Origin of the sequence: Mycobacterium sp. AT1 (assembly GCF_002043095.1) — a bacterium.
Taxonomy (GTDB): Bacteria; Actinomycetota; Actinomycetes; order Mycobacteriales; family Mycobacteriaceae; genus Mycobacterium.
In genome coordinates, this window is the sequence record NZ_MVOC01000051.1 from 1 (window position 1) to 57,671 (window position 57,671).

Here is a 57,671-nt window from a genome sequence, read left to right on the forward strand (position 1 = left end):
CCCCGGGGGAGGGCCTGATGTATTTCCGGGGTGGGGGTCAGGCCGTGGGGGTCGTCCACACCTTGTCGACGCTGATCCGCAGTCGCGTGCTGTAGTCCACCATCGACTCGGTCAAGCCGAACTGGTCGGCGGTCGGCCCGTACTTGGCCCAGTACGGGCCGTCGTCGCGGCAGTCCACGCCCTCGGCGTCGACGGTCGCCTCGCCGCCGACGACGACGATCCCGCCGCCGTTGCCGTCGGAGTCCAGGTTGAGGCTCACCTGGGGGTGGCGCCTGACGTGCGTGACCTTCGCCGCGGTGGGACTGCTGTAGACGAACAGGGCTTCGCCGTCGAAGTGGAACCAGATCAGCTTTGGCACCGGCTGGCCGGACTTCGCAATGGTGGTGAGCCATCCGTACTGGTCCCGGTTCAGACGATCGATGACTTCTGACGTCAGCGCGGCAGTCATGAATGCGAATGTAGTCTCCGAATATGCCCTCTGAAACCCTCGACTTGACGCTCGACGAACTGCTGACGACCACGCGTTCGGTCCGCAAACGCCTCGATCTCGAGAAGCCCGTCCCGCGCGAGATCGTCATGGAATGCCTCGACTTGGCACTGCAGGCGCCGACCGGCTCCAACTCTCAGGGATGGCAGTTCGTCTTCGTCGACGACGACGAGAAGAAGAAGGCGATCGCCGACATCTACCGCACCGCGGCCACCCCGTACCTGGACGCCGAGAAGCCCACCTATGGCGACAGCCGCGACGAGCGGACCCCGCTGGTCGTCGACTCCGCCAAGTACCTCAACGACCACCTGCACGAAGTGCCGATCATGATGATCCCGTGCCTGGAAGGCCGCCCGGACGGGGCGCCCGCCGGGATGAGCGCCGGCTACTGGGGCTCACTGCTGCCCGCCGCGTGGAGCTTCATGCTCGCCCTGCGCTCGCGCGGACTCGGGTCGGCGTGGACGACGCTGCATCTGGTCGGCGACGGCGAGAAGCAGGCCGCCGAGATTCTGGGGATTCCCTTCGACAAGTACGCCCAGGGCGGGCTGTTCCCGATCGCCTACACCAAGGGCACCGAGTTCAAGAAGGCCAAGCGGCTGCCCGCCGAACAGCTGAGCCACTGGAATTCCTGGTAGTCACACCGCGCCGGTGAACCCCTGCTGGCGCCACGCCTCGTAAACCACCACTGCGGCCGCGTTCGACAAGTTCAGGGAGCGACGGCCAGCCAGCATCGGTATCCGCACGCGTTGGGTGACGTGTGGATCCGCCAGCGTCTCGGCGTCCAAGCCAGTCGGTTCCGGGCCGAACAGCAACACGTCGCCGGGGATGAAGTCGACGTCGCCGAAGAACGATTCGGCGTGTGCGGTGAACGCGAACACCCGCGCCGGCATCACCGCCGTCCACGCCGACGGCAGGTCCGGGTGCACCGTCACCGACGCCAGGTCGTGGTAGTCGAGCCCGGCGCGACGCAACTTCGGTTCGGAAAGGTCGAACCCGAGCGGTTCGACGAGATGCAATTCGCATCCGGTGGCGGCGACCATTCTGATCGCATTGCCCGTGTTCGGGGCGATGCACGGTGCATTGAACATGACCCTGAACAAATCGCTGCGCCTCCCGGTATGCGAGTACCGGGAAGCCTACGTGCGTCGAGGGTCAGCCCAACTCAGGTCTCCTGGTCGGGAATGGTGGCTTCGTCTCCGAATTCGGGGTCGGGGCTGTCCCCGCCGGGTCCGGTGACGGGTTCCGTCTCATGGGTGTCGTCGTGCTGGCGTTGGTCTCCGTGGGGCTCGGTCATGACTTCCCTTTACCCCAAATGGACGACGTTGATCTCGGGAGCGCAACGACATTTGCTCGTATGGCGCACGACTGCGCAACGCCACGGTCACGAATCTGCCTGTTCAGTAACAACTGTGGAAACGCCCGCACATCGCTGTCATACTCGAGAAATTGCCGGTCGGACTGGTACTTCGGTGCCTGCCGATACATGGGCGTACTGATGCGGGAAGCCTTATGAACCACGCGCGATCAACGAATCGTCACCGAGTGACCGGCCGTACGGCCGGGGCACGATGACCGCGTTCGTCGAGCCACCGCACGACGGTGCGGCGCAGGACCTTCCGGCCATTTCACCACGTCAGCAGGCGGGGCAGGCGAAACGACCTTCACGATGGGCGCTGAGCAATTGGCCCGTTCGCTGGAAGGTCCTGGCAATCGTCCTAGTGCCGCTGTTGTTGGTTGGGGTATTCGGCGGTTTGCGCGTTCAGTCGGGATGGGCCGACGCGAACGATCTCCGATTGGCCGCCGACCGTGCCGAATTGGTGCCGTCGATCGAGGAATACATGGCGGCCCTGGAAGGCGCCCTGTTGGCGAATTCCGCGGGCGGCGACGCGCAAGCCGCGTTGAACGCATTCGACACCAACAAACAGAAACTGCAGAACAAGCTCAACGGCATCGACGTCGAACCCGACGTCCGTACCGGCGTGACCGGTCTGCTCGACGACGGCCAGGCGCTGCTGGACCGGGTCACGGCCAACGACGTCGACCTCCGGGGCCGCATCACCGCGTATGCCCCGATTCTGTTGTCCGCCGAGGACGCGATCAACGGTTCGGTACGCGTCGACGACGAGCAGATCCGCGCCGAGGCATTCGGCCTCAGCCGAGCCGTCGGCGCGCGCGGCCAGATGGCGATGGAGCAGCTGCTGGTCAACCTCGGCGGTGACCTCCCCGAGCCGGAACTGCGCACCTCGATGATCACGCTGGCCGGCACCGAACCGTCCACGTTGTCCGGGATGTCCCAGGTGCTCGGGGTCGGCTCGCCGGACGCGCAGAAGTTGCAAGAAGAGATGGTCAGGCGGATGTCCCTGATGTCGGACCCCGCCGTCGGATTGGTGGGCAACCCCGACTTGAGCCAGTCGCTGCAGACCACCAACGACATCGCCGCGAAGATCGTCGACTCGACGACCGCGGCCGTCACCTCCGCCGTCGAGGACCAAGCCAACGCCAAGCGCCAAGCGGCGATTCGCGACTCGGCGATCGTGGGGGTGGCCTTCCTTCTGGCGATCGTCATCGTGCTCCTCGTGGCGCGGTCGCTGGTGCGACCGCTACGGATGCTGCGCGACGGCGCGCTCCGGGTGGCCCACGAGGACCTGGCCCAAGAGATCGAGCGGGTGCGCACGGGAGGCGCGCCGGGGCCGGTCCAGCCCGTGCCGGTGTACACCACCGAAGAGGTGGGGCAGGTCGCGCACGCCGTCGACGAGCTGCACGAGCAGGCGGTCTTACTGGCCGGCGAGCAAGCCCGCCTTCAGCTTCAGATCGGCGACATGTTCGAGACGTTGTCGCGTCGTAGCCGGTCTCTGGTGGACCAGCAGCTGGGACTCATCGACCGCCTCGAGCGCGACGAGGAAGACCCCGAACGACTGGACAGTCTCTTCAAGCTCGACCACCTCGCCACGCGGATGCGGCGCAACGGCGCCAACCTGCTGGTGCTTGCCGGGTCCAGGCCTCAGCGCGAGCAGGCCGACCCGGTCCCCGTTGCCACCGTCGTCAACGCCGCGGCCTCCGAGGTCGAGGACTACGCGAGGATCGTCACGGCGGACGTGCCGGACAGCGAAATCGTCGGCGTCGTCGCGGGTGATCTCGTTCATCTGCTGGCCGAGCTGCTGGACAACGCCCTGAGATACTCGCCGCCGGTGTCCGACGTCAGGGTGACGGCGGCGCACACCGGCAACGGCGGTCTGGTCGTCGAGGTCAGCGACTACGGCCTCGGCATGACCGACGCCGATCTGCGCGTGGCCAACGCCCGCCTGCAATCGGGTGGCGAGGTCAACCCCTATACGGCCCGACACATGGGCCTGTTCGTCGTCGGCCGGTTGGCGGCTCAGCACGGTCTCGTCGTCCGGCTCCGCAACACCATTGCCGCCGAACCGAATTCGGGGACGACGGCCGGTGTCTTCATACCCGCCGAGGCGCTGCTACACGGCCCAGGCGCGGCGGAACCATTTCCCGCCGACTACGGCATGCCCGCAGAGCCGCATCTCGCCGTGGTGCCCACGCGCGCACCCGACGAGGACCACGTGGACTACCAGGAGGACGTCGTCAACACCCCGGAGTACCCCTACGGCCATGCCGACATCCCGATTTCGCTTCTGCCGCAACGCAACCCGGGAGCTAGTGGGATAGCAGGCATTCCGTCGGCGCCGATCGACCCCGTCGCCCAACCCGAGAATCGTCTGCGCGAACGGGAGTGGCCGGAGGAACGCCCCTCGGCCGAGCCGGCCACGCCCGCCCCCGTGGACACCTCGTCGTTCTTCGCTTCCGGCACCGGCGGCGAAGAGCAGCGGCCCGCGCCGCGGCCCCGGCTCGAACCCGCCACCGGCGGTTCGATATTCGACACCATGCTCTCCGAATGGCTGATCGACGATCCGTTCACGTTGGCCAACAGCACCGACCTTGACTGGCAGACCGTGTGGGACAAGGGCTGGTCGGCAGCGGCGGCGGCCGAGGAAGCCCCCGTGGAGGAGCGCACCGTCGAGGGGCTGCCGGTGCGTGAGCCCGGTGCGCGGCTCGTCCCCGGTGCGGCAGCCACCGGTGAGAACGGGCGCAACGGGCGCAACGGAGGTTCCCACCGCGGGCCGGACGTCCCCGACGAGCGAGACGATTCCACGTTCGACACCGGCCCGATCGTGATCCCGCGCGACCCCGAGGCCGTCCGCAGCAGCATCGGCAACCACTTCGGTGGCGTGCACGCCGGCCGGTCGCACGCCCGCGACGCGCGATCGACGGACGAGGACTGACTCGAGAATGACGCGCCCGACTCAGCGTGACTCCCTTGATTGGCTGGTCTCCAAGTTCGCCCACGAGGTGTCGGGCGTCTCCCACGCGATCCTGGTGTCCGCCGACGGCCTGCTGATGGCCTCCAGCGAGCACATGCCCGTGGAGCGGGCGGATCAACTGGCCGCGGTGACGTCGGGTCTGGCCAGTCTCTCGACGGGCGCGGCCCAGCTGTTCGACGGCGGTTACGTGCTGCAGTCCATCGTCGAGATGGAGCACGGCTACCTGCTGCTGATGCGGGTCGGCGACGGTTCGAACCTCGCGACGTTGGCGACCAAGTCGTGCGACATCGGCCAGGTGGGTTACGAGATGGCGATCCTGGTCGAACGCGTCGGCACCATGATCCAGTCCGCGCGCCGCACGGCTCAGCGTTCGTGAGCGCCGATGGACCTTCCGTCGCGTGACGCCTGGGAGCCCAGCGAACCTCTGACCGAGGTGAGCCTCGTCCGGCCCTACACGCTGACCGCAGGCCGCACTCGGTCGCTCGTCGACCTTCCACTCGAGGCGCCGATCCAGGCGTTGCAAGTCGCGCCCGCACCCCGATGGCCACGCAGCGACGTGCGGGCCAGAATCCTCGAACTCGGCGCCGACGGTCCTTCGGTCGCGGAGATCGCGGCCCGCCTCGCATTGCCCCTCGGCGTTGCGCGTGTGTTGATCGGGGATTTGGTGACGCAGGGTTATCTTCGAGTGGACGCCACCCTGGCGGCGTCGGAGACCATCGAGGAACGACGAGAACTCATCGGAAGGACACTGCGTGGCCTACGGGCACTCTGAGCGGCGCTCGTCCGCTACGCGATCGTCGTCTGCTACGAAAATCGTCGTCTCCGGCGGTTTCGGCGCAGGCAAGACCACCTTCGTCGGCGCCGTGTCGGAGATCATGCCCCTTCGCACCGAGGCCATCGTGACCAACGCGTCGCAGGGTCTCGACGTGCTCGGCGCCACCCCGAACAAGAACACCACCACGGTGGCCATGGACTTCGGCCGCATCACCCTGGCCGACGACTTGGTGCTGTACCTGTTCGGTACGCCGGGGCAACGTCGGTTCTGGTTCATGTGGGACGACCTGGTCCGCGGCGCGATCGGCGCGATCATCCTCGTCGACGTGCGCAGGCTTGAGGACAGCTTCGCCGCCGTGGACTTCTTCGAAGCGCGGAAGCTGCCATTCCTGATCGCCGTCAACGTGTTCGACGGTGGACCGCGGTATTCGGCCGACGCGGTGCGCCAAGCGCTGGCGTTGCGCGAGGGCATCCCGGTGCTCGACGTCGACGCGCGGGACCGCAACTCGGCGAAGGCCGCGCTGATCGCGGTCACCGAATATGCGCTGATGAACCTCAGTTCGCTGCCTGGCTGACGGTGGGCACCTTCGACCAGGAGTGGGTGGACCGCGAGTACACCGGCCACGACTTCCGCGATGACGATCTGAGCCGGCTGCGCACCGAACGCGTGGTGTTCACCGAATGCGACTTCAGCGGCGTCGACCTGTCGGAATCCGAGCACCAGGGGTCGGCCTTCCGAAACTGCACCTTTCGGCGTACGTCGCTGATGCACACCGTGTTCCGCCACTGCACGCTGTTGGGGTCGGTCTTCAGCGAGTGCCGGCTGCGGCCCGTGACGATGGTCGAGGTGGACCTGACGCTGGCCGTGCTGGGCGGGTGCGACCTGCGCAGCATCGACCTGTCGGACTGCCGGCTGCGCGAGGCCAACCTGGTCGGCACCGATCTGCGCAAGGCGGTGCTACGGGGTGCCGACCTGACCGGAGCGCGGACGCAGAACGTCCGACTCGACGAGGCGGACCTCCGCGGCGCGCGTGTCGACCCCACGTTTTGGACGACGGCGGCGGTCCGCGGCGCGAAGATCGACGTCAACCAGGCGCTCGCCTACGCGGTGGCGCACGGGTTGGACGTCCACGGCGGCTAACCCCTTCTCCGCGAGCAGACGTAAAGGGCCCTCAATCACGTGGATTGAGGGCCTTTTACGTCTGCTCGCGGGAAAGTCTTAGCCCGCCTTGAGCCGGATCTTGTAGCGCACGAAGCACAGATAGAAGATCGACAACGCGCCCAGCATGGCCATGTCGAACAGCCACGTGCCCGAGTCGTGCTTCCAGTGCGAGTCGTCGGGCATGATCGGCGGCTTCACCATGTCGGTGACGCCCACCGTCGACGCCGTCGCCGCGAAGCCCCAGCGGGCCGGTGTCACCCACGACATCTGGTCCAGCGGGGCGCGGCCGGTGACAGGGATCAGACCGCCGGAGAACACCAGCTGCGACATGACCGCCACGACCAGCAGCGGCATGATCTGGTCGCTGGTCCTCGCCAGAGCCGACAGCGCGAGCCCGACCGTGGCCGCACAGATGGTCGCGGCGGCCATGCCGAAGAACAGTTCCAGCGCGGCGGACGCTTCGCCACCGCCGAGCACCAGCGGACCGTTCTTGGGCAGCCCGACGCCGATCAGCGTGATGGCCGTGACGATCCCGGACTGCACGATCGCGAACACCGAGTAGATGCAGACCTTGGCCAGCAGGTAGGCGGTGGTGGACAACCCGACGGCCTGTTCCCGCAGGAAGATCGCGCGTTCACCGATGAGGTCGCGGACGGTCAGGGCCGTACCCATGAAGATGGCGCCGACGTTGAGCAGCACCAGCACCTGGCCGGGCTGGTTGGGTGCGTCGCCAAGCGGGTTGGGTTGACCGAAGCCGGTGGAGCCGGGCACGGACAGCGACAGCACACCCATGATGAACGGCAGAATCGCCAGGAACGCGAAGTAACCGCGGTCGGAGATGATGAGCCGCATCTGCCGTCGCGCGATCGTCGAGAACTGTTTGATCGTGCTGGTGTGCACGGGCTTGCCGAGCTCGGCGGCTTCCTGCTTCGGCGGTGCCGGCGGCGGAGGGCCGTGGCGCTCGAGGTACTTGCGCTTGGCGCCCTCGGGGTCGCCCGCGACCGAGGAGAAGATGTCGGCCCAGTTCGTGGTGCCGAGCTCGGGACCGATCTGACTGGGTGAGCCGCGGAACGCCGTCTTGCCGCCGGGGGCCAGCAGCAGCACCTGGTCGCAGACGTCGAGGTAGGTCAGCGAGTGCGTCACCACCAGGACGACGCGGCCCGCGTCGGCGAGCTGGCGCAGCATCGTCATGACCTGACGGTCCAGCGCGGGATCCAGACCCGAGGTGGGCTCGTCGAGGATGAGCAGCGACGGACCGGTCAGCAGTTCCAGCGCCACCGAGGCGCGCTTGCGCTGGCCGCCGGAGAGCTTGTCGACGCGGGTGTCGAGGTGCTTGGTCATCTCGAGTTCCTCGAGGACCTCCATGACGACGCGCTCGCGGTCCTCCCGGTTGGTGTCGGGCGGCAGTCGCAGTTCGGCGGCGTACATCAGGGCCTGCCGCACGGTCAGCTGACCATGCACGACGTCGTCCTGAGGGACCATGCCGATTCTGGACCGCAGCGACGCGTACTCGGCGTGCACGTCGTGGCCCTCGAACGTCACGGTGCCCGTGGTGGGGTGCGTGTATCCGGCGATCAGCCGGGCGAACGTCGACTTGCCTGCGCCCGACGGGCCGATCAGCGCCGTGAGCGTGCCGGGTCGCGCCGAGAGCGAGATGTTGTCCAGCAGCGTCTTGTTGCCCTCGATGGTCCACGTGACGCCGTGCACGTCGAGACCGCCGGTGCGGGTCGCGAGGTCGGCTTCGTTGCGCCGCGCGAGCGTGCCGCCCCCGAAGACGAGGTCGATGTTGCCAATGGTGACGACGTCGCCGTCGTGCAACACCTCGGAGTCGACTCGTTGACCGTTGACGAACGTGCCGTTGATGCTGCGGTTGTCGAGGATCTGGGTGCCGCCGGGGCCGGTCACCAGCGTGGCGTGGTGACGTGATGCCAGAACGTCGGGGATGACGATGTCGTTGTCGGTGGCACGACCGATCTTGATGCCGCCGGGTGGAACTTCGGGTGCCCTGCCCGGCCGCAGGATCTTGAGCATGCTGGTCGCGAGGTTGCCCTCGGGTGCCCGCGGAGTCGCGGCCGGACCCATCTGGGTGGCGGACGGGTCGACGTTGACGCTGGACGCCGGGGCCGGATGCGGCGCGCTCGGCGGGCGATACGCCTGGGGTCCGCTGGTGGCCGCCGGTGCCGACGGGTACATCGGCTGCGACTGCGACGGCGGCTGATACGGCTGGGAGTAGGACGGCTGCGTCCGCGACGGCGGCTGCGTGCGCGGGTAGCCCGTCGACGGCGTCTGCGTGGGCCACGAGGTGCTCGGGCGTCCGGCGATCGGCACCTTGGCGGTCTGCGGTGGCGTGCCCGCCGAACCCTGGTGGCGGCCGACCTCGAAGGTCAGGCGAGGGCCGTCCGGGTTGCCGACGTTGACGGCCATGCCGTCGGTGATGTCGACCATCGGCACGCGCTGGCCGTTGACGTACAACCCGTTGAGGCTGCCGTTGTCGACGGCCATCCAACGGCCCTGGTCAAAGCGGAGCAGCAGGTGCGCGCGCGAGATCAGGGGGTGGGCAATGCGGACGTCGGCTCGCAGGTCACGCCCGACGACGACGTCGTTACCGGGTGAGAAGGTGCGGGGCGAGCCGTCGTACCGAACGGTCAGAGCGGGCGGGACAGGTCGCGTCATCGGAACCAACTGTATCGGTAGCGGCGCCGCGAGCGGGGTTGGTCCCGGCGCCCGCGCGTGGCACCGCCGCGGGCACCGGGGTCCGTCATCCGGGGTCGCGGCCCGAATGTGTTGCGTGGCAAATGTCGTCGAGCGGGGTGGCGCGCTCGGACGGGAATGTGCGCGCCCAGGTCTCGGACGGTTAACGATTCGGGGTGACGGGGTCCGTCTCCCTAGGAGTTCGTCGCCATGCGTGCTGTTGTAGAGCCATGTCGGCGACGAGGAGAGCTTCGGGGAGCGCGGCGGCTCCGATGCGCACCGTGGTTGCCGCAGTCCTCGCGGTCGGAGCGGCGGCGGTGACGACAGCTACGGGTATGGCGTTGCCGGGTGCGGCTGCCACGCCGCCGACCGTGCCGACGGACAGCCAGGGCTACGTCGAGTCGCCGGCGAGATGCGGCCCCGGTCAATCCGCCGTCGTGCTGGGTCGGACGGCGTTGTCGCTCGTCGCCATCTGCGGTGACGGGCGCGGGCACTACGAGTATCGCGGTATCCGGCTCAGTGACCGGGCGGTTCTCGTGCTCCCCGCCAGGAAGATGGCCAACGGGTGCTTCGGTGCCAGCTCCGACGCGGTCGACTACACGGTGTCAGAACGCAAACTCCTTCTCTCCACTGGTCTTCGGGTGTTGCGCGACGAGACGATGACCGAGTTCCTCGACTACCGCGTCGCCGCGCCCGTCACGAAGCTGTCCGCCGACGATCACGTCCGCTGATCTCGCGACGCGCTCCCGTCGTGCCGCCACCACACTCCACTTCGGTGCGACGATGGGACGGGTGAGACGAACGCAAGTGGAGGGCGAGGTCGTGAACCGTCAGCAGACACACCGGCTAGGGCTCGTGGGAGTGGCACTGGGAGCGGTCGTGGTCGCCCTGTCCGCGTCCATGGCGACCAGCGCCGCGGCGCCCCCGGCGACCGACACCCGCGGCTTCGTCGACTCCACCGCGCGGTGCGCCGCGCCGAGCACCGCGGTCGCCTACGGCTACACGGCGACCTCACGCGTGGCGATCTGCAAGGACGAGTCCTCCGGGCAGCTCCAGTACCGGGGGGTTCGGGTCACCGACGGCGCGCGGCTGATCCTCGCTGCGACGTCGACCGACCGTGGGTACGTCGCCGAGAACGACGGGATCACCTACACCGTCAGCTCGAACGCACTGGTCATCAGCAGCGGCAGCACGCAGATCAGGAGCGAGTCGATGGTCGACTTCCACGGGTCGGCGCCCAGCTCGTCATCCTCGACGTCCACGTCGTCGGCTCCCTCGACGTCCACCAGCCCGACGCAGTCGAGTGCCATCCCGGAGACCACGACGCCGTCGACCCCGCTTCCGCCACCGCTGCCTGCGGAGGTCGGCGCCCGCTAGACCGTCGAGGTCGGCGCGCCCGTCACGACGCAGTGAGTTTGGCTGTAGATCGTCGCCATGCACTTGTTGCAGTGCGTGCACAGTGACCGCACGGAGTGCGCGTCGCCGTCGGCCTTGATGCGGTTGACCAGGTCGGGTTCGGCGAGGACCGCGCGGCCCATCGCCACGAAGTCGAAGCCCTCGGCCATCGCCAGATCCATCGTCTCGCGATTGGTGATGCCACCCAGCAGGATCAGCGGCATGTGGAGTTCGGCGCGGAACTGCTTGGCCTGGTCCATCAGGTAGGCCTCGCGGTACGGGTATTCGCGAAGGAACTTCTTGCCCGACATGCGGATGCCCCACCGCAGGGGCGGCTTGAAGGCGTTCGCGAACTCCTTGATGGGGGCATCGCCGCGAAACAGGTAGAGCGGGTTGAGCAGCGAACTGCCCGCGGTGAGTTCCAGCGCGTCCAGCCCGCCGTCCTCCTGCAGCCACGTCGCGGTTTGCAGGGACTCGTCGAGTGAGATGCCGCCGCGGACGCCGTCGGACATGTTGAGCTTGGCCGTCACCGCGATCCGGTCGCCGACGGCCTGTCGCACGGCCCGCACCAGGCCGCGGGCCACCTTGGCCCGGTTGGCCAGCGAGCCACCGAACTCGTCGGTACGCCGGTTGATCAGCGGGCTGAGGAACGAGCTCGCCAGATAGTTGTGGCCGAGGTGGACCTCGACGGCGTCGAAGCCGGACTCGACGGCCAGCCTGGCGGCGTTGGCATGCGCGGCGGTGATGTCGTCGATGTCGGCACTGGTGGCCTTCTTGGCGAACCGCATCGACAGTGGGTTGAAGAAGCGCACGGGGGCGAATGCCTTGGCCCCGTTCGTCCGTGAGTTGGCGACGGGTCCGGCGTGGCCGATCTGGGCGCTGATCGCCGCGCCCTCGGCGTGGATCGCGTCGGTGAGGCGGCGCAGTCCCGGTACGGCCTCCGGTCGCATCCACAGCTGCCAGCCGTCGGTTCGTCCGCCGGGGGACACCGCGCAGTAGGCGACGGTCGTCATCCCGATTCCGCCTGCGGCGGGCAGCCGGTGATACCGGATGAGATCGTCGGTGACCAATGCATCGGGGGTCGACGCCTCGAAGGTCGCCGCCTTGATGATGCGGTTGCGCAGCGTCACCGGGCCGAGCTTGGCCTCGCCAAACACGTCGGTGAACACTTTCGCCGGAGTGTCCATTTTGGCAGCTGACCACGGAGCGCGGCGCAGTGTCAATGAGGGGCTCACGAGGGCTGATGTCAGAATGGTCGCGTGGGTGCGATGACGTTGGACGGCAAGGCCACGCGCGACGAGATATTCGTCGACCTCAAGCAGCGGGTGGCGGCGTTGACCGCCGCGGGCCGCACGCCCGGGTTGGGCACGGTGCTCGTCGGTGACGATCCTGGGTCCCAGGCGTACGTGCGCGGCAAGCATGCCGATTGCGCGAAGGTCGGCATCAACTCGATCCGACGCGATCTGCCTGCCGACGTCAGCCAGGCCACGCTCGACGCCACCATCGACGAGTTGAACGCCAACCCGGACTGCACCGGGTACATCGTGCAGCTGCCGCTGCCGAAGCATCTCGACGAGAACGCGGCGCTCGAGCGCATCGATCCCGCCAAGGACGCCGACGGTCTTCATCCAACCAACCTGGGGCGGCTGGTGCTCAACGAGGCAGCGCCGCTGCCGTGCACGCCGCGTGGCATCGTGCACCTGCTGCGCCGGTTCGAGGTGCCGATCGCGGGCGCGCACGTGGTGGTGATCGGTCGCGGCGTCACTGTTGGTCGGCCCTTGGGCCTGCTGCTGACGCGGCGGTCCGAGAATGCCACGGTCACGTTGTGCCACACCGGAACTCGGGATCTTCCCGCGTTGACGCGGCAGGCCGACGTCATCATCGCCGCGGTCGGGGTGCCGCACATGGTGACCGCCGACATGGTCAAGCCGGGAGCCGCGGTCGTCGACGTGGGAGTGAGCCGCGACGCGGCGGGCGCGCTCGTCGGTGACGTCCACCCGGGTGTCTGGGACGTCGCGGGCCACGTGTCACCCAATCCGGGGGGCGTCGGCCCACTGACGCGGGCGTTCCTGCTGAGCAACGTGGTGGAACTCGACGAGGCGAAATACCGGTGACCGCGCGGGGATTGGCGCACAGGGTCTTCGCGGGCCAGTGGCCGATCCTGACGGTCGGGTTGTTCCTGATCGCCGCATTCGGTCTGGTGGTGGCGGGGTACTGGCGGCGCGGAGCGCTGGTGCTGGCAATCGGCGTCGGCGTGGCGGCGGCCATGCGGTTGGCGTTGACCGACGACCGGGCCGGTCTGCTGGTGGTGCGCTCGCGGACGGTCGACATCGCGACCACGGCAACGGTGAGTGCGGCGCTGGCCTACATCGCGCTGACCATCGATCCGCTCGGCACCAGCTAGCGCGGCGGCGCCGCGATGAGGCGCCCGAGTTCGTCGAGAACGGTTTCCGCCGTGGCGAGATCGCCTCGAAGGTCGCGGTCCTCCACGTCGCTCGGAAGGTCGGCGGCAAGGGCGAGCGCGCGTCCGAGCACTCCGCCGAATCGATCCACGATGCCCCGCTGTCGCAGCAGTCGCACCGCGCCGACCAGTTCGCAGCACAGCAGGACGCGGTAGGCGGCGACCGACCGCTCCAGTTGGAGGATGCCCTGGGATGCGAAGGTGGCGTCCTCCTCGGCGCCGCGGGACAACACCAGGGTCCCGACCGACGCCGGCTGCGCGGCGTTGCGGATCTCGGCGATCGCCCCGGCCGCGACGTATTCGACCATCATCAGCCCCGACGATCCGTCCGAGTCGGCGGCGAGAAAGGCGTTGCCGCCGTTGGTCTCCGGATCGTTGAGCATTCTGATCCTGGAATGGGTGATGGGCGCGGTCAAGGCGAGGGCGAGGGTGGCGCCGTCGAGTTCCAGGGACAGCGCCGCCTGGTAGAAGGCGCCGTGGTGGACGACTTGGTCGCCGTCGACGTCGAAGAGGGGATTCTCCTGGGCGGAGTTCATCGTTCGTTCCAGTTGCGCGACAAGTGAATCCAGCGATGCGACGACGCTGGCGTGGGCGACCGGGTAGACCCTGAGCCCGTAGGGGTCCTGGATACGAGCTGGCGGACGATCGGTTCGGTCGTCGGCGAACAGTGACCGCAGTCGGCTCGCCACGGTGTCCACGTGCGGAGCTGCGGCCGATCTGGCCGCGACCGGGGAGAAGGTCGACGGATTCCCGTCGAGGGCAAGGAAACTCAACATGTAGATCACGCTCGAGGCGCGCTCGAGGCGGTTCAGCTCGTCGACCGCGAGACAGCTGCGGCCGACCGTCAGCGCGCTGCTGCTCATGAACGGCAACGCGCTGTCGGCACCCCACGGGGGCATGGGTGTCAGCGCCGCGGTGGCGGGTCGTTCGCCGATCAGGGTCAGTGCGGTACCGGCGAGCGCCGCGAGGTCACCGGTACCGATGGAGGCGTACTGCAGCACCTCCGGCAAGGCGTCGTCGTTCAGCATCCGCTCGAGGCCGATCAGGATCGCCGGGTCCAGACCCGCACCGGGAACGCACAGCTGAATCAAGCGCACGGCGAGCATCGACCGAACCGTCCTCGCGCACAGCGGGTCGCCGGCGTCGACCGAGTGGCTGCGCAGCAGCCGCATCCCGAAGTCCCGGTCGTCGGTCGGGATCGCTGCCATCCGGTTGGCGCCGACGCCGGTGGTGCGGCCGTAGGTGGCGTGTCGCGTGCTCAGTTCGGCGGCCCCGTCGTGCACGCGGTCGACGGCGTCGACGACCTCCCTGGGAAGCGAGACGGCGGCGTGGCCGTCGGCCAGTGCCACGACGTCGCCGACCGTCATGGTCCCGCTCAGCTCGATCATCAAGGATCTCCTCGTTTTTCCACCATGGGTGCGCGACGGGACCTATCATCACCGAAGGCAGGTGATTCCACCAGATGGAATCGAGATTTTACCTAGCAGCAACAAAGGGGCAGTTGCGCGAAACGCGGCCGCCGTACCCTTCGTGCCGAGAGGAGGTCACGTTGGCCGATCAAGCGACCCGGACAGTCGAGCGAGCGCTCGCCCTCCTGGCAAGCGTCTGCGACCGCGGCGGGGCGAATCTCGCCGACACCGCCAGAGAGTGCGAGCTGGCCCCGAGCACGGCCCTTCGGCTGCTGCGCACCCTGGAGGCCGCCGGCTTCGTGCGCAAGGACGAATCCGGCACCTACCGCCCGGGAAGCCGAATCATCCAACTCGGCGCCCAAGCCCTTAGCGACGAGTCGTTGGTCGACCTCGCCGGCCCTGCCATGGACGAGCTCGCCACCGAGACCGGCGAGTCGGTGTACCTCAGCGTCGTCGGGCACGCCGCCACCGCGGTGTACATCAACATCGTCGAGGGCACGCATTCGGTGCGCCACGCCAGCTGGGTCGGCCGCACCGTACCGCTGGACGTCTCGGCGGCCGGACATGCGTTGCGCGGCAAGGTGTCCGACGACGGTTACGTCATCGTCGAACGCGGCGTCGAGACCGACGTCACCGCAATCGCCTGCCCGGTGTACTCGCAGAGCAGGATCGTCGCCGCGATGAGCCTCGTCATTCCGAGCTACCGGCTCAATGCAGATCAAACGACGCAGTACGGCCGACTGCTGATCGCGGCCGCGGCGGACGTGTCCGCCCGTCTGAGCAGCCCCACCGAAGCGAACCCTCCAGAAGGATCACGATGATCACATTCAACGACGTGTCCAAGGTGTACCCCGACGGGACCGTGGCGGTCGACGGCCTCGACGTCACGGCACCCAACGGCAAGATCACCGTCCTCGTCGGGCCGTCGGGCTGCGGTAAGACGACCTCCATGCGGATGATCAACCGCCTGATCGAACCGAGCTCGGGGACGATCGAACTCGACGGCGTCGACACCCAGACCCTGGACCGGGTGGCCCTCCGGCGGCGGATCGGATACGTCATTCAGAACGCGGGTCTGTTCCCGCACCGCACGGTCGTCGACAACGTGGCAGCCCTGCCCCGCTTACTGGGCGGTGGGAAGAAGCAAACCCGTTCTGCGGCAATGGAACTGCTCGAACGCGTTGGACTGGACGCCAAGTTCGCTCAACGATATCCATGGCAGCTGTCGGGCGGCCAGCAGCAACGCGTAGGGGTGGCCCGCGCCTTGGCCACCGATCCGCCCTTCCTGCTCATGGACGAACCCTTCAGCGCCGTCGACCCGATCGTCCGAAATCAGTTGCAGGACGAGTTCCTTCGCCTTCAGGCCGACATCTCCAAGACCATCGTGATGGTCACCCACGACATCGACGAAGCCCTCAAGCTCGGCGACCAGGTCGTGGTGCTTCGCCAAGGCGGGACACTGGCCCAGGCCGCCACGCCCGCCGACCTGCTCGCCGCCCCCAAGGACGCCTTCGTCGCCGACTTCGTCGGATCCGCCCGCGGCTACCGGGCGCTGGGCTTCCACACCTGCGACGACTTGCTCGCACTCGTCGACGAGCCGACCATCCAGGTGGGACAGGGCATCTCGTCCGTCGCGGCACCCCACGACAGGTGGGTCCTGGTGGTCGACGCTGCCAACGCGCCGATCGGCTGGGTCGACACCGTCAACCTGCGGGGCGACCGCGTCACCGACGGCGACGTCAACCTCAGCGCCACCTCGGCCCGCAGAAGTGACCCCCTTCGCGATCTGCTCAACTCGGCGCTGTCGAGCCCCAGCGGCCGGTGCGTCGTCACCGACGAGGCGGGCGCGCTGCTCGGCACGGCCACCGACCACGACGTGATCGACGCGATCAAGCGGGCCAAGGACGCTCGCAGCGCAGGGGTTTCGGCATGAACTGGATCTCGTCCAACCTCGGTCGCATCGTCGACCTCACCATCAGCCACGTGTGGTTGACCCTGGTGCCGACCGTGATCGGCCTGCTGCTCGCCCTGCCCCTTGGGTGGTGGGCGCACCGGTCCGGGCGCGGGTACGCGGCCATCGTCGGCACCGCGGGTCTGCTGTACACCATCCCGTCGCTGGCGCTGTTCATCATCCTGCCGACCATCCTCGGCACCAAGATCCTCGATCCGGTCAACATCGTCGTCGCGCTGACGCTGTACACCCTTGCGCTGCTGGTGCGCGTCGTCGCCGACGGGCTCGGCTCGGTACCCCACGACACCGTCGCCGCCGCCGAGGCGATGGGGTACCGCAGTTGGCAGCGGCTGCTGCTGGTGGAACTGCCCGTGGCGGTCCCCGTCATCGCGGCTGGACTGCGGGTGGCCGTGGTGTCCAACGTCAGCATCGTGACGATGGCTGCGCTGCTTGGCATTCCGCAGCTCGGCTCACTTTTCACTCAGGGCTTCCAGCTCCGGCTCTACACGCCGCTGGTCACCGGGGTCGTCCTCTGCGTCGTACTGGCCGTGGTGTTCGACGGCATCATCATCTGGGCCAACAAACTCGCCACCCCGTGGCGGCAACGGACGGTGACCTCGTGATCGTCTTCGGCTGGCTCACCGACCCCGCCAACTGGACCGGGTCCGACGGCATCCCGACGCAGATCGGCTATCACCTGCTGTACTCCGGTGTCGCCCTGGCGGTGGCCCTGGCGATCGCGGTGCCACTCGGCATCGTGATCGGCTACACCGGCCGCGGCGAGGCGCTGGTCGCCGGATCGGCGAACGCGTTGCGGGCGTTGCCGTCCCTGGGACTACTCGTCCTGCTGTTCCTGATCATCTCGCCGGTCGTCGCCGGTCAACTCGTCTACGTGCTGCCGACCATCGTGGTGCTCGTCCTGCTCGCGGTGCCGCCGATTCTCACCGGCACCTACGCCGGCATCCAGAACGCCGACGCCGACGCCGTGGGCGCCGCCCGCGGAATGGGCTACACCAAGCGACAGATCCTGATCAGGGTCCAGCTGCCGTGTGCCCTTCCGCTGTTGCTCTCCGGCATCAGGGGCGCCACCCTGCAGATCGTCTCGACGGCCACCATCGCGGCCTACCTCGGCCTGCAAGGGCTCGGTCGGTTCATCCTCGACGGCCGCGCGCAGGCCAACTTCAGCGAAATGGCAGGCGGTGCAATCCTCGTCGCCGCACTCGCACTGCTGCTGGAGTTCGGGTTCGCCTGGCTCGGCAGGCTCATCGTGTCACCGGGGCTTCGTCGCTCCACGAAGAAGTCGTCCCCGCTACCAGTCCCTACTCAGGCCGCCGCCTAGGTGCCACCCCGGCACCGCCTACCAAGGAGAATCACCATGAAGAGACGCGCCATCCTCTCGGCGTTCGCCCTCACGTCCGTACTCGCCCTCAGCGCGTGTGGCGGCGGGGGATCGGATCCCCTGTCCGGCGACGGAAACGACAAGGGGTCCGCCGGGTCCGAGGTGATCATCGGCTCCGCGGACTTCACCGAGAGCCAGCTCATCGCCAGCATCTACTCCCAGGCGCTGCAGGCCAAGGGCGTCAAGGTCAAGGAGCAGTTCAACATTGGCAGCCGCGAGGTCTACATCGCGGCGCTCAAGGACGGCTCGATCGACCTGGTGCCCGAGTACTCCGGTGCGCTGCTGAGCTACCTGGACCCGAAGTCGACCGCGGCGACCACGGACGCGGTGACCTCCGAGCTCACCGGCAAGATGCCCCAGGGACTGTCGCTGCTGACGGCCTCGCCCGCCGAGGACAAGGACGTCGTGGCCGTCACCAAGGCGACCGCCGACAAGTACCAGCTGAAGACGGTGTCGGACCTGGCCCCGCACGCGGGCGAACTCGTCCTTGGCGGTCCGCCGGAGTGGAAGACCCGCCAGCAGGGCGTCGTCGGCCTGCGCGACGTGTACGGCCTCAACTTCAAGGACTTCGTCACCCTCGACGCGGGCGGCACCCTGACCATGACGGCACTGACCAACGGTCAGATCCAAGCTGGCGACCTGTTCAGCACCGACCCCGGTCTGAAGACCAACGACCTCGTCGCCCTTGAGGACGACAAGTCGCTGTTCGCCGCGGAGAACGTCGTCCCGGTGATCAAGGCCGCCAAGGAAAACGAGACCATCACCAAGACGCTGAACGCCGTGTCGGCGAAGCTCACCACCGACGACCTCATCTCGATGAATGCCGAGGCCGCCACGGGAGCCAACCTCGCCGACATCGCGAAGAAGTGGCTCGCGGGCGCAGGCATCAACGGTTCCTAGGCAATTACGACAAAGGACGTCATCTGACATGAGCACCACCTCTGGGTCCGCCTCCGTGGCCGGTCCCCGTCCCGTCCGCGCCCCGCGCGGAACCGACATCTCCTGCAAGGGCTGGCAACAGGAAGCCGTCCTGCGCATGTTGATGAACAACCTCGATCCCGAGGTCGCCGAGCACCCAGACGACCTCGTCGTCTACGGCGGCACCGGGCGGGCGGCCCGCAGCTGGCCGGCCTTCGACGCGTTGGTCCGAACCCTTCGCAGTCTCGAGGACGACGAGACCATGCTGGTCCAGTCCGGCAAGCCGGTCGGGGTGTTCCGCACCAACGTCTGGGCGCCCCGGGTTCTGATCGCCAACTCCAATCTGGTTGGTGACTGGGCCAATTGGGAGCAGTTCCGCAAGCTGGAGGCGCTGGGGCTGACGATGTACGGCCAGATGACGGCCGGATCGTGGATCTACATCGGCACTCAGGGCATCCTCCAAGGCACCTACGAGACGTTCGGGGCGATCGCCAAGAAGAAGTTCGGCGGCACCCTGGCTGGCACCATCACCCTGACCGGGGGCGTCGGCGGCATGGGCGGTGCGCAGCCGCTCGCGGTCACGATGAACGAGGGCGTCGCCATCTGCGTCGACGTCGACGAGACGCGCATCGACCGGCGCATCGCCAAGCGGTACCTCGACGTCAAGGCCACGGACCTCGACGACGCCGTGGCCAAGGCGATCGAAGCGCGAGATGCCAAGCGGCCGTTGTCGATCGGTGTGGTCGGCAACGCCGCCGAGGTGTTTCCCGCCCTGCTCGAACGCGACGCGCCGATCGACATCGTCACCGACCAGACCTCGGCGCACGACCCGCTGTCCTACCTGCCGATCGGGATCGACCTCGAGGACATGAAGAAGATGGCCGAGAAGGATCCGGCCTACTTCACCGAACAGGCGCAGGAGTCAATGGCCAAGCAGGTCGCCGCCATGGTCGGCTTCCTGGACAAGGGCGCCGAGGTGTTCGACTACGGCAACTCGATCCGCGACGAAGCGCGAAAGGCCGGTTACGACCGCGCCTTTGACTTCCCCGGCTTCGTGCCCGCCTACATTCGACCCCAGTTCGAAGAGGGTCTCGGTCCGTTCCGGTGGGCCGCCCTGTCCGGCGACCCGAAGGACATCGCCGCCACCGACAGGGCCATTCTGGAGCTCTTCCCGGACAACGAGCATCTGCGGCGGTGGATCACCATGGCGGGTGAGCGCGTCGAGTTCGAGGGGTTGCCCGCTCGCATCTGTTGGCTCGGCTACGGCGAACGACACCGCGCCGGACTGAAGTTCAACGAGATGGTCGCCTCCGGAGAGGTGTCCGCCCCCATCGTCATCGGCCGCGATCACCTCGACTCGGGATCGGTGGCCTCGCCCTACCGCGAAACCGAGGCGATGCTCGACGGGTCCGACGCGATCGCGGACTGGCCGCTGCTCAACGCATTGCTCAACACGGCGTCCGGCGCGACGTGGGTGTCGATTCACCACGGTGGCGGAGTCGGCATGGGCCGCTCCATCCACGCCGGGCAGGTGTCGGTGGCCGACGGAACCGAGCTCGCCGCACAGAAGCTCGAACGCGTGCTGACCAACGACCCCGGCATGGGCGTCATCCGGCACACCGACGCGGGATACGAGTACGCCGCCGAGGTGGCCGCCACTCGAGGAGTGCGAATTCCGATGCAGGAGAGCGAATGACCTCGTTCGACTCGATGTGGGGTTCCATCCTCGACGTCGGCCAGGACACCAACACCAGGGGCTATCGCCGATTTGCCTGGTCGGATGCCGACCTGACACTCCGGGAGTGGTTTCGCGGCTGCGCAGAGGCGCGGGGGATGTCCTACGAGGAGGACCGCAACGGCAACCTGTGGGCGTGGTGGCTGCCGCCGGGATGGACCGGTGAACCGACGGGCGCCTTCGTCACCGGGTCGCACCTGGACTCGGTGCCCGATGGCGGAGCCTTCGACGGGCCGCTCGGGGTCGTCTCCGCGTTCGCCGCGGTCGACGTCGTGCGTGAGCGCGGCGTGGTACCGACGATTCCCGTTGCGGTCGCGGCGTTCTCCGACGAGGAGGGCGCCAGGTTCGGTGTCGCCTGCGTCGGATCGCAACTCGTCACGGGAGCCCTCGGTGCCGACCGGGCCCGTGGGTTGCGTGACAACGACGGGGTCACCCTCGCCGAGGCGATGACGCGGGCGGGGCGCAAGCCCGAGCACCTCGGCGTCGACGAGGCCATGCTCGAGCGCATCGGCGTCTACGTCGAACTCCACGTCGAGCAGGGCCGGGCGCTGGACCTCGTCGACCGTCCGATCGCCGTGGCGTCGTCGATCTGGCCACATGGGCGCTGGGAGTTCGTCTTCGACGGAGCGGCCAACCACGCGGGCACCACCCGGCTCGCCGATCGACGCGACCCCATGCTGGCCTTCGCGTCCTCGGTGCACGCCGCCAGGTCGGCGGCGGCCAAGCACGAGGCGGTCGCCACGTTCGGCAAGGTGCTGGTGTCGCCCAACGGGGCCAACGCGATTCCGTCCCGGATCCGGGCGTGGCTGGACGCCCGCGCCGCCGACGAGGCGACGTTGACGGCGCTGGTCGACCAGATCAGCAGGGAAGCCGGGGGATTCGCGTCCTCCGACGACGTCGACCTCCACGTGACCGTCGAATCGGTAACGCCCATCGTCGAATTTCCCGAAGGTCCACGCGCCCGGTTGCAGCGCGCGCTGGCCCGTCTCGGTGACGTGCCGGTGCTGCCCACCCAGGCGGGCCACGACGCCGGGATCCTGTCGGCCAAGGTGCCGACGGCAATGCTGTTCGTGCGCAACCCGACCGGGGTGTCGCACTCCCCGGAGGAGCACGCCGAGACCGCGGACTGCCACGTCGGTGCGGAGGCGCTGGCCGACGTCATGACGGAGTGGGTGGGGTGAGCACCTGGTGGTGTGAACACGCCTGGCTGGGCGGGGCCACGGTCGCCGAGCGGGTGTCGATCTCGGTGTCCGACGGCAGTATCGCCTCGATCGAGGTCGGCGTCGACGCGCCTGCCTCGGCCCGGCGGCTCCCTGGTCTCGTCGTGCCCGGTCTGGCGAACGCGCACTCGCACGCCTTCCATCGCGCGTTGCGCTCGCGGACGCAGCGGGATCGTGGTTCCTTCTGGACGTGGCGCGATCTGATGTACCGCGCGGCGGGTCGGCTCGATCCCGACGGCTATCGGCGGCTGTCCCGCGCGGTGTACGCCGAAATGGCGCTGGCGGGCATCACGTCGGTCGGCGAATTTCACTACCTGCACCACGACGTCGGCGGGGTGCCCTACGCCGACCCCAACGAGATGGGCAGGGCCCTGATCGCCGGTGCCGCGGACGCCGGTGTTCGGCTGACCCTGCTCGACACGTGCTACCTGAGCTCGGGGGTCGACGGCGCACCGTTGGCTGAGGGCCCGCAGCAGCGCTTCGGGGACGGCAGCGGCGACCGCTGGGCCGACCGCGTCGAGGTACTTCACCGCCAGGTGTCCGCCGATGATCAGGTAATCGTCGGCGCCGCACTGCATTCGGTGCGCGGCGTGCCGCTGGCGCACATGCCCGCCGTCGTCGAGTGGGCCGCCGCGCACGACGCGCCACTGCACGTGCATTCGTCGGAACAGACCGCCGAGGTCGACCAGTGTCTCGCCGTGCACGGCGCCACCCCGACGGCACTGCTGCGCGACGCAGGCGTTCTCGGCCCGAGGACCACCGCGGTCCACGCCACGCACCTGACCGACGAGGACCTCGCCGACCTCGACCGCACGGCGACCGGGGTCTGCTTCTGTCCGACCACCGAGCGTGACCTCGGCGACGGCATCGGCCCGGCCGCCGCGCTGCTGGCTGGCCGCGGGCTGTTCAGCCTAGGGTCGGACTCCCACGCGATGGTCGACCTGTTCGAGGAGGCCCGTGCCACCGAACTCGACGAGCGCCTGGCCCGCCGCGAGCGCGGGATCGTCGCGGCCGAGAGATTGCTCGGGGCAGCCACTCTCGACGGCCAGCACGCCCTCGGGTGGACTGATGCGGGTGTCCTGCAGGTCGGTGCGCGTGCCGACCTGGTCGCGGTGGACCTGGGGTCGGTGCGCACGGCAGGTGGTGGCGCCACCGTCGAGAACGTGGTGTTCGCGGCTAGCGCCGCCGACGTCACCGACGTCGTCGTCGACGGTCGCGTCGTCGTCGCCGACCGGCGGCACTTTGGCGTCGACGACGTGGGTGCCGCACTGTCCGAGACCATTTCGGCGCTGATGGAAGGATCCGTTCGATGAGCACGCTGTATACCGGAATCGGCGAACTCGTCACCAACGACCCGAGCCAGGGCGACGGAAGCGCCCTCGGGATCATCGGCGACGGCGCGGTGGTCGTCGACGGTGACCGCATCGCGTGGGTCGGGCAACGGGGACACGCCCCGGACGCCGACTCCCGCGTCGACCTCGGTTACGCGAGCGTGATTCCCGGATTCGTGGACAGCCATGCGCATCTGGTGTTCGCGGGGGAGCGGTCGGCGGAGTTCGCGGCGCGGATGAGCGGGCAGCCCTACGCGGCGGGCGGCATCGCCACCACGGTCGCGGCGACCAGGGCGGCCGACGACCCGACCCTCGACCGCGGCCTCGAGCGGCTGACCGGCGAACTGCGCCGCGGTGGGGTGACGACGTTCGAGACCAAGAGTGGTTACGGCCTGACCGTCGCCGACGAAGCTCGGGCGTTGCGGCTGGCGCGCGCGTTCACCGACGAGACGACGTTCCTCGGAGCGCACGTCGTGCCGCAGGAGTACCGCGACGACCGCGACGGCTACGTCGACCTGGTCGCCGGTCCGATGATGGAGGCCTGCGCGCCGCTGGCCCGGTGGGTCGACGTGTTCTGCGACAGGGGCGCCTTCGACGTGGACGAGGCACGGACGATCCTGCGGGCGGGGATGGCCGCGGGTCTGGTGCCCCGTCTGCACGCGGGCCAGCTCGAACTCGGTGCGGGCATCCAACTGGCCGTCGAGTTGGGGGCCGCCTCGGTGGACCATTGCACCTACGCCTCCGACGCCGACGTCGATGCGCTTGCCGCGGCGGCCGACACCACGGTGGCGACGTTGCTTCCCGGCGCGGAGTTCTCCACTCGCGCAACGTGGCCCGACGCACGACGGTTCATCGACGCGGGCGCCACGGTTGCGTTGGCCACCGACTGCAACCCGGGATCGTCGTTCACCTCCAGCATGTCCTTCTGCATCGCCGTCGCGGTGCGCGACATGTACTTCACCCCTGCGCAGGCGCTGTGGTCGGCGACCGCGGGCGGGGCGGCGGCGTTGCGCCGCGACGACGTCGGGGTTCTCGCGGTCGGTCGGCGGGCGGACTTCGTCGTGCTGGACGCCCCGTCGTACGTCCACCTGGCCTATCGGCCCGGTGTCCCGCTGGTACGTGACGTGATCACCAACGGAGTGATTCTGCCGCGGCCATGAATTGCCCGCCGGGCAATCTTGCCCACCGTGCAATATTTGCCGTACGGTGGCGGACATGTCAGAACCAATCCCAAGCGGCTTGCGAGAGCGCAAGAAGGCCGACACCCGACGGGCGCTGAGCGATGCCGCGCTGACGTTGGCCTTCGAGCGGGGCTTTGACTCCGTCACCAGGGAGGCGATCGCCAGCCTCGCGGGAGTCTCGCTACGGACCTTCAACAACTACTTCACCGGGAAGTACGAGGCGCTGGCCTACCGCCAGGCAGAGCGCATGCGCCGAAGCATCGCGGCGCTGCGGGAACGGCCGGCCGACGAGCCGTTGTGGACGGCGATCACCGAAGCGCTCCTAGAGCCGCTTGAAGAGGACTTCGCGGACGCCATGGGGGCGGAGAACGGACTTCCGACCAGAGCCGAACTCGCCGAGGTGCGAAAGCTGCTGATGAGTCCGGACATTCGCAATGCCGTGTCCAAGGAGCTGTACGACGAATGGGTTGACGCGGTGGCCGAGCGCACCGGCACCGACCCCGCGCGGGACACGTATCCGCGACTGGTGGTGGCGGTGGTGCGCGCGGTGGGCGACGTGGCCATGGACGCCTACGTCGCATCGGATCCGCCGGTGGCCATCACCACGCACCTTCGAGAGTGCATGGCAGCCGTCGCGGCCGGGCTGCCGGAACCAACGCGTCGCGGAGGAGAACGATGACCGAGACCGACGTCGTCATCGCGGGAGCGGGTCCGAACGGGCTCATGCTGGCCTGTGAGCTGGCGCTGGCCGGCGTGCGACCCGTCGTGCTCGACCGGTTGCCCGCGCCGACTGACGAGCCGAAGGCCAACGGCCTTGTCGGACAGGTGATCCGCCAGCTGGACATGCGTGGCCTGTATCAGGAGTTCGGCGGGGAGGACGGCTCGCCACGGCCGGTGCCGGGATGGATGTTCTCCGCGATGCCGATGAGCTTGGCCGAGGTCGCCGACAACCCGATGCACGCCCTGATGCTGCAGCAGCCTCGGCTGGTGGAACTGCTGGTGGCTCGGGCCGTCGATCTCGGCGTCGACGTCCGGTGGGGTCGCGGCGTGGCGGGTGTCTCGCCCACCGCGTCCGGGGCGACCGTAGCCGTCGAATCATCCGACGGCCCCTACGATCTCGACACCACCTACCTCGTCGCTGCAGACGGGGGCCGGAGCCTGATCCGCAAGACCCTCGGGATCGACTTTCCCGGCAGCACCTCGGACACGGTGTCGCGGATGGCGCACGTGAGGCTGCCCGACGACCTGCGCGCCGAGGACGGAACGTACGTGATCCCCGGGTATGGCCGATTACCGTTCGGCCACAACAGACTTGGCAACGGCGGCCTGATCGCCGCGCAGTTCCAGCCGGGCCGGCTTCTGCTGGGCACCATCGAATTCGGGCGCACCGACGGTCTGGCGGACGTGCCGATGACCCTCGACGAGTTGCGGGAAAGCGCCCGGCGGGTGATCGGCGTCGACGTTCCGATCGAGGCGCCGACCGGGCCGGGGCCACATGCGTTGCGACGCATCGACGGTCAGAACTCCCGCCAGGCGTCCACCTATCGCGAGGGTAACGTGCTGCTACTCGGCGACGCCGCGCACGTCCACTCGGCGATGGGCGGGCCGGGGCTGAACCTGGGTCTGCAGGACGCCGTCAACCTGGGCTGGAAGCTGGCGGCCGAGGTCAAGGGCTCGGCGCCCGACGGACTGCTGGACACCTACGACTCCGAGCGTCGTCCGGTGGGGGAGCGGGTGATGATGCAGTCGCTGTCGCAGACGGCGCTGATGGCACCGGGACCCGAGATCGACGCGCTGCGAGAGCTTTTCGGCGAGCTGATGGAACTGCCCGCGGTCAGGGAGCACATGGCGCACCTGCTGGCGGGCTCCGACGTCCGCTATCCCGTCGGTGACTCCCACCCGCTGTCGGGCTACCTCGCGCCGGAGCTGAGCCTCGTCGGCGGCACGCGGCTCGCGGAGCTCCTGCACCGTGCGCGGCCGGTGCTGCTTGACCTGTCCGGTGGTGGGTTCGCGGCGAGCGCCGACCCGTGGGCCGACCGCGTCGACCTGGTGACGGGCGGCAGTGCCGACACGTCGGTGGCGGCGCTGTTGGTGCGCCCCGACGGCTACGTGGCGTGGGCGACGGACTCACCGGACGGGCCGGGGCTTCCCGCGGCGCTCGCCCGGTGGTTCGGCCCCGCCTGACCCCCGCCGCCGCAAACATGCGGGCAGTCGGCGGCCCGTCAGCCCGTGAAGCCGCGTTCCCGCAGGGCCGTCCGCACCCGGGCCACGACTCGGGCCCGCTCGTAGCGCAGCTGCCTGGCGCTGACGCGCACGATGCACCAGCCTCGGGCGGCCAGGAACTCCAGCCGATCGATGTCGTTCGCGTAGTCGTCGGGGCCGGTCCAGTGCTGCTCGCCGTCGTACTCGACGCCGACCTTCCATTCGGCCCAGCCCATGTCGACCCGCCGCACGACACGGCCCCGATCGTCGAGTATCGGTATCTGAGTTGCCGGTCGGGGGAGGTCCGACCGAACGAGCAGCAACCGCAGGCGGGTCTCCTGTGGTGACTCCGAACCCGCGTCGACCAGGTCCATGACGCGCTGCAACCGCCGGACGCCACGCGCACCCGGATGCATCCGTGCGACGAGCTCGACCGCCTGCGCCGTTACCGCCGTCGCGTTGAGCAGCGCGTCGACCCGAATCACCGCACTCTCCAACGGAAGTCGTCTGCCGAGGTCGTAGGCCGTGCGGGCCACCGTGGTACAGGCGATCTCGCCGACCCGACGTACCTCGTCCTCGCGAAGCTCGTAGCTGCGAACGGTGATTCCGTTGGGCGGAGGTCGACGGGAGTGGACGATCTCCACGGGTGCGTCCTCAGGCACCCACCGACTGCCGAGCAGCGCCGCCGCCGAATGTCCGACCAGGGTGGCGTGTCGACCCGACCACAGCCAGGCGGCGCGGCCCCGGTCGACGGCAGTCAGCTCGACGCCGCGTGGGACGTACACGTTGCGATGGAGCTTGGTGTAGCTGCGCCTCAGGTCGCGCCGGGTGAGGCTGCCGCTGGCCAAGGCTTCCGTCGCCACGACGAGTCGGTCGGACACTCACCAATCGTCGGGCATCGTGGCGCGCCCGTTGCGCACCAATTCCCCCGCCGCAAACATGCGGGCAGTCAGCGGCCCGTCAGGCCAGCGTGGCCCGCACCCCCACCGTGATGTACGGCAGCGCCAGGCCGGACGCGTTGACCAGAGCGGGGTGGGTGGCCAGCAGCGTCCGCACGTCCGCGAGGGTCTTGGAGCGCACGTCGGCCGGTGAGGTGATGCAGTAGCTGCGCGACGCCACCAGGTCGATCAGCGCCTGCGGCGTCAGGTAATTCGTCCACTCGAACTGCTGGCGCTCCAGCCCGACGAACGGCGCGGGAAGCGTTACCTCGCGGCTGAACGGATCTTCCTCGTGGCCCACGATGCGGCCGAGATCCTTGACCCAGCCCAGCCGTTCGTCGCGCGTGTTCCACACCAGCCCGAGTCGACCGCCTGGCCGCAGCACGCGCGCGACCTCCTTGATGGCCCGCTCTGGGTCGAACCAATGCCACGCTTGGGCGACGAGCACCGAGTCGACGCTGTCGTCGGGCAGTGGAATCTCCTCGGCACTGCCGAGCAACGCCGGGGTGTCGGGCAAGGAACGGCTGAGGACCTCGAGCATCTCGGGGATGGGGTCGACGGCGATGACGTCGAGTCCACGTTCGACCAGTCGAATGGTCAGCTTTCCGGTTCCTGCTCCGAGGTCGAGAACGTTGCGCGCCCCGCTTTGCAAAAGCCAATTGATGGCCTCCGGCGGGTACGACGGCCGGCCCCGTTCGTAGGCCGCGGCCTCCTCGCCGAATGACAGTGAGCGCTGCCGCGCTTCGTCAGTGGTCACGTGGACGCGAACTCCAATGTCTGCCTGATCATTTCGTAGACTGCCTCGGTTTCGACGAGGAATCCGTCGTGGCCGAAGTCCGACTCCACGACGTTCAGGGCCTGACACGTCGGGAGTAGATCGGCCAGTTCCCGTTGCAACCGAAGCGGGTACAACCGGTCGGAGGTGATCCCTCCGACGATCACCGGCACCGTGACCCTGCCCAGCGCCGCCGCAACGCCGCCCCTTCCGCGGCCGACGTCGTGCGTGCTCAGTGCGTCGGAGAGCGCGACGTAGGTGCCCGCGTCGAAGCGACGGGCCAGCTTGCCGCCCTGGTGCTCGAGGTAGCTCTGCACCGCGTAGCGCCCGCCGGTGACCGGATCCTCGTTGCCCTGGGCGTCGTTGCCGAACCGCTCGTCGAGCTCGGCCTCGCCGCGATAGGTCAGATGCGCGAAGCGCCTGGCTATCTCCATGCCCACCTGGGGTGAGCGGCCGGTGCCGTGATAGTCGCCGTTCTGCCAGTTGGGGTCGGCCTTGATGGCCGACACCTGGGTGCTCTGCGTTCCGATCTGGTCGGCGGTCGCGCGTGCTCCCACTGCCAGAACCAGTGCCGCCCTGACGGTTTCGGGGTGGCCGACGATCCACTCCAGTGCTCGGGCACCACCCATGGAGCCGCCGACGACCGCGGCGACCTGGCTGATGCCCAGTGCCGAGAGGGCGGCGAGATCGGCGTTGACCTGGTCGCGCACCGTGATCGTGGGGAACCGCGAGCCCCACGGCTTCCCATCTGGCGCAAGCGAACTGGGCCCGGTTGAACCTCGGCACCCACCCAACACGTTGGTGGCGATCGCGCACCACCGCTCGGTGTCGATCGGTGCGCCAGGTCCTGCGACGCCGTCCCACCAGCCGGGGGTGGGATGGTCGGAACCGGCGGGGCCGGTGACGTGGGAATCGCCGGTCAGCGCGTGCAGCACGACGACGGCGTTGTCGCGATCGTCTGACAGCTCGCCCCAGCGTTGCACCGCGATCCGGACGTCGTCGAGAACCACCCCCGACTCCAGCGTCAGCGGGCCGACGTCGACGATGCCGATCTCCCCTTCGGCGGGCAGCGTCAGCAGGGGAGTGTCCGGGGCTTCGATGATCGTCACTCTTCTTCTCTCACGACGATTCTCAACTCACACCGAGACCGTGGCCTGGGCGGCACCCGACACCGCGGTGGCGGCGGCGAAGCCCTGCTCGAGGTCGGCGATGATGTCGTCGATTCCCTCGATCCCGACGGCCAGCCGCACCAGCCCCGGCGTGACGCCGGTGGCGAGCTGTTCGGTGGGGGAGAGCTGCGCGTGCGTCGTCGAGGCGGGGTGGATCACCAGCGACCGCACGTCACCGATGTTGGCGACGTGGCTGTGCAGCGTCAGGGCGTTGACGAACGCCTTGCCTGCCTCGATTCCGCCGGCCAGCTCGAAGGCGAGTACGGCTCCGGTTCCCTTGGGCGCCAACTTCTTTCCGATGTCATACCACGGCGACGAGGGGAGGCCCGCGTAGTTGACCGACACCACTCCGTCATGGGCGCTGAGGAATTCGGCAACCTTCTGCGCGTTCGCGACATGCCGTTCGATGCGCAGGCTCAGCGTCTCGAGACCCTGGGCGACGAGGAAGGCGTTGAACGGTGCCCCCGCCGAGCCGAGGTCGCGCAGCAACTGCACCCTGGCCTTGAGCGCATAGGCGGGCGGCCCGAGCTCGGAGAACACCACACCGTGGTAACTGGGGTCCGGGGTGGTGAAGCCGGGGTGGCGGCCTTGGGTCCAGTCGAAGTTGCCCGAGTCGACGATCACACCGGCGATCGCCGTGCCGTGCCCGCCGAGGTACTTGGTCGCAGAGTGCACCACGATGTCGGCGCCGTGGGCGATCGGCTGGATGAGATACGGCGTGGCAATGGTGTTGTCCACGATCAGCGGGACGCCGTTTTCGTGGGCGACCGAGGAGACCCCCGGGATGTTGAGGATGTCGATCTGGGGGTTGGAGATCGTCTCGCCGAAGAACGCCTTGGTGTTGGGCCGCACGGCCGCCCGCCACGAATCCAAGTCGTCGGGATCGTCGACGAAGGTGGTCTCGATGCCCAGCTTGGGCAGCGTGTAGTGGAAGAGGTTGTACGTGCCGCCGTACAGCCGCGGGCTGGAGACGATGTGGTCACCGGCGCCGGCGAGGTTGAGGATCGCGAACGTCTCGGCCGCCTGACCGGAGGACAGGAACAAGGCCGCCACGCCGCCTTCGAGGGCCGCGATGCGCTGCTCGACGACGTCCTGGGTGGGGTTCATGATGCGGGTGTAGATGTTGCCCGGCTCGGCGAGGCCGAACAGTGCCGCGGCATGGTCGGTGTCTCTGAACGCGTACGAGGTGGTCTGGTAGATCGGCAACGCCCGCGCGCCGGTGGCGACGTCGGGGCTCTGGCCGGCGTGGACCTGTTTGGTCTCGAACGCCCACGAAGCGGTCGGATCGATGATGTCAGTCATTGAGGATGTCTCCTGAAATGAGAATGGGGTGCCGTAGTCGGCACGAATCAAGCGTGGAAATGGTTCAGCGTCAACAACACAACGGGGGCCTCCGCATCAGGTTTCCCTGTCTACTAAGGGGCCCGTCATGGCGGGCCCGCGCTTGCCGTGTAGCCAACTGCGGCTACTCAACCTGGTCATCACCCAGGGCACCCCACCGCGGTTGGAGGGTTGCCGGCCAGCAAGCCGGGGCTTGACGCTGGCACTCATGACCGAAACGAAGCGTATCCCACGACGTCCCGTGGGTGCCAGTGTGATCTAGCTAGGACAACCCTGACGGTTGGGTGTGTCGAGCGCCTTCGGGGCGTCCTCGATCGACTGGTGCACGACGTCCAGCACCTGCGGATCCCAGGTCATCGCGGTGTTCCACTCCAATTTGGCAGCGTTGGAGACGAAGATGCTGTGGGTGTCGTCGACGGTGTAGCAGCGACGGTGCGGAAGCACGGAGTCGGCGACGTCGACTGCGTGCGCGCTGGACAGGGCGACCAATCCGTCGTTGGGCCACACGGCAGGGTTGACCTGGCCGGGCATGGTGAACCGCTTCCCGGCGATCAGGACGACGGGAATGTCCTGGAGAACCCCGGACTGGTGTTCGTTCCAACCGTTGTCGCCCATTAGATAGGCCCGATTGACCTCGCGGCCGCTCCCGGACATCAGGCGCAGCACTTCGTCCTTCATCCCCTTCATGGCGGTCTCGCAGAGCGCGTTGCCGAGGCAGTCGGTTAGGGGCAGGTTGCCGTTGGCGTAGTCCGAAAGGTAGCTGCCCTGCCACGGGGTGCCGAGGGTGGTCAGCGAGCGCACGTGCACGGGCGAGTTCGTGCTGGTCAGCACGCGGATGGCCGAGCGGGAGTACAGCCCTCCCATCGAATGGGCGACGAAGTCGACGTCGGTGACGCCCTTCTCGGTGTGCAGCCAGTTCAGGAAGCGCGCCAAGTGTTCACCGGCGGTGTCGATGCTGGCCGTCGAGTCGACGGTCATGTTCTCCGGCAGGGTGACCGGGCAGATTCCAAAGGGGCCAAAACCGGTCTGGTCGACCACCTGTCCGCGGCCGGCAATGGCTGGTGAGGTGAAGACGGTGTAGCCCTGTTCGAGCAGGTGTTCACGCAGGGCGGTGTCGGTGTTGCCGGCGGCCAGGCCGGTGGCGCACGCCTGGTCCGGGGTGGTGAACGGGCTGGTCGCGTCCCCGCCGGAGACGATCACGACGGCCTGGGATGCCGAGCGCTTCTCGGGTTCGGTCGGCGCGGCGGGTTCACTGCCGCAGCCGGCCGTCAGCACCATCGTCAGGATTGCTGCCCCCGCTGCCAGTATTTGCCTCACGAGGCCGCAGCGTAACTGTCCTCAGCGTCAACCGATCATGATTCGCCGAGTCACCCACGCCATCCGTGGCAGGAGAGCTACGCGTAGGTTCGTACTCGACGCGATAATGACCTTGAACGCAGATAGACCGTGACGCCGGGAGACAGATAAGTGACTGAGCAGCCGACCATCATCTACACCCTGACCGACGAGGCGCCGCTGCTGGCGACGCACGCCTTCCTTCCCGTGGTGCGCGCGTTCGCGGGCGCCGCCGGCATCGACGTCGAGACCAGCGACATCTCCGTCGCGGCCCGCATCCTGGCCGAGTTCTCCGACTACCTGACCGAAGAGCAGCGGGTGCCGGACAACCTCGCCGCGCTCGGCAAGCTCACGCAGCTCTCGGACACCAACATCATCAAGCTTCCGAACATCAGCGCCTCGGTGCCGCAGCTGCTGGCCGCCATCAAGGAGCTCAAGGCCAAGGGCTACGACCTCCCGGACTACCCGGGCGAGCCGAAGACCGACGAAGAGAAGAAGATCAAGCAGCGCTACGGCACGTGTCTCGGCAGCGCGGTGAATCCGGTACTGCGCGAGGGTAACTCGGACCGCCGCGCACCGAAGGCCGTCAAGGAGTACGCCCGCAAGCACCCGCACAGCATGGGCAAGTGGTCGCAGGCGTCCCGCACGCACGTGGCGACGATGCGGCATGGCGACTTCTATCACGGTGAGAAGTCGTTGACGCTGGACAAGGCCCACACCGTGCGGATGGAGCTGAAGACCAAGGGCGGCGAGACCCTGGTGCTGAAGCCGGAGGTGAAGCTCGACGCGGGCGACGTCATCGACAGCATGTTCATGAGCAAGAAGGCGCTGTGTGAATTCTTCGAGACGGAGATGCAGGACGCCTACGAGACCGGCGTGATGTTCTCGCTGCACGTCAAGGCGACGATGATGAAGGTCAGCCACCCCATCGTCTTCGGGCACGCGGTGAAGGTGTTCTACAAGGACGCGTTCGCCAAGCATCAGCAGCTGTTCGACGAGCTGGGCGTCAACGTCAACAACGGTTTGAGCGATCTCTACGCCAAGATCGAGACGCTGTCCGCGACGCAGCACGAAGAGATCATTCGCGACCTGCACGCCTGTCACGAGCACCGTCCCGAGCTGGCGATGGTCGACTCGGCGAAGGGCATCACCAACTTCCATTCGCCAAGCGACGTGATCGTCGACGCGTCCATGCCCGCGATGATCCGCGCCGGCGGCAAGATGTACGGCGCCGACGGCAAGCTCAAGGACACCAAGGCGGTCAACCCCGAGTCGACGTTTTCCCGGATCTACCAGGAGATCGTGAACTTCTGCAAGACCCACGGCCAGTTCGACCCCACGACGATGGGCACCGTTCCCAACGTCGGCCTGATGGCGCAGAAGGCCGAGGAGTACGGCAGCCACGACAAGACCTTCGAGATTCCCGAGGACGGCGTCGCCGACATCGTCGACGTCGAGACCGGTGAGGTGCTGCTCACGCAGAACGTGGAAGAGGGCGACATCTGGCGCATGCCGGTGGTGAAGGACGCCCCGATCCGCGACTGGGTAAAGCTGGCCGTCACCAGGACGCGCGAGTCCGGCATGCCGGTGGTGTTCTGGCTCGACCAGGAACGGCCCCACGAGAACGAGTTGCGCACGCTGGTCAACAAGTACCTCAAGGACCACGACACCGACGGCCTCGACATCACGATCATGAGCCAAGAGCGCGCGATGCGGCACACCATCGAGCGGGCCATGCGCGGCCAGGACACCATCGCCGCGACCGGTAACATCCTGCGGGACTACCTGACCGACCTGTTCCCCATCCTGGAACTGGGCACCAGCGCCAAGATGCTGTCCATCGTGCCGCTGATGGCCGGCGGCGGGTTGTACGAGACCGGCGCAGGCGGATCGGCACCCAAGCACGTCAGCCAGCTGGTGGAGGAGAACCACCTGCGCTGGGATTCGCTCGGCGAGTTCCTCGCGCTGGCCGCCAGCTTCGACGGCCTTGGCGCCAAGGAGGACAACCAGAAGGCCAGGATCCTCGCCAAGACGCTGGACTCGGCGACCGGAAAGCTGTTGGACGAGAACAAGAATCCGTCGCGCAAGACCGGTGAGCTGGACAACCGGGGCAGCCAGTTCTACCTCGCCATGTACTGGGCGCAGGAGCTGGCGGCGCAGACCGAGGACTCCGAGCTCTCTGCCTACTTCGCGCCGCTGGCCAAGGCGTTGGCCGACAACGAGGAGGCCATCGTCTCCGAACTCAATGGCGTGCAGGGTGATTCGGTCGACATCGGCGGCTACTACTACCCGGATCCCGAGAAGATCACGGCAGTGATGCGTCCAAGCAAGACGTTCAACGAGGCGTTGGAGTCCGCTCACGGCTGATCCACCGGCGGGCGTCCTTGTAATGTGGCTCACATGTCCAAGATCAAGGTCGACGGCACGGTCGTAGAACTCGACGGCGACGAGATGACTCGCATCATCTGGAAGCTGATCAAGCAGACGTTGATCCTTCCGTATCTCGACGTCGACCTCGAGTACTACGACCTTGGCATCGAGCACCGCGACGCGACCGACGACCAGGTAACCGTCGACGCGGCCAACGCCATCAAGAGGCACCACGTCGGGGTCAAGTGCGCCACGATCACGCCCGACGAGGCCAGGGTCTCCGAGTTCGGGCTCAAGCAGATGTGGTCGTCGCCCAACGGCACCATCCGAAACATCCTCGGTGGCACCATCTTCCGGGCGCCAATCGTGATCCACAACGTGCCTCGATTAGTGCCCGGCTGGACCAAGCCGATCATCATCGGCCGCCACGCGTTCGGTGACCAGTACCGCGCCTTCAACACCAAGGTCGACGGACCCGGTACCTTCACGGTCACGTTCACCCCGGCCGACGGCGGTGAGCCGATGGTGCACGACGTGGTCCAGATCCCCGACGAGGGCGGCGTCATCATGGGGATGTACAACTTCAAGAAGTCGATCCAGGACTTTGCTCGGTCGTCGTTCAAATACGGTCTCCAACAGAGTTATCCGGTGTACCTGTCGACGAAGAACACCATCCTCAAGGGCTACGACGGAATGTTCAAGGACGAGTTCCAGCGCATCTTCGACGAGGAGTTCAAGGCCGAGTTCGACGCCAAGGGACTGACCTACGAGCACCGGCTCATCGACGACATGGTGGCCTCCTGCCTCAAGTGGGAGGGCGGGTACGTCTGGGCCTGCAAGAACTATGACGGCGACGTTCAATCCGACACCGTCGCACAGGGTTACGGCTCACTGGGGTTGATGACCTCGGTGTTGATGACCCCTGACGGGCAGACCGTCGAAGCCGAAGCCGCGCACGGTACCGTCACCCGGCACTACCGGCAGCACCAGGCGGGCAAGCCGACCTCGACCAACCCGATCGCCTCGATCTTCGCGTGGACCCGGGGGCTGGCCCACCGGGGCAAGTTGGACGGCACGCCGGCGGTCGTCGAGTTCGCCGAAACCCTCGAGGAGGTCGTGATCGGGACGGTCGAGGGTGGCAACATGACGAAGGACCTCGCGCTGCTGATCGGGCCGGAGCAGAGCTGGCAGACCACTGAGGAGTACCTCGGCACCATCGCCGATCACCTCAAGAAGGCGCTCGCCTAACCCCGAGGGCTCAGCCCGCCGGCGGTATCCGCCGTTCGCGTTCGGCGTGGAATCCGACGAAGTCGGCGATCAGCTCGGTGACTCGACCCGGCGCCTCGAGCATCGGGATGTGGCCGAGGCCATCCAGGCGAACCACCCGGGTGTCGCGCGGCAGGTTGTCGATCAGGTACCGGTTGCCCCGCGGGGTGGGGAAGACCCTGTCCTTCTCGCACAGCACCAGTTGCGTGGGAACCGCGACGTTGGCCAACTCCAGCAGGCCGGGCAGTCGCAGCGTCTTGACCAGGAGCTGGAAGTACGCCGTGCAGTGTGTCGCGTCGTCGATCAGCTTGACCAGGTCGGGGTGACTCGGCCCGTCGGCGGGACCGCTCACGGCGAGCGTCGCGATGCGTCGCGCGAACGGCAGGCCCAGGATCCGGGGCCCCAGCAGGCGCGCCGCGGCCAGCACGGGCCCACCGGCCAGGAACTTCAGCACGGTCTCGTACTTGGTGAGCGAGTGTTGCGACCAGCCGCCTGCCGGTGCGATCGCCGTCAACGACCTGGCGCGGCCGCGTCGTTCCAGCTCGAAGGCGACCCAGCCGCCCAGTGAGTTGCCGACGACGTGGGCGGTGTCCCAGCCCAGCTCGTCCATCCGCCGTTCCACGTCGTCGACCAGGTCGGAGGTGCCCATGACCCACGACGTGGCCTTGCGGCCTCCGTTGTGGCCGACCATCGTCGGCGCGAACACCTCGTATTCGCCGGTGTCCGCGAGCTGTTCGGCGACCGTCTGCCACACCGCCTGCGAGCACAGGAACGGATGCAGCATCATGATCGGCTCGCCGCCGGAGTCGCCGAGGTGGATCGGGTCACGGGTCGTCATGCCGCCGACACTAAGGTGATACCGCCGGTACCGCAAGAATCGTGCCCGGCGCACTCGGCTATGGTCTGTCCCTCGTGATCGTCACCACCGTCAACGTCAACGGCATCCGCGCCGCCGTCAAGGAACGCTCCGCCGAGAATCGCGGCCTCCTGCCCTGGCTCGAGAAGACCGCGGCCGACGTGATCTGTCTGCAGGAGACCCGCGCCGACGACGATCAGCTGGCCAAGGCGCTGGCCCCCGCCCTCGACGCCGGGTGGCATCTGGCGTCGGCCGATCCACACCTCAAGGGCCGCAACGGTGTTGCGGTGCTCAGCCGGCACCCGATAACCCGTGCGCTGATCGGTCCCGGGGCCGACGAGTTCGCCGCGCACGGCCGCTACCTCGAGGTCGACACCGCCGATCTCACCGTCGCCAGCATCTACGTCCCCACCGGCGAGGCGGAGACCGAGCGGCAGCGGGAGAAGGAACGCTTCATGGCCGCCCTCGCCGCGCGGATGAAGGTCCTGCGCGACGCAGGACGCGACGCCGTGGTGTGCGGCGACTGGAACATCGGACACACCGAGAACGACATCAAGGCCTGGAAGGCCAATCAGAAGAAGGCCGGCTTCCTGCCCGCCGAACGGCAATGGGTGACCGATCTGCTGGCCACGGGATGGGTGGACGTGGTGCGGGCGATGCATCCCGACGTCGCGGGGCCGTACAGCTGGTGGTCGTGGCGCGGCAAGGCGTTCGACAACGACGCGGGGTGGCGCATCGACTATCAGCTGGCCAACCCGACGCTGGCCGAGAAGGTCGTCGCCGCCCGGGTGGAGCGTGCCGAGCTCTACGCGTTGCGCTGGTCCGATCACGCCCCGGTGACCGTCGAGTACGCCTGACCCAAGATCACGCGGGATGACGAGGGTGGAAGGATCAACGCCATCATGAGTGACTCGAATCGGCGCGTCGTCTTCTCCGGCGTGCAGCCCACGTCCGACTCCCTCCACCTCGGCAATGCGCTTGGCGCAGTCAGCCAGTGGATCGGACTGCAGGACGGACACGACGCCTACTTCTGCGTCGTCGACCTGCATGCGATCACGATCGCGCAGGATCCCGCCCTGCTGCGCAAGCGCACCTTGGTGACCGCCGCGCAGTACCTCGCGCTGGGCATCGACCCGTCCCGGTCCACCGTCTTCCTGCAGAGTCATGTGCCCGCGCACGCCGAATTGGCTTGGGTGCTGGGCTGTTTCACCGGGTTCGGGCAGGCGTCGCGGATGACCCAGTTCAAGGACAAGTCGCAGAAGGAGGGGGCGGACGCCACGACCGTTGGTCTGTTCACCTACCCGGTCCTGATGGCGGCGGACGTCCTGCTGTACTCCACGGACCTGGTGCCCGTCGGCGAGGACCAACGTCAGCACCTGGAACTCGCCCGCGACGTGGCACAGCGGTTCAACGCGCGCTTCCCGAAGACGTTCGTGGTGCCCGAGCCGATGATCCAGAAGGCGACCGCCAAGATCTACGACCTGCAGGACCCGACGGCCAAGATGAGCAAGTCGGCCGCCACCGACGCGGGACTGATCAGCCTGCTCGACGATCCGAAGAAGACCGCCAAGAAGATTCGGTCCGCCGTGACCGACAGCGAGCGTGAGATTCGCTTCGATCGCGAGGCCAAGCCGGGGGTGTCCAACCTGTTGACGATCCAGTCGGCGGTCACCGGCACCGACGTCGACGCGCTCGTCGAGGGCTACGCCGGCCGCGGTTACGGCGACCTCAAGGCCGACACCGCGGACGCAGTCGTCGAATTCGTCACGCCCATCAAGGCCAGGGTCGACGAGATGCTGGCCGACCCGGCCGAATTGGAGTCCGCGCTCACCGCGGGCGCAGCGCGGGCGAACGAGGTGTCTGCAAAGATGCTGGCGCGGGTATACGACCAACTGGGATTCCTCAGCAAGCGTTCCTAGGCCATCAGGAGGCCGGCGTGACCGAACCGGCCGAGCCAGGCGTATTGGACCGGCTTCGAGCCAGATATCGCTGGTTCGACCGCATCATGGCTGCCCAGGGGCGCTACGACGACAGCAAGGGCGACTTCTACGCCGCGGGCATCACCTACTTCACGATCTTCGCGCTGTTCCCCCTACTCATGGTCGCCTTCGCCGCGGGTGGCTTCGTGTTGGCCAGCAGACCGGACCTCCTGGCCGTCGTGGAGGGCAAGATCACCGGGTCGGTGTCCGGCGACCTCGGGCAGCAGCTCGTCGAGCTGATGAAGTCGGCGATCGAATCCCGTACCTCGGTCGGCGTGATCGGCTTGGCCACCGCGGCGTGGGCCGGGCTCGGCTGGATGGCCAACCTGCGCGAGGCGCTCAGCCAGATGTGGGGCCATCAGCGGGGGGAGCCCCCCGGCTTCCTGAGCACCAAGATCTCCGACCTGCTGGCGCTGCTGTCGGCATTCGTGGCCATCGCCGTCACCGTCGCGCTGTCTCTCCTCGGCAACAGGACGGTGATGCGCAACGTCGTCGAGTTCCTCGGCATCCCCGAGTTCACCGGGCTGGGCGTCCTGTTGCGGATCGCCTCGCTCGTCGTGTCCCTCGGCATCTCCTGGCTGTTGTTCACCTGGATCATCGCGCGGCTGCCTCGGGAGTCGGTCAGCCTGCGCAGCGCCGCGCGGGCTGGGCTTTTGGCGGCCGTCGCGTTCGAGGTCTTCAAGTTGGTCGCGTCGGTGTACCTTGCCTCGGTGATCCGTGGGCCCGCGGGCGCCACCTTCGGTCCCGTCCTTGGTCTGATGGTGTTCGCCTACATCACCGCTCGCCTGATCCTCTTCGCGACCGCGTGGGCCGCGACGTCACGGGACAACCTGGCGGCGGCGCCGGTCGGGCCTCCCGATCCCGCCGAGATCACCACCAGGGTCGAGATGCACGAGGGCATCGGCGTCCGCGGGGCGGTCGCCGCAGTAGGGATCGGTGCGCTTGGCGCCCTTGGTCTTTCCCGGCTGACGCGGCGGCGTTAGCGCCTAGTCGGTGGGGCGCCGGTTGAGCGAACGGGCGGCCATGATGAGGCCGAATACGACGATCGCGCCGACCACGCCCACCCCGACCCGCACGGGCACGGCGTCGGCGGTCGGCAGGGGTGAGGCCGCCACGTCCTGGGCGGGAACGTTGTCACCGAGCGGATTGGCCGCCCGCGCGACCAACGACGGGTCTGGATCGATCAGCGAGCCGACCTTCGTGCCCGGATCGGTTGCGAACCCGTAGTCGAGCAGGTGCGCGGCCTGCTCCCACGGCGCGATGGGTATCCGGGTGCCGCGCAACATGATCGCGACGAGCCGCCGTCCGTCGCGCTCGGCCGCTCCGACGAAGGTCTGCCCCGCGTCGTCGGTGAAGCCGGTCTTGCCGCCGAGGGCGCCGGGGTAGTTGTAGAGCAGCTGGTTGTCGTTCTCCAGCTCGTAGCCGGGGCTGTCCTCGCCGCCGTCGCGGTTGGGGTGGCCGGGGAAGTCGAACGTCTTGGTGGCCACCACGTTGGCGAACACGGCGTTCTGCCAGGCGTAGCGGTAGAACAGTCCAAGGTCGTAGGCCGAGGTGCTCATGCCGGGGCCGTCGAGGCCCGACGGGGTGGCGGCGCGGGTGTCGCGACCGCCGAGCTTGCTCGCCAGGTCGTTGATCTTCTGCAGCGCGGTGTCCATGCCGCCGAGCTGGGCGGCGAGCGCGTGCGCGGCGTCGTTGCCCGAGTGCATCAGAAGTCCGTGCAGCAGGTCGTTGACCGTGTACTTGCCGCCTTGGTCGACGCCGACCCTGGTGCCTTCGGCCGCCGCGTCGTCCGCGGTGCCGATGACCTGCCTGTTGATCGGCAGCTCCCGCAGTGCCTGCATCGCCACCAGAACCTTGATGATGCTGGCCGGGCGATGCCTGCCGTGCGGATCTCTGGCCGCGATGATGTCGCCGCTGTCGAGGTCGGCGACCAGCCAGGCCTCCGACGACACGTCGTCGGGGACGGGTGGGGTGCCAGGCGCGGTGATGATGCCGCACCCGGACAGTGCGTCACCGCCGAGGGGTTTGGCCGGTACGGGCAGGGGCGCTGGCGGGTCGCCGGACTCGGGAACTTCGGAGGAGTCGACGGCCGGGGGCGTCACCACCCGGTAGGGGCAGGCGTCGTCGGCGTTGGCCAATGCGGGGCTGCCGAGCAGGCAGAACGCTGCCAGGAGGGGAGTGGCTACCAACGCGGCAGCGCGTCGGGACACGGTGTGGAACGTCGCCATGGTGTCTGCAGGTTAGGCGACTGCCTTGGGTTTTCGGAGTTGCCACGCTGTTACCAGAGTGGCCAGTGAGTTCTATGTTCCGCCGACTGCCCGCTTGTTTACGGACCTACTCGGGCGATGCGTACGACATGCGTGCAGTCGACGGTCAGGACAGGTCGAAGTAGGCGATCGCCGAGGCTCCGATGCCGCCCAGCCACACCCGGTTGCCCTCCTGGACGACGCCCGTCGTCGACCCGAAGGCGGAATGGCTGGCGTGCAGCTGAGTCAGCACGTGGCCGTCGTCGGGGTCGAAGGCGATCACCCACACCACCGGCTTGACGTCGGGGAGCCAGGCATAGGGCAAGTACCACAACAGCTTTCGCAGGATCGGGGCCTTCGTCGCCAATCGCTCGACGATGGCGTTGCGGTCCGACACCATGGCCACCCAGATGCTGCCGTCGGGCCCGGTCGAGATGTTGTCCGGATACCCGGGCAGCCCCTCGGCCAACGGCGTCACCGTGCCCGCCTCGGGGCCGGTGAGCCAGAACTTCGACACCCGCGCGCCAGTCGTCTCGGCGAAGACGACCGCCGACTCGTCCGCGGTGAGCGTCACCCCGTTCGCGAAGTGCAGCCCGGACACCAAACGCGTGACCGTGCCGTCGACGTCGAGCCGGAACAGCGAGCCAGAGCCGCGACCTTCCAGCGCCGCGCCCTTGTAGTGCTCGTAGCCGAAGCGGTCGGTCGACTCCGTGAAGAACACGGAGCCGTCCGACGCCTCGACCGCGTTGGAGCAGAACGTCAGAGGGCGGCCCTCAAACGAGTCGACCAACGTCTCGATCTCACCGTTGGCGAGGTTCATCGCCAACAGTCCGCGATGGCTGTCGCAAATCAGCAGCCGACCGTCACGTGCGACGGCAAGACCGAGCGGTCGCCCACCGGTGTTGCCCACCACCTCGTGTGAGCCGGATTCCGCGTCGACGCGGATGACGTCGCCACCGACGACCCCGGTGTACACGCCGCCCCTTCCGTCGACGACGACGTCCTCGGGGGCCAAGCCCGGCAGAGGAACGATCGTCAGCCAACGGTCGAGGTCGGGCGCCGGCAGCCGCCGAGCCGCCGACGGCTGCCAGCGGACGGGATCGATCGGCGGCTTCACCTCGATTGCTCCTTGCGTCCGCGAAGCACTACATCATCTTGCTGGCACGCCCCAGGACGTCGCTGAGGATGTCGTAGATCGCGTCGAATTCCTTCTGGCCGCAGATCAGCGGGGGAGCCAACTGCACGACTGGGTCGCCGCGATCGTCGGCGCGGCAGTACAGCCCGGCCTCGAACAGCGCCGGGGTGAGGAAGCCGCGCAGCAGCCGCTCACATTCCTCGTCGTTGAAGGTCTCCTTGGTGGTCTTGTCCTTCACCAGCTCGATGCCGTAGAAGAAGCCCTCGCCACGCACGTCGCCGACGATCGGCAGGTCGTGGAGCTTCTCGAGGGTGGACCTGAACGCCGGCGCCATCTGCTTGACGTGGTCGTTGATGCCCTCGCGCTCGAAGATGTCGAGGTTGGCCAACGCGACCGCCGACGAGACGGGGTGCCCGCCGAAGGTGTAGCCGTGCCCGAAGACGGTCTTGCCGTCGTCGAACGGCTCGAACAGCCGGTCGCTGGCGATCATCGCGCCGATCGGCGAGTAGCCCGAGGTCAGCCCCTTGGCGCAGGTGATGATGTCCGGCACGTAACCGAAGTCGTCGCACGCGAACATCGAGCCGATCCGGCCGTAGGCGCAGATCACTTCGTCGGAGACCAGCAGCACGTCGTACTCGTCGCAGATCTCGCGGACCCGCTCGAAGTATCCGGGCGGCGGCGGGAAGCAGCCACCGGCGTTCTGCACCGGCTCGAGGAAGACGGCGGCGACGGTGTCGGGGCCTTCGAACTCGATGGCCTCGGCGATGCGGTCGGCGCAGTAGCGGCCCCATGCCTTGGGGTCGGTGCTGTACTGCTCGGGCGCCCGGTAGAAGTTGGTGTTGGGCACCCGGAAGCCGCCGGGGGTCGGCGGGTCGAACGGCGCCTTGAAGTCCGGGATGCCGGTGATGGCCAGCGCACCCTGCGGCGTGCCGTGGTACGCGATTGACCGCGAGATCACCTTGTACTTGCCCGGCTTGCCGGTCAGCTTGAAGAACTGCTTGGCGAGCTTCCACGCGCTCTCGACGGCCTCGCCGCCGCCGGTGGTGAAGAACACCCGGTTCAGGTCGCCCGGTGCGTAATTGGCGATGCGCTCGGCCAATTCGATGGCGGGCGGGGTGGCGAAGGACCACAGCGGGAAGAACGCCAGCGATTCGGCCTGCTTCGCGGCAGCCTCGGCCAGTTCGGCGCGGCCGTGGCCGACCTGCACCACGAACAGCCCGGACAGGCCGTCGATGTACTTGTTGCCGTTGCTGTCCCAGATGTTGACGCCCTCGCCACGGGTGATGATCGTCGGGGTGATGCCTTCGCCGTGGCGGGCGAAGTGGCCCCACAGGTGGCGGTTGGCCTTGGCGCCCATGTCGGTGGATACGGTTGGATCTGATTCTACGAGAGTCATCTTGTGCCCCAATTGTATTGCTGCTTAACGAGTTTGAGGTAAACCAAAGTTTCGGTGGATATCACCCCTGGTACGGCCCGGATCTTCGTGTTGAGTAGGTCGAGAAGGTCACCGTCGTCCTCGCAGACGACTTCCACGATGGCGTCGAAGGATCCCGCGGTGAGCACCACGTAGTCGACGGATTCGATGGCGGCGAGCTTGTCGGCGATCTTCGTGGTGTCGCCGGTGCACCGGATGCCGATCATCGCCTGGCGGGCGAAGCCGAGCTGCATGGGATCGGTGACGGCGACGATCTGCATGACGCCGGCGTCGACCATCCGCTGCACGCGTTGGCGTACCGCCGCCTCGGACAGGCCGACCGCCTTGCCGATGCCCGCGTAGGACCGTCGACCGTCCTGCTGCAGCTTGTCGATGATCGCCTTGGAGAGTTCGTCCAGCTGGAACGCCGCACCAGGACGAGAATGGTTGATTCGCAACGAGACAGCTTGGACGCCCGGCTGAGCATCCCTATCGACCATGACGACGATTGTGCACGGAATCCGTCGTTTGAGGCAACCAATGCGCTGAAATCGTTCGTTTCGTCCGGTTTGCACGGGGGATATGCGTAGCTGGGATGGGGCAGGTCGGCTAGCGTAAAAGCATGACCTTCGCGAGCAGCTGGATTGACGGTGCCGAGGTGACCACCCGCGGCGCGGCGCATCAGATCGTCGACCCGGCGACTGGGAACGTCGTTGCCGACTGCGCTCTGGCGACACCGGACGACGTCGACGTCGCGGTGGCCTCGGCGCGGGCGGCGCTCCCAGGATGGGCGACTGCGACCCCAGCCGAACGGTCGGCAGTCCTCGCCACGCTGGCCCGTCTTGCAGGCGAGCACTCCGACGAGCTGATCGCCGAAGAGGTCAGTCAGACCGGCAAACCGGTTAGGCTGGCCACCGACTTCGACGTGCCGGGCAGCGTGGACAACATCGACTTCTTCGCGGGAGCGGCGCGGCACCTCGATGGCAAGGCGACGGCCGAGTACTCCGCCGACCACACCTCGAGCATCCGCCGCGATGCCATCGGTGTCGTCGGCACGATCACGCCGTGGAACTATCCGCTGCAGATGGCGGTGTGGAAGGTGATTCCGGCGTTGGCCGCCGGTTGTTCGGTGGTCATCAAGCCCGCCGAGGTGACGCCGCTGACCACGTTGACGCTGGCGCGGCTCGCCAGTGAGGCGGGCCTGCCCGACGGCGTGCTCAACGTCCTCACCGGTGCGGGCAACGACGTCGGCACGGCGTTGGCCGGGCATCGTGACGTCGACCTGGTGACGTTCACCGGCTCGACGGCCGTTGGGCGCAAGGTGATGGCGGCTGCCGCCCAGCACGGGCACCGCACCCAACTCGAGCTCGGTGGCAAGGCGCCGTTCCTGGTGTTCGACGACGCCGACCTCGACGCCGCCATCCACGGCGCCGTCGCCGCGTCGCTCATCAACACCGGGCAGGACTGCACGGCGGCGACGCGGGCCATCGTCGCGCGCGACCTCTACGACGACTTCGTCGCCGGCGTCGGCGAAGTGATGAGCAAGATCGTCGTCGGCGATCCGCATGATCCCGACACCGACCTCGGGCCGCTGATCACCCAGGCGCACCGGGCGAAGGTCGCCGCCATCGTCGAGCGTGCGACGTCGGAGGGCGGCCGCATCGTCACCGGCGGTAGCGCGCCCGACCTGCCGGGGTCGTTCTATCGGCCCACCCTCATCGCCGACGTCGACGAGCGGTCGGAGGTGTACCGCAGCGAGATCTTCGGCCCCGTCCTGGTCGCGCGACCGTTCACCGACGACGACGACGGCATTCGGCAGGCCAACGACACCGAGTACGGGCTGGCGGCGTCGGCGTGGACCCGCGACGTCTACCGCGCCCAGCGGGCGTCGCGCGAGATCCAGGCCGGCTGCGTGTGGATCAACGACCACATTCCGATCATCAGCGAGATGCCGCACGGCGGCGTCGGCGCGTCCGGCTTCGGCAAGGACATGAGCGACTACTCCTTCGAGGAGTACCTCACCATCAAGCACGTGATGAGCGACATCACCGCCAAGGCCGAAAAGGATTGGCACAGAATCATCTTCACGAAGCGCTGATCGTTGGTCTCGGGTCGGTTCGAGCAGTGAAGTGCATCGTGGTCGGCGCGGGCGCATGGGGTTTGCCTGCGGCCGCGGAGATGGCTCGGCGCGGGCACGACGTCACGCTCGTCGACCGGCACGGTCCGTTCAACACGCTGTCGTCGTCGGTGGGTCCGACGCGGCTGTGGCGACTCGCCGACCCCAATCCGGCGCGGGTGCGGCTTGCCCGTCGCGGATTGGAGGCAATGCGACGGCTCGCCGAGCGCGCGAACACCGAGGTGTTCCTCACCCGAGGGCTGGTGTGGCGCGACGACGTGTCGCTGCCTGCGCTTCTGGGGACGCTCGCGGCGCAGGACGTCCAGCACACCGAGGTGACGGCTGAGGACGTCGGACGGTTCTTTCCCGGACTGCGGCCCGACGGTCGCGACGCGGTGTGGCAACCGGCGGCAGGGGTCGTGCTCGCCGAGACGTCGCTGCGCGCTCAGCTGCTGCTGTTCCAAGAACGTGGTGGCGCAACGCTGTTCGGCCACGATGTCGTCGACGTCGACGCCCGCACGCCCGGCGTCCGGATCTCCTTCTCGGACGGCCGATTCGTCGATGCCGACGTCGTGGTGCTCGCGCCAGGCCCCGGTGCGGCCACCCTGCTCAGCCGGGTCGGCGTGGACGTGGACCTGCACCCGTATCTCGAGCAGGTGGTGCACTTCGGCGATGCGGCCGACCCCCACTCGAGCGATGCACTTCCCGGCCTGTTCGACGGGCCGACCGATCGCCGGCCCGGCGTCTACGGAATGCCGACGCCCGGCCGCGGCTACAAGATCGGCCTCGACACACCGCTTCGCGACTACCAGCGGTCCGACGAAAATCGAGTGCCAGACCCGGCTCGCACCAAGGCCATTCGCGACTTCGTATGTGAGGGCCTGGCATCGGTCCCGTCGACGGTGGTCGACGAGCAGGTGTGCGTCTGGACCGACTCACCCGACGGCAGCTTCGTGGTCGACCGTCTGCCCGAGGGCGTGGTGTTCGCGTGCGGCGACTCCGGCGAGGGATTCAAGTACTCGGCGCTGATGGGCGAGGTCCTGGCCGATCTCGCCGAGGGGGACGCGCCCGACGACGACGTGGCGGCACTGTCGCTGGAGCGCTTCGTCAGCGGGGTGCCGGTGAGGCGGGGTCCGCACGTGATGGGCAGGCACTAGGTGGCGAACCGGTTCGACCCGATCACCAACGGCAAGCGTTGACGGCGCTACGTCGACTGCTCGCCAATGTGCCCGAGTGCGTTGCTGATTCGCAACGAGTAGAAGTGGGCGAGCTTGGCGGGTCCGACGGAGTTCGACACTTCGTAGGCCCTGCGGGCGGTGTCGGGGTCCACCGACAGCGCGAACTGGTCGTACCAGTGGAACTCGAAGCGCGCCCGTGAGAGGGCGTCGTCGCGCTGCTGGGTCTGGGCGTGCCCCTTCGCGAGATCCGCGGCGTGGGCGGCGATCTTGTGGGCGATGACGGCTTCCTTGAGACCCGCCCGGTCGGGGACCCCCAGGTGCTCCTTCGGGCTGACGCAGCACAGCATCGCGGTCCCCGCCTGGGCGGTGACCGCGGCTCCGATCGCCGAGGCGATGTGGTCGTGGCCCGGCGCGACGTCGGTGGTCAGCGGACCGTAGGCGTAGGACGGGGCACCGTGGGACAACTGGTCCAACAGGCGCACGTTGTCCGCGATCACGTGCAGCGGAAGGTGGCCCGGCCCCTCGACCATCACCTGCACCCCGCGGGCCTTCGCCGTCTTCGCCAGGCCTCCGATGGTGCGGAGCTCGGCGAATTGGGCGGCGTCGTCGGCATCGGCGATCGAACCCGGTTGCAGGCCGGCGCCGAGGGCCAACGTCACGTCGTAGTGAGCCATGATGTCGCAGAGTTCGTCGAAGTGCGTGTACAGGAAGGACTCGGTCCGACGCCTCAGGCACCACGCCGCCATGATCGCGCCGCCGCGGCTGACGATCCCCGCGACGCGGCCCGCGGTGAGCGGCACGTGCTCCAGCCGCACACCGGCGTGCACGGTCATGAAGTCCACGCCGCGTTCGGCCTGTTCGACGACGGTGTCGCGGAAGGCTTCCCACGTCAGCGCGGCCGGATCGCCGTGCACCGTCTCCAGCGTCTGGTGCAGCGGCACCGTACCGACGGGGACGGGCGCGTTGCGCAGAATGCGATCCCCGTCCCGGCCGGTGGACAGGTCCACGACGGTGTCGGCACCCCACCTGATGGACCACACCATGTCCTCGAGGGTGCAGTCGTCCGAGGCCAGGTTCGACGTTCCGACGTTGGCGGTGACCTTCACCCGGAACGCCCTGCCGATGATCATCGGTTCGCTCTCGGGGTGCCGGTGGTTGGCCGGGATGACGGCCCGGCCCGCGGCGATCTCGTCGCGAACCAGCCTGGGCCGCAGTCCCTCTCGCGCCGCGACGAACGCCATCTCGGCGGTGACGACGCCGTCCCTCGCACGCTGAAGTTGCGTGCCGAGACCGCCGGTCACGCCGGGCCGCGGTGGCAGTCCGCGGTCGACGTCGAGCACCGCGTCGGGATCGGTGTAGGGCCCCGAGCTGTCGTAGAGATCCACGTGCCGCCCGTCGGCGAGCGGCACCCGGCGGTACGGCACGCGGCCGCCTCGAACGTCGGCCAGGTCGAGATAGCCCTTCGCGCTGCCCGCGATCGGACCGGTCGTCACTGCGGACGTCGCCATGGGATCGTCGGCCGAGCCGCTGCCGGGCAGCCGGTGGGCGGCCGTGCTCACAGGGCCTTGAGTTCCTCGGTCACGGCGTTGACCGACTTCTTCGCGTCGCCGAAGAGCATGGAGGTGTGGCCGAGGAAGAACAGCGGGTTCTCGATGCCCGCGTACCCCGAGCTCATCGAACGCTTGAGCACGATGACCGAGCGCGACTGGTCGACGTTGAGGATCGGCATGCCGTGGATGGGGGAGCTTGGGTCGTTTCTGGCCGCCGGGTTGGTGACGTCGTTGGCGCCGATGACGAGAGTGACGTCGGTGCGGCCGAATTCGCCGTTGACGTCGTCCATCTCCTTCATCGCGTCGTATTCGACGTCGGCCTCGGCCAGGAGCACGTTCATGTGTCCCGGCATGCGGCCGGCGACGGGGTGGATGGCGTACTTCACCTCGACGCCCTTGGACTCCAGGATCGAGGCCATGTCCTTGACGGCGTGCTGGGCCTGGGCGACGGCCAGCCCGTAGCCGGGCACCACGATGACCTGGTTGGCGTAGGCCATCTGGATCGCCGCGTCGGCTGCCGAGGTCGACTTGGCGGTGCCCTGTTCCCCTGCGACCGCGGTGGCCGCATCGCCGCCCGCTCCGAAGGAGCCGAAGACGATCGCCGGGATCGACCGGTTCATCGCCACCGCCATCAGGTTGGTCAGGATCGAACCCGAGGCGCCGACGATCATGCCCGCCACGATCATCGCAGTGTTGTTCAGCGCCAAACCCGCTGCTGCGGCTGACAATCCGGTCATCGCGTTGAGCAATGAGATGACGACCGGCATGTCTGCGCCACCGATCGGGAACACCACGAACAAGCCCATGATTCCGGCGAGCACCAGCACGACGACGATCGACCAACCGGGGTTGCCCGTGCCGGCGTGCACGCCGATGTACACCGCCATGGCGACCGCGGCGAGCAGCAGCACAGCGTTGGAGGCCTGAAACAGCTTGGCGGAGCGGACGAGTGCCTTCTCGACGTTCTTGGGGATCGACTCCTGCAGTTTCAGGAACGCGACGAGCGACCCCCAGAACGACACCGAGCCGATGATCGCCGCGAACAGTGAGCCGATCACCAGTGCGATGGTGGGGGACTGGTCGGGGGCGAAGTGTCCGAATCCGTCGGTCTCGATGAACTCCGCCCAGGCGATGAGGGCGACGGTGCCACCGCCGACGCCGTTGAACAGCGCGACGAGCTGCGGCATCGCGGTCATCTTGGTCTTCTTGGCGGGCGGGACCCCGAGCACCACCCCGATGATCAACCCGGCGGCGATGAGGATCCAGTTGATCGAGGCGGTGTCGCGCACCTTGATCAGCGTCGCGACGACGGCGAGTGCCATGCCTGCCGCGGCGATGAGGTTGCCGCGCACCGCGGTCTTGGGACCGGTCAGCCCGGACAGGCCGAGGATGAAGAGCCCGAACGCGACGATGTAGAGACTGTTGACGAGGTAGTTCACCGCTCGGCCCCTGCCTTCTCGGCTTCGGGCTTGCGGCCCTTGAACATGCTCAGCATCCGATCGGTGACGAGGAAGCCGCCGATCACGTTAAGGGTGCCGAAGATCAGCGCGACGAATGCGATGAGCCGCACTCCCCAACCCGCGTCGGCGGGCAGTTCGCCGAGCACGATCAGCGCGCCGAGCACCACGATGCCGTGAATGGCGTTGGTGCCAGACATCAGCGGCGTGTGCAAGGTGTTGGGCACCTTGGAGATGACGGCGAATCCCACGAACCCGGCGAGCACCAGGATCGCGAGGTTGGCCAATAGTTGGTCGTACATGTTTACGACACCTCCCGGGTGATGCAGGAGGCCGCGATGACCTCGTCGTCGAAGTCCGGCGCGAGTGCGCCGTCGGTGATCAAGAGGTCCAGCAGAGAGGTGACGTTCTTGGCGTACAGCTCGCTGGCGTGCTCGGGCATGGTGGCGGGCAGGTTCAGCGGCGAGGCGATCGTCACGCCGTGCCTGACTACCGTCTGCCCGGGTTCGGTGAGCTCGCAGTTGCCGCCGGTCTCCCCGGCGAGGTCCACCACGACGCTGCCCGCCTTCATGCCCTCGACCGCGGCGGCGGTGACGAGGCGCGGAGCCGGCCTTCCGGGCACCAGGGCGGTCGTGATGACAACGTCGAACTTGGTGATCGCCCGTTCCAGCGCCGTCTGTTGTTGGGCGCGCTCGGATTCGGTCAACTCGCGGGCGTACCCGCCCTCACCCGCCGCGTCGATCCCGAGGTCGAGCCACTGCGCGCCAACCGAGCGGACCTGGTCGGCCACCTCGGGGCGCACGTCGTAACCGGTGGTCTTGGCACCGAGACGCTTGGCGGTCGCCAACGCCTGCAGCCCCGCCACCCCGACACCGAGGATCAGCGCGCTGGTCGGCTTCACCGTGCCCGCAGCGGTGGTCAGCATCGGGAAGAACCGCGTCGACAACGACGCCGCGAGCACCACCGCCTTGTAGCCGGCCACGTTGCCCTGCGAGGACAGCGCGTCCATCGCCTGGGCCCGCGAGATGCGCGGAATCGCCTCCAGTGCAAAGGCTGTGACGTCGGCGAGGCGAAGCTCGTCGGCGAGTTCGGGTCGGGTGCGGGGGGCGAGGAAGCCGATCAGCACCGATCCGGGCTTGAGCCGGGTCACCTCGTCGGAGTTCGGCGGGTTGACCTTCACGACGACGTCGGCGGGCCAGGCGTCACCGATCGTCGCTCCGGCATTCAGGTAGTGCTCGTCGTCGATCAGGGCTCCCGCCCCGGCACCGCTCTCCACGACGACCTCGAGACCGCTGGCACACAGCCGCTCGACCACCTTGGGCACGAGCGCGACGCGGCGCTCACCCTCGGCCGATTCCCGCGGAACTCCGATCAGCGTCATGATCCTCCTCTTGCCCGACGGTGGTCCTGGCGCTCCAGGCAACGGTCGACGGCGTAGACGGCTGCGACGAGCCGGGTCGAAAAACAGGCTAGGCCAACTGCATATTGTATGCAACTATTGATCGGTACGAGTGCGTGGCCGTCCGGAGCACGGGATTTGATTTCTACGGACGGGCAGATGCATACACCATACGATTTAAGGAGTCCCGTGAGGATTGCAGTCGTCGGCGCCGGAGCAATCGGCGCCTACTGGGGCGCCGCCATGCAACGCGGCGGAGCCGAAGTCCATCTGATCGCGCGCAACGCGCATCTTCAGGCCATGCGCACCAACGGGGTACGGGTGCTCAGCGACCGAGGCGACTTCGTGGCCTACCCGCACGCGACCGACGACCCTCGCGACATCGGACCGGTGGACTACGTCTTCCTCGGCCTCAAGGCGCACGGTTATCCGTCCAGCGGGCCGTTGGTGAATCCCCTTCTTGGAGAGCACACTGCGGTGCTGGCGGCGCAGAACGGCATTCCGTGGTGGTACTTCCACGAACTGGCCGGGCCGTATCGAGGCCGCCGCGTCGAGGCCGTCGACCCTGGTGGAGCCACCACCGCGGTGTTCTCGCCCGAGCGGGCGATCGGCTGCGTGGTGTACCCCGCCACCACCATCGAGGCGCCAGGGGTGATCCGGCACCTGGAGGGCACCCGGTTCTCCATCGGCGAGCCGTCGGGGGAGATTTCGGCACGCTGCCAGGCGTTGAGTGACGCCATGGTCGCCGGCGGCTTGAAGGCCCCCGTCGAGGCCGACCTGCGCAGCGACATCTGGATCAAGCTGATGGGCAACGTCGCGTTCAACCCGTTGAGCGCGTTGACCAGGGCCACGATGGTCGAGATCTGCCAGAACCCACGCACCAGGCAGATCGTCGTGCAGCTGATGGAGGAGACGCTCGACATCGCCGCGAGAGTCGGTGCCACGCCAGACATCTCGATCGAGAAGCGACTGCGGGGCGCCGAGAACGTCGGCCACCACAAGACCTCGATGCTGCAAGACCTCGAGGCGGGCAAGCCGCTGGAACTCGACGCCATCGTCACCGCGGTCGTGGAAATGGCCGACCTGACGGGTGCCGCCGCTCCGACGCTGCGCACCATCCATGCCGCCACCGACCTGCTGGCACGCACCTGCGTGCCGGATGCGCCGGTGGTCGAGAACACCCCAGAGCTGGCAACTCAGCCGGTTCTGCAGTGAGGGAGAAGAAGATGACCAACCGTCGCGCAAAGATCGTCTGCACGCTGGGTCCGGCCACCGCGACCCGGGCGGTGCTGACCGAACTCGTCGACGCCGGGATGGACGTGGCCCGACTGAACTTCAGCCACAGCACCCGCGCGGAGCACTCGGCGCTCTACGACATGGTGCGCGAGATTGCGACCGAGCGCGGCCGCGTGGTCGGCGTACTTGCGGACCTTCAGGGCCCCAAGATCCGGCTCGGCTGCTTCGCCGACGGTCCGGTGACGTGGGCGACGGGAGAGCGCGTGGTGATCACCACCGAGTCCTGCCGCGGCGATCACGACCGGGTGTCGACGACCTACGCGGGACTGTCCGGTGACGTGCGGGCCGGGGACCGCCTGCTCGTCGACGACGGCAAGGTGGATCTGCTCGTCGTGGGAGTCGACGGTCCCGACATCGCCTGCGAGGTGCTCGACGGTGGGCCGGTCAGCGATCACAAGGGCATCTCGCTGCCCGGCGTCGACGTCAGCGTTCCGCCGTTGTCGGACAAGGACATCGAGGATCTCAAGTTTGCCATCGAGCTCGGCGCGGACATGGTGGCGATGTCGTTCGTGCGAGCGCCCGAGGAAGTCAAGCTCGCCCACGCCATCATGGACGAGGTCGGCCGCCGGGTGCCGGTGATCGCCAAGCTGGAGAAGCCCGAGGCGGTGTCGGACCTGGCGGGGATCGTCGAGGCGTTCGACGGCCTGATGGTCGCCAGGGGCGATCTCGGGGTCGAGATGCCGCTCGAGCAGATCCCGCTGGTCCAACGGAGGGCGATCGCCCTGTGCCGCCAGGCGGCCAAACCCGTGATCGTCGCGACCCAGATGCTCGACTCGATGATCTCCGACCGTCGCCCCACCCGCGCCGAGGTGTCCGACGTGGCCAACGCGGTCTTCGACGGCGCGGACGCGGTGATGCTCTCGGCCGAGACCAGCGTCGGCGTCCATCCCGCGCACGCCGTGGCGACCATGGCGCGCATCGTCGAGGCCGCCGAGAGTGGCGTCGGCCGTGGTGACGTCGCGGAGGGTCAGTTCGAGGCCACCGGGGACGCCGTCTTCGGCGACGCCATCGCCGTTGCCGCCTGTGAGGTCGGGCGGCGCCTTGGGGCGGCGGCCCTGTGCTGTTTCACTCGGACGGGTGACACCGCCCTGCGCCTGGCGCGGCAGCGGTCGCCGCTTCCGTTGCTGGCGTTCGCCCATGACGACGAGGTGCGCACCAGAATGGCATTTTCCTGGGGCATCACCTCGGCCGTGCTCGCTCCGTCGGCCGTGGCGGAGTCGATGCCCGGCGAGGTGAGCAGGGCGCTCATCGGCATGGGCGTGTGCCATTCCGGTGACGTCGTCGTCGTGGTCTCCGGCAGTCGAAGCGGCGTGGCTGGCTACACCGACTCGGTGCGCGTGCTACGCGTCGAATGACGTTGTCGTGCAGGGCTGTTCCGACCAGCCCTGCACGGACATCGTCGGACGTGTCATGCGGTTGGTCAGGTCGGCTACCTTGGCGCCCAAGGCCGTCACGGTCCGCTCGGCCTCGGCGAGCTTGGCGCGCAACGCCTTCTCGGTCGCCCGACGCTCGCTCACCTCACGCATGACGGCCGCGATCCCGACGATGGTGCCCGCGTCGTCGCGCAGGAGGGCCACGCTGAACTCGATGGAGAGCTGACGGCCGTCCTGGTGGGTGGCCGGTACCCCCAGCAGCGTGTCACCGTACTTCGTGACACCGGTTTCCATGGTGTGCTCGTAGCCCCGCCAGTGCCGGTCGCGCAGTTTGACGGGGATGATCAGGTCGAGGCTGGCGCCGAGAGCATCCTCTGCCGAATACCCGAACATCTTGGCAGCGCCGGCATTCCACAGGTCGATCCGCCCCTGCGGGTCGGTCACCACGATGGCCTCTGGGGAGTCGGCCACCACCGCACTTGCGAGCCAGGCCTGGTCGACGGTGCTGCTGCTCTCGCTCACGGGGTCCCCTTCGTCGGTGTTGCCCGAATTCGTTGCATCGGGCTACAGAATAACGCATACTGCATACACAGTTCAATCACGCCGAAGAGGTAGCAAGGGAGCGCCAGTGCTGTTGCGCCAGCTGGAGTACTTCGTGACGGTGGCCCGGGAGCGGCACTTCGCGAGGGCCGCCGAGGCCTGCTACGTCTCGCAGCCGGCGCTCTCCACCGCGATCGCCAAGCTCGAGCGCGAGCTCAACGTCACCCTGATTCACCGAGGTCAGAACTTCGAGGGCCTCACGCTGGAGGGCGAGCGGCTGGTCGTCTGGGCCAAGCGCCTCCTGGCCGAGCACGACGGCCTCAAGGCAGAGGCCGCGGCGATGCGCACCGGCATCTCCGGCACGTTGCGCCTTGGCACCGGACCCACCGTGTCGACGACGACGGCACAGCCGGTGGCCACGTTCTGTGGGTTGCACCCGCTGGCCAAGGTGACCATCTGTTCGCGGTTGTCCTCCACCGACCTGCTGCGACAACTGCGGGACTTCGAACTCGACGCCGCCATCGCCCACTTCGGCCCCGACGACCGGTCGGGCCTCGAGGTGGTGCCGCTGTACCAGGAGCGGTACGTGCTCCTGGTCTCCGGTGACCACCTGGCGCCCGGGCACGACACCATCACCTGGGCCGAGGCTGCGCAGCTCCCGCTGGCACTCCTGATGCCGCACATGAGGTTTCGCCAGTTCATCGACAAGGCCTTCGCTGCCAACGGTGTGGTCGCCGCACCGCAGGTCGAAACCGACTCCGTCGCATCCCTGTACGCCCACGTCGCCACCGGCGCCTGGGCCAGCGTGGTGCCCCACACGTGGCTGCGCGCCATCCCCGCCACGGGCGCGGCGCGCGCCGTCCGGCTCGTCGAGCCCGAAGCCACCGCCCAGATTTCGATCGCCATCCATGCCGGGTCCGGCTCGGTGGCCGCTCGGGCGTTCGTCAACGTCATCGCGGGCGCGCGGCTCGACGAGACCTTCGGTCTGGAGCGTCGCGAACTCGTCGCCGGGCTGAGCCGGCCCTGACACCGTGCCAAGACGATCGCCGTCGACCGCGCGCGTCGTGATAACCGGCGTTTATCGGCCGGTTGACGACAGGTCTTGGACGCCGGTCTCGGCGCGGTGAAAGGTATTGACACGTAACGGAAAACACCCATCGCCAGGAAGGTCCACATCATGACCCTCGCTCCCATGCGAGACGCGGAGGTAGCGAGTACCGACGAGCCGGTCGCACTCACCGACGGGATCCACTTGGTCGTCGACGCCCTCAAGCTCAACGACGTCCACACCATCTACGGAGTCGTCGGTATCCCGATCACCGACCTGGCCCGGTTGGCCCAGGCGTCCGGCCTTCGCTACATCGGCTTCCGGCACGAGAGCGACGCGGCGCACGCGGCGGCCGCAGCCGGCTTCCTCACACAGAAGCCAGGCATCTGTCTGACCGTGTCGGCGCCCGGCTTCCTCAACGGCCTCGTCGGACTCGCCAACGCCACCACCAACTGCTTCCCGATGGTCCAGATCTCCGGATCCAGCGAGCGTCACCTGGTCGACCTCCAGCGCGGCGACTACGAGGAGATGGACCAGCTCGCCGCCGCACGGCTCTTCGCGAAGGCGGCCTTTCGGGTGTCCCGTGCCGAGGACGTCGGCCGCGGCATCGCCCGTGCCCTGCGCACCGCGGCGTCCGGCCGCCCCGGTGGTGTCTACCTGGACATCCCGGCCGCAGTCCTCGGTGAGGTGCTCGACGCCCAAGAAGCGGCGAAGACGCTGTGGAAGGTCGTCGACCTCGCACCCAAGCAGCTGCCAGGCGTCGACGCAGTCGACGCGGCCATCTCGCTGCTCGCCGGAGCGGAACGGCCGCTGATCGTGCTCGGCAAGGGTGCCGCGTACGCCCAGGCCGACGAGCAGATCCGCGAGTTCGTCGAGAGCACGGGCATCCCGTACGTGCCGATGTCGATGGCCAAGGGCCTGCTGCCCGACGACCACCCGCAGTCCGCGGCGACCGCCCGCTCGGTGGCGCTGAAGCGGGCCGACGTGGTGCTGCTGGTGGGAGCCCGGCTCAACTGGCTGCTGGGACATGGCGATTCACCGCAGTGGAACGCCGACGCCAAGTTCATCCAGGTCGACATCTCGGCATCGGAGATGGACAGCAATCAGCCCATCGCGGCGCCGTTGGTCGGCGACATCGCGTCGGTGGTCGACATGCTGCTGGAACGCAGCAAGCCCGGCCAGATCAGCGTGACGCCGACGTGGCGTGACGAGCTGACCACCAAATCGGCGCAGAACGTGGCCAAGATGGCAGGCCGCCTCGAGGCCGCCCTCACCGCCCACCCCATGAAGTTCCTCGGCGCCCTGCAGTCGATCCGCGACGTGCTGGCGGACAACCCGCACGTGTACGTCGTCAACGAGGGCGCGAACGCACTCGACCTGGCGCGCAACACCATTGGCATGCAGGTGCCACGCCATCGGCTTGACAGCGGGACGTGGGGCGTCATGGGCATCGGCATGGGTTACGCCATCGCGGCCGCGGTGGAGAGCGGTGAGCCGGTCGTCGCGATCGAGGGTGACAGCGCCTTCGGCTTCAGCGGCATGGAGCTCGAGGTGATCTGCCGCTACAACCTGCCGATCGTGACGGTCATCCTCAACAACGGCGGCGTCTACCGGGGCGACGATCCGTCGACCACGTCCGATCCCGCGCCGACGGCCTTGCGGGCCCAACACGAATACATGATCAAGGCGTTCGGCGGCAAGGGATATCACGCCACGACACCCGAAGAGGTGGAGACCGCACTGCGGGAGGCACTCGCCTCGGGCAGGCCCGCCCTCATCGACTGTGTCATCGATCCCTCCGACGGCACCGAGAGCGGCAACATCGCCCACCTGAATCCCAAGGGCATCAGCGGCAAGTGAGCAACGCGCACGACCAACAGAACTGCACAACCGAGGACACCACGATGAAAGGAACCGTCTCATGACTGAACTACCCCTCGCAGGGATCAAGGTGATCGACTTCACCGGCGTGCAGGCCGGCCCGGCCTGCACCCAGATGCTGGCCTGGTTTGGCGCCGACGTCCTGAAGGTCGAACGACCCGCCGGAGGTGACGTCACGCGAAATCAGTTGCGCGACATCCCCGACGTGGACGCCCTGTACTTCACCATGCTGAACAGCAACAAGCGTTCGCTGGCGATCGACACGAAGTCACCCGAGGGCCTCGAGGTGATGGAGAAGCTGGTTCGCGGCGCCGACGTGCTGGTCGAGAACTTCGCCCCCGGTGCGATGGACCGGATGGGCC

54 protein-coding genes and 1 riboswitch (1 of these 55 running past the window's edge) are annotated in these 57,671 nt (G+C 68.0%); of the genes, 33 read left to right on the forward strand and 21 right to left on the reverse strand.

From position 1 onward, the window contains the following. Positions 1–37: 37 nt before the first annotated feature. A complete protein-coding gene (locus tag B1790_RS23190; RefSeq protein WP_079925640.1) occupies positions 38–448 on the reverse strand; it encodes a TIGR03667 family PPOX class F420-dependent oxidoreductase in 411 nt (136 codons plus the stop codon). 23 nt (positions 449–471) lie between these two features. Here B1790_RS23190 and B1790_RS23195 point away from each other — a divergent pair, with 23 nt between their 5' ends. Then, entirely contained in the window at positions 472–1,122 is a 651-nt protein-coding gene (locus B1790_RS23195; RefSeq protein ID WP_079925641.1) for a nitroreductase family protein, read from the forward strand. On the opposite strand, the gene B1790_RS23200 is transcribed toward B1790_RS23195, so the two are convergent. Continuing rightward, positions 1,123–1,587 carry a tRNA (cytidine(34)-2'-O)-methyltransferase gene (locus tag B1790_RS23200; RefSeq protein ID WP_079925642.1) on the reverse strand — a complete coding sequence of 155 codons (465 nt, stop codon included), beginning with the start codon at positions 1,585–1,587 and terminating at the stop codon, positions 1,123–1,125. A gap of 62 nt (positions 1,588–1,649) precedes the next feature. Continuing rightward, positions 1,650–1,781, reverse strand: coding sequence for a hypothetical protein (locus tag B1790_RS35685; protein ID WP_255407300.1), 132 nt, complete (start codon positions 1,779–1,781; stop codon positions 1,650–1,652). Positions 1,782–2,055: 274 nt separating this feature from the next. Between B1790_RS35685 and B1790_RS23205 the strand changes: the two genes are divergently transcribed. From B1790_RS23205 to B1790_RS23225, 5 genes are read left to right on the forward strand one after another with little or no spacing between them, the layout of a single operon-like run. Beyond that, positions 2,056–4,779, forward strand: coding sequence for a HAMP domain-containing sensor histidine kinase (locus tag B1790_RS23205; protein WP_079925643.1), 2,724 nt, complete (start codon positions 2,056–2,058; stop codon positions 4,777–4,779). A 7-nt stretch (positions 4,780–4,786) separates the two neighbouring features. Further along, complete coding sequence (locus tag B1790_RS23210; protein ID WP_056556851.1) at positions 4,787–5,194, forward strand: roadblock/LC7 domain-containing protein; 408 nt, start codon at positions 4,787–4,789, stop codon at positions 5,192–5,194. Positions 5,195–5,200: 6 nt separating this feature from the next. Then, complete coding sequence (locus B1790_RS23215; RefSeq protein WP_079925644.1) at positions 5,201–5,590, forward strand: DUF742 domain-containing protein; 390 nt, start codon at positions 5,201–5,203, stop codon at positions 5,588–5,590. Further along, positions 5,571–6,167 (forward strand): ATP/GTP-binding protein, encoded by a 597-nt coding sequence (locus tag B1790_RS23220; protein WP_079925645.1) that lies wholly within the window; start codon positions 5,571–5,573, stop codon positions 6,165–6,167. Before B1790_RS23215 ends, B1790_RS23220 begins: the two co-directional genes overlap by 20 nt. A gap of 2 nt (positions 6,168–6,169) precedes the next feature. Then, positions 6,170–6,733 carry a pentapeptide repeat-containing protein gene (locus B1790_RS23225; protein ID WP_198952099.1) on the forward strand — a complete coding sequence of 188 codons (564 nt, stop codon included), beginning with the start codon at positions 6,170–6,172 and terminating at the stop codon, positions 6,731–6,733. A gap of 78 nt (positions 6,734–6,811) precedes the next feature. On the opposite strand, the gene B1790_RS23230 is transcribed toward B1790_RS23225, so the two are convergent. Then, positions 6,812–9,427 carry an ATP-binding cassette domain-containing protein gene (locus B1790_RS23230; RefSeq protein ID WP_079925646.1) on the reverse strand — a complete coding sequence of 872 codons (2,616 nt, stop codon included), beginning with the start codon at positions 9,425–9,427 and terminating at the stop codon, positions 6,812–6,814. 290 nt (positions 9,428–9,717) lie between these two features. Between B1790_RS23230 and B1790_RS23235 the strand changes: the two genes are divergently transcribed. Both B1790_RS23235 and B1790_RS23240 read left to right on the forward strand, forming a co-directional pair. Beyond that, entirely contained in the window at positions 9,718–10,176 is a 459-nt protein-coding gene (locus tag B1790_RS23235; protein ID WP_142271466.1) for a hypothetical protein, read from the forward strand. 61 nt (positions 10,177–10,237) lie between these two features. Next, positions 10,238–10,822: a hypothetical protein gene (locus B1790_RS23240; protein WP_233165279.1), complete on the forward strand. Its 585-nt coding sequence runs from the start codon at positions 10,238–10,240 to the stop codon at positions 10,820–10,822. Here B1790_RS23240 and B1790_RS23245 read toward each other — a convergent pair. Then, positions 10,819–12,027, reverse strand: a complete 1,209-nt coding sequence (locus tag B1790_RS23245) for an NADH:flavin oxidoreductase (protein WP_079925649.1) — start codon at positions 12,025–12,027, stop codon at positions 10,819–10,821. The two genes, B1790_RS23240 and B1790_RS23245, sit on opposite strands and share 4 nt — an antisense overlap. 72 nt (positions 12,028–12,099) lie before the next feature. Between B1790_RS23245 and B1790_RS23250 the strand changes: the two genes are divergently transcribed. Both B1790_RS23250 and B1790_RS23255 read left to right on the forward strand, forming a co-directional pair. Then, entirely contained in the window at positions 12,100–12,954 is an 855-nt protein-coding gene (locus B1790_RS23250) for a bifunctional methylenetetrahydrofolate dehydrogenase/methenyltetrahydrofolate cyclohydrolase (RefSeq protein WP_079925650.1), read from the forward strand. Then, entirely contained in the window at positions 12,951–13,244 is a 294-nt protein-coding gene (locus tag B1790_RS23255; RefSeq protein ID WP_079925651.1) for a DUF3017 domain-containing protein, read from the forward strand. Before B1790_RS23250 ends, B1790_RS23255 begins: the two co-directional genes overlap by 4 nt. On the opposite strand, the gene B1790_RS23260 is transcribed toward B1790_RS23255, so the two are convergent. Then, a complete protein-coding gene (locus B1790_RS23260) occupies positions 13,241–14,689 on the reverse strand; it encodes an aromatic amino acid lyase (RefSeq protein ID WP_079925652.1) in 1,449 nt (482 codons plus the stop codon). The two genes, B1790_RS23255 and B1790_RS23260, sit on opposite strands and share 4 nt — an antisense overlap. Positions 14,690–14,850: 161 nt before the next feature. On the opposite strand from B1790_RS23260, the gene B1790_RS23265 reads away from it, so the two are divergent. From B1790_RS23265 to B1790_RS23315, 11 genes are read left to right on the forward strand one after another with little or no spacing between them, the layout of a single operon-like run. Next, positions 14,851–15,531 carry an IclR family transcriptional regulator gene (locus B1790_RS23265; RefSeq protein WP_079925653.1) on the forward strand — a complete coding sequence of 227 codons (681 nt, stop codon included), beginning with the start codon at positions 14,851–14,853 and terminating at the stop codon, positions 15,529–15,531. Then, complete coding sequence (locus B1790_RS23270; protein WP_079925654.1) at positions 15,528–16,643, forward strand: ABC transporter ATP-binding protein; 1,116 nt, start codon at positions 15,528–15,530, stop codon at positions 16,641–16,643. The genes B1790_RS23265 and B1790_RS23270 overlap by 4 nt, the downstream gene beginning before the upstream one ends. Further along, positions 16,640–17,284, forward strand: coding sequence for an ABC transporter permease (locus tag B1790_RS23275; RefSeq protein WP_079925688.1), 645 nt, complete (start codon positions 16,640–16,642; stop codon positions 17,282–17,284). The genes B1790_RS23270 and B1790_RS23275 overlap by 4 nt, the downstream gene beginning before the upstream one ends. Beyond that, positions 17,257–18,000 carry an ABC transporter permease gene (locus B1790_RS23280; protein ID WP_079925655.1) on the forward strand — a complete coding sequence of 248 codons (744 nt, stop codon included), beginning with the start codon at positions 17,257–17,259 and terminating at the stop codon, positions 17,998–18,000. Before B1790_RS23275 ends, B1790_RS23280 begins: the two co-directional genes overlap by 28 nt. 36 nt (positions 18,001–18,036) lie before the next feature. Then, positions 18,037–18,960: an ABC transporter substrate-binding protein gene (locus B1790_RS23285; RefSeq protein WP_079925656.1), complete on the forward strand. Its 924-nt coding sequence runs from the start codon at positions 18,037–18,039 to the stop codon at positions 18,958–18,960. Between the two features lie 28 nt (positions 18,961–18,988). Beyond that, positions 18,989–20,674 carry a urocanate hydratase gene (hutU, locus tag B1790_RS23290; RefSeq protein WP_079925657.1) on the forward strand — a complete coding sequence of 562 codons (1,686 nt, stop codon included), beginning with the start codon at positions 18,989–18,991 and terminating at the stop codon, positions 20,672–20,674. Then, complete coding sequence (locus B1790_RS23295; RefSeq protein ID WP_079925658.1) at positions 20,671–21,894, forward strand: allantoate amidohydrolase; 1,224 nt, start codon at positions 20,671–20,673, stop codon at positions 21,892–21,894. The genes hutU and B1790_RS23295 overlap by 4 nt, the downstream gene beginning before the upstream one ends. Then, positions 21,891–23,246 (forward strand): formimidoylglutamate deiminase, encoded by a 1,356-nt coding sequence (locus B1790_RS23300; RefSeq protein ID WP_198952100.1) that lies wholly within the window; start codon positions 21,891–21,893, stop codon positions 23,244–23,246. Before B1790_RS23295 ends, B1790_RS23300 begins: the two co-directional genes overlap by 4 nt. Beyond that, positions 23,243–24,424 carry an imidazolonepropionase gene (gene hutI, locus B1790_RS23305; RefSeq protein WP_079925660.1) on the forward strand — a complete coding sequence of 394 codons (1,182 nt, stop codon included), beginning with the start codon at positions 23,243–23,245 and terminating at the stop codon, positions 24,422–24,424. Before B1790_RS23300 ends, hutI begins: the two co-directional genes overlap by 4 nt. Before the next feature lie 55 nt (positions 24,425–24,479). Then, positions 24,480–25,124, forward strand: coding sequence for a TetR family transcriptional regulator (locus B1790_RS23310; protein WP_079925661.1), 645 nt, complete (start codon positions 24,480–24,482; stop codon positions 25,122–25,124). Next, positions 25,121–26,629 carry an FAD-dependent monooxygenase gene (locus B1790_RS23315; RefSeq protein WP_079925662.1) on the forward strand — a complete coding sequence of 503 codons (1,509 nt, stop codon included), beginning with the start codon at positions 25,121–25,123 and terminating at the stop codon, positions 26,627–26,629. The genes B1790_RS23310 and B1790_RS23315 overlap by 4 nt, the downstream gene beginning before the upstream one ends. Positions 26,630–26,667: 38 nt before the next feature. On the opposite strand, the gene B1790_RS23320 is transcribed toward B1790_RS23315, so the two are convergent. The 5 genes from B1790_RS23320 to B1790_RS23340 all read right to left on the reverse strand — a co-directional run bounded on the left by B1790_RS23320 (position 26,668) and on the right by B1790_RS23340 (position 32,187). Next, positions 26,668–27,528, reverse strand: a complete 861-nt coding sequence (locus B1790_RS23320; protein WP_079925663.1) for an endonuclease domain-containing protein — start codon at positions 27,526–27,528, stop codon at positions 26,668–26,670. Positions 27,529–27,607: 79 nt separating this feature from the next. Further along, positions 27,608–28,342: a class I SAM-dependent methyltransferase gene (locus tag B1790_RS23325; RefSeq protein ID WP_079925664.1), complete on the reverse strand. Its 735-nt coding sequence runs from the start codon at positions 28,340–28,342 to the stop codon at positions 27,608–27,610. Then, positions 28,339–29,469: a homoserine O-acetyltransferase gene (locus B1790_RS23330; protein ID WP_079925665.1), complete on the reverse strand. Its 1,131-nt coding sequence runs from the start codon at positions 29,467–29,469 to the stop codon at positions 28,339–28,341. The genes B1790_RS23325 and B1790_RS23330 overlap by 4 nt, the downstream gene beginning before the upstream one ends. A 27-nt stretch (positions 29,470–29,496) precedes the next feature. Then, positions 29,497–30,831 (reverse strand): bifunctional o-acetylhomoserine/o-acetylserine sulfhydrylase, encoded by a 1,335-nt coding sequence (locus B1790_RS23335; RefSeq protein ID WP_079925666.1) that lies wholly within the window; start codon positions 30,829–30,831, stop codon positions 29,497–29,499. A gap of 133 nt (positions 30,832–30,964) precedes the next feature. After that, positions 30,965–31,084: riboswitch (SAM riboswitch) on the reverse strand. Between the two features lie 44 nt (positions 31,085–31,128). Next, positions 31,129–32,187: a triacylglycerol lipase gene (locus tag B1790_RS23340; protein WP_233165280.1), complete on the reverse strand. Its 1,059-nt coding sequence runs from the start codon at positions 32,185–32,187 to the stop codon at positions 31,129–31,131. Positions 32,188–32,337: 150 nt separating this feature from the next. Here B1790_RS23340 and B1790_RS23345 point away from each other — a divergent pair, with 150 nt between their 5' ends. After that, entirely contained in the window at positions 32,338–34,572 is a 2,235-nt protein-coding gene (locus B1790_RS23345) for an NADP-dependent isocitrate dehydrogenase (RefSeq protein ID WP_079925668.1), read from the forward strand. Between the two features lie 33 nt (positions 34,573–34,605). Further along, positions 34,606–35,823 carry an NADP-dependent isocitrate dehydrogenase gene (locus B1790_RS23350; RefSeq protein WP_079925669.1) on the forward strand — a complete coding sequence of 406 codons (1,218 nt, stop codon included), beginning with the start codon at positions 34,606–34,608 and terminating at the stop codon, positions 35,821–35,823. Positions 35,824–35,833: 10 nt separating this feature from the next. Here the strand turns inward: B1790_RS23350 and B1790_RS23355 are convergent, their stop codons facing one another. Then, the gene (locus B1790_RS23355) at positions 35,834–36,679 is read right to left on the reverse strand and encodes an alpha/beta fold hydrolase (protein WP_079925670.1); all 846 of its coding nucleotides are present in this window, start codon (positions 36,677–36,679) and stop codon (positions 35,834–35,836) included. Between the two features lie 74 nt (positions 36,680–36,753). Here B1790_RS23355 and B1790_RS23360 point away from each other — a divergent pair, with 74 nt between their 5' ends. The 3 genes from B1790_RS23360 to yhjD are packed head-to-tail and all read left to right on the forward strand — an operon-like array spanning position 36,754 to position 39,659. Next, positions 36,754–37,554 (forward strand): exodeoxyribonuclease III, encoded by an 801-nt coding sequence (locus B1790_RS23360; protein ID WP_079925689.1) that lies wholly within the window; start codon positions 36,754–36,756, stop codon positions 37,552–37,554. 45 nt (positions 37,555–37,599) lie between these two features. Then, positions 37,600–38,616, forward strand: a complete 1,017-nt coding sequence (gene trpS, locus B1790_RS23365; RefSeq protein ID WP_079925671.1) for a tryptophan--tRNA ligase — start codon at positions 37,600–37,602, stop codon at positions 38,614–38,616. A 17-nt stretch (positions 38,617–38,633) separates the two neighbouring features. Beyond that, complete coding sequence (gene yhjD, locus B1790_RS23370) at positions 38,634–39,659, forward strand: inner membrane protein YhjD (RefSeq protein WP_079925672.1); 1,026 nt, start codon at positions 38,634–38,636, stop codon at positions 39,657–39,659. Between the two features lie 3 nt (positions 39,660–39,662). On the opposite strand, the gene B1790_RS23375 is transcribed toward yhjD, so the two are convergent. The 4 genes from B1790_RS23375 to B1790_RS23390 form a co-directional block, all read right to left on the reverse strand. Beyond that, positions 39,663–40,904 carry a D-alanyl-D-alanine carboxypeptidase family protein gene (locus tag B1790_RS23375; protein ID WP_079925673.1) on the reverse strand — a complete coding sequence of 414 codons (1,242 nt, stop codon included), beginning with the start codon at positions 40,902–40,904 and terminating at the stop codon, positions 39,663–39,665. A 145-nt stretch (positions 40,905–41,049) separates the two neighbouring features. After that, a complete protein-coding gene (locus tag B1790_RS23380) occupies positions 41,050–42,045 on the reverse strand; it encodes an SMP-30/gluconolactonase/LRE family protein (protein WP_079925674.1) in 996 nt (331 codons plus the stop codon). A 22-nt stretch (positions 42,046–42,067) separates the two neighbouring features. Then, the gene (locus B1790_RS23385) at positions 42,068–43,453 is read right to left on the reverse strand and encodes an aspartate aminotransferase family protein (RefSeq protein ID WP_079925675.1); all 1,386 of its coding nucleotides are present in this window, start codon (positions 43,451–43,453) and stop codon (positions 42,068–42,070) included. Further along, complete coding sequence (locus tag B1790_RS23390; protein ID WP_079925676.1) at positions 43,450–43,971, reverse strand: Lrp/AsnC family transcriptional regulator; 522 nt, start codon at positions 43,969–43,971, stop codon at positions 43,450–43,452. Before B1790_RS23390 ends, B1790_RS23385 begins: the two co-directional genes overlap by 4 nt. A gap of 122 nt (positions 43,972–44,093) precedes the next feature. Between B1790_RS23390 and B1790_RS23395 the strand changes: the two genes are divergently transcribed. Further along, entirely contained in the window at positions 44,094–45,569 is a 1,476-nt protein-coding gene (locus tag B1790_RS23395) for a gamma-aminobutyraldehyde dehydrogenase (protein ID WP_079925677.1), read from the forward strand. A 26-nt stretch (positions 45,570–45,595) separates the two neighbouring features. Beyond that, positions 45,596–46,744 (forward strand): FAD-dependent oxidoreductase, encoded by a 1,149-nt coding sequence (locus B1790_RS23400; RefSeq protein WP_233165281.1) that lies wholly within the window; start codon positions 45,596–45,598, stop codon positions 46,742–46,744. A 47-nt stretch (positions 46,745–46,791) separates the two neighbouring features. Here the strand turns inward: B1790_RS23400 and thiC are convergent, their stop codons facing one another. The 4 genes from thiC to B1790_RS23420 are packed head-to-tail and all read right to left on the reverse strand — an operon-like array spanning position 46,792 to position 51,153. After that, entirely contained in the window at positions 46,792–48,273 is a 1,482-nt protein-coding gene (gene thiC, locus B1790_RS23405; RefSeq protein WP_079925691.1) for a phosphomethylpyrimidine synthase, read from the reverse strand. A gap of 47 nt (positions 48,274–48,320) precedes the next feature. Continuing rightward, positions 48,321–49,754: an NAD(P)(+) transhydrogenase (Re/Si-specific) subunit beta gene (locus B1790_RS23410; RefSeq protein ID WP_079925678.1), complete on the reverse strand. Its 1,434-nt coding sequence runs from the start codon at positions 49,752–49,754 to the stop codon at positions 48,321–48,323. Next, the gene (locus B1790_RS23415) at positions 49,751–50,074 is read right to left on the reverse strand and encodes an NAD(P) transhydrogenase subunit alpha (protein ID WP_079925679.1); all 324 of its coding nucleotides are present in this window, start codon (positions 50,072–50,074) and stop codon (positions 49,751–49,753) included. The genes B1790_RS23410 and B1790_RS23415 overlap by 4 nt, the downstream gene beginning before the upstream one ends. 2 nt (positions 50,075–50,076) lie before the next feature. After that, a complete protein-coding gene (locus B1790_RS23420; RefSeq protein WP_079925680.1) occupies positions 50,077–51,153 on the reverse strand; it encodes a Re/Si-specific NAD(P)(+) transhydrogenase subunit alpha in 1,077 nt (358 codons plus the stop codon). A gap of 207 nt (positions 51,154–51,360) precedes the next feature. Between B1790_RS23420 and B1790_RS23425 the strand changes: the two genes are divergently transcribed. Both B1790_RS23425 and pyk read left to right on the forward strand, forming a co-directional pair. Further along, the gene (locus tag B1790_RS23425; protein WP_079925681.1) at positions 51,361–52,386 is read left to right on the forward strand and encodes a 2-dehydropantoate 2-reductase; all 1,026 of its coding nucleotides are present in this window, start codon (positions 51,361–51,363) and stop codon (positions 52,384–52,386) included. 11 nt (positions 52,387–52,397) lie between these two features. Continuing rightward, a complete protein-coding gene (gene pyk / locus B1790_RS23430) occupies positions 52,398–53,822 on the forward strand; it encodes a pyruvate kinase (RefSeq protein WP_079925692.1) in 1,425 nt (474 codons plus the stop codon). On the opposite strand, the gene B1790_RS23435 is transcribed toward pyk, so the two are convergent. Further along, the gene (locus B1790_RS23435; RefSeq protein ID WP_079925682.1) at positions 53,808–54,362 is read right to left on the reverse strand and encodes a PAS domain S-box protein; all 555 of its coding nucleotides are present in this window, start codon (positions 54,360–54,362) and stop codon (positions 53,808–53,810) included. The genes pyk and B1790_RS23435 overlap by 15 nt on opposite strands. Before the next feature lie 106 nt (positions 54,363–54,468). On the opposite strand from B1790_RS23435, the gene B1790_RS23440 reads away from it, so the two are divergent. The 3 genes from B1790_RS23440 to frc all read left to right on the forward strand — a co-directional run. Further along, on the forward strand, positions 54,469–55,407 hold the full coding sequence (locus tag B1790_RS23440) for a LysR family transcriptional regulator (RefSeq protein ID WP_079925683.1): 939 nt from the start codon (positions 54,469–54,471) through the stop codon (positions 55,405–55,407). A gap of 165 nt (positions 55,408–55,572) precedes the next feature. Beyond that, positions 55,573–57,288 (forward strand): oxalyl-CoA decarboxylase, encoded by a 1,716-nt coding sequence (gene oxc / locus B1790_RS23445; protein ID WP_369832415.1) that lies wholly within the window; start codon positions 55,573–55,575, stop codon positions 57,286–57,288. Between the two features lie 61 nt (positions 57,289–57,349). After that, positions 57,350–57,671: the start of a formyl-CoA transferase gene (gene frc / locus B1790_RS23450; protein WP_079925684.1), read on the forward strand. Its footprint extends 935 nt past the window's final position; the window shows 322 of its 1,257 coding nt (coding positions 1–322); it begins with the start codon at positions 57,350–57,352; its stop codon lies off the right edge, out of view.

Coding starts and splice junctions, on each gene's coding strand:
- B1790_RS23190 (WP_079925640.1), bottom strand. CDS start 448: ATGACTGCCGCGCTGACGTCAGAAGTCATCGATCGTCTGAACCGGGAC.
- B1790_RS23195 (WP_079925641.1), top strand. CDS start 472: ATGCCCTCTGAAACCCTCGACTTGACGCTCGACGAACTGCTGACGACC.
- B1790_RS35685 (WP_255407300.1), bottom strand. CDS start 1,781: ATGACCGAGCCCCACGGAGACCAACGCCAGCACGACGACACCCATGAG.
- B1790_RS23205 (WP_079925643.1), top strand. CDS start 2,056: ATGACCGCGTTCGTCGAGCCACCGCACGACGGTGCGGCGCAGGACCTT.
- B1790_RS23210 (WP_056556851.1), top strand. CDS start 4,787: ATGACGCGCCCGACTCAGCGTGACTCCCTTGATTGGCTGGTCTCCAAG.
- B1790_RS23215 (WP_079925644.1), top strand. CDS start 5,201: ATGGACCTTCCGTCGCGTGACGCCTGGGAGCCCAGCGAACCTCTGACC.
- B1790_RS23230 (WP_079925646.1), bottom strand. CDS start 9,427: ATGACGCGACCTGTCCCGCCCGCTCTGACCGTTCGGTACGACGGCTCG.
- B1790_RS23235 (WP_142271466.1), top strand. CDS start 9,718: ATGCGCACCGTGGTTGCCGCAGTCCTCGCGGTCGGAGCGGCGGCGGTG.
- B1790_RS23245 (WP_079925649.1), bottom strand. CDS start 12,027: ATGGACACTCCGGCGAAAGTGTTCACCGACGTGTTTGGCGAGGCCAAG.
- B1790_RS23260 (WP_079925652.1), bottom strand. CDS start 14,689: ATGATCGAGCTGAGCGGGACCATGACGGTCGGCGACGTCGTGGCACTG.
- B1790_RS23270 (WP_079925654.1), top strand. CDS start 15,528: ATGATCACATTCAACGACGTGTCCAAGGTGTACCCCGACGGGACCGTG.
- B1790_RS23275 (WP_079925688.1), top strand. CDS start 16,640: ATGAACTGGATCTCGTCCAACCTCGGTCGCATCGTCGACCTCACCATC.
- B1790_RS23285 (WP_079925656.1), top strand. CDS start 18,037: ATGAAGAGACGCGCCATCCTCTCGGCGTTCGCCCTCACGTCCGTACTC.
- hutU (WP_079925657.1), top strand. CDS start 18,989: ATGAGCACCACCTCTGGGTCCGCCTCCGTGGCCGGTCCCCGTCCCGTC.
- B1790_RS23295 (WP_079925658.1), top strand. CDS start 20,671: ATGACCTCGTTCGACTCGATGTGGGGTTCCATCCTCGACGTCGGCCAG.
- hutI (WP_079925660.1), top strand. CDS start 23,243: ATGAGCACGCTGTATACCGGAATCGGCGAACTCGTCACCAACGACCCG.
- B1790_RS23310 (WP_079925661.1), top strand. CDS start 24,480: ATGTCAGAACCAATCCCAAGCGGCTTGCGAGAGCGCAAGAAGGCCGAC.
- B1790_RS23315 (WP_079925662.1), top strand. CDS start 25,121: ATGACCGAGACCGACGTCGTCATCGCGGGAGCGGGTCCGAACGGGCTC.
- B1790_RS23335 (WP_079925666.1), bottom strand. CDS start 30,831: ATGACTGACATCATCGATCCGACCGCTTCGTGGGCGTTCGAGACCAAA.
- B1790_RS23350 (WP_079925669.1), top strand. CDS start 34,606: ATGTCCAAGATCAAGGTCGACGGCACGGTCGTAGAACTCGACGGCGAC.
- B1790_RS23355 (WP_079925670.1), bottom strand. CDS start 36,679: ATGACGACCCGTGACCCGATCCACCTCGGCGACTCCGGCGGCGAGCCG.
- trpS (WP_079925671.1), top strand. CDS start 37,600: ATGAGTGACTCGAATCGGCGCGTCGTCTTCTCCGGCGTGCAGCCCACG.
- B1790_RS23375 (WP_079925673.1), bottom strand. CDS start 40,904: ATGGCGACGTTCCACACCGTGTCCCGACGCGCTGCCGCGTTGGTAGCC.
- B1790_RS23385 (WP_079925675.1), bottom strand. CDS start 43,453: ATGACTCTCGTAGAATCAGATCCAACCGTATCCACCGACATGGGCGCC.
- B1790_RS23390 (WP_079925676.1), bottom strand. CDS start 43,971: ATGGTCGATAGGGATGCTCAGCCGGGCGTCCAAGCTGTCTCGTTGCGA.
- B1790_RS23395 (WP_079925677.1), top strand. CDS start 44,094: ATGACCTTCGCGAGCAGCTGGATTGACGGTGCCGAGGTGACCACCCGC.
- thiC (WP_079925691.1), bottom strand. CDS start 48,273: ATGGCGACGTCCGCAGTGACGACCGGTCCGATCGCGGGCAGCGCGAAG.
- B1790_RS23415 (WP_079925679.1), bottom strand. CDS start 50,074: ATGTACGACCAACTATTGGCCAACCTCGCGATCCTGGTGCTCGCCGGG.
- B1790_RS23420 (WP_079925680.1), bottom strand. CDS start 51,153: ATGACGCTGATCGGAGTTCCGCGGGAATCGGCCGAGGGTGAGCGCCGC.
- pyk (WP_079925692.1), top strand. CDS start 52,398: ATGACCAACCGTCGCGCAAAGATCGTCTGCACGCTGGGTCCGGCCACC.
- oxc (WP_369832415.1), top strand. CDS start 55,573: ATGCGAGACGCGGAGGTAGCGAGTACCGACGAGCCGGTCGCACTCACC.